Annotated in this window: 40 protein-coding genes and 2 pseudogenes (1 of these 42 running past the window's edge); 27 read left to right on the forward strand and 15 right to left on the reverse strand. The window is 63.3% G+C overall.

Features of this window, described 5'->3' with window-relative positions; all coding sequences use genetic code 11:
• Positions 1 to 130: 130 nt before the first annotated feature.
• From NKJ01_RS16515 to NKJ01_RS16530, 4 genes are all read left to right on the forward strand, one after another.
• Positions 131 to 1,678, forward strand: coding sequence for a sugar ABC transporter ATP-binding protein (locus tag NKJ01_RS16515; RefSeq protein WP_352729430.1), 1,548 nt, complete (start codon positions 131 to 133; stop codon positions 1,676 to 1,678).
• Positions 1,675 to 2,655, forward strand: a complete 981-nt coding sequence (locus tag NKJ01_RS16520) for an ABC transporter permease (protein ID WP_352729432.1) — start codon at positions 1,675 to 1,677, stop codon at positions 2,653 to 2,655. The genes NKJ01_RS16515 and NKJ01_RS16520 overlap by 4 nt, the downstream gene beginning before the upstream one ends.
• Entirely contained in the window at positions 2,652 to 3,638 is a 987-nt protein-coding gene (locus NKJ01_RS16525) for an ABC transporter permease (RefSeq protein WP_352729434.1), read from the forward strand. The genes NKJ01_RS16520 and NKJ01_RS16525 overlap by 4 nt, the downstream gene beginning before the upstream one ends.
• 68 nt (positions 3,639 to 3,706) lie before the next feature.
• On the forward strand, positions 3,707 to 4,216 hold the full coding sequence (locus tag NKJ01_RS16530) for a gluconokinase (protein ID WP_502905885.1): 510 nt from the start codon (positions 3,707 to 3,709) through the stop codon (positions 4,214 to 4,216).
• Positions 4,217 to 4,438: 222 nt separating this feature from the next.
• On the opposite strand, the gene NKJ01_RS16535 is transcribed toward NKJ01_RS16530, so the two are convergent.
• The 9 genes from NKJ01_RS16535 to NKJ01_RS16575 all read right to left on the reverse strand — a co-directional run bounded on the left by NKJ01_RS16535 (position 4,439) and on the right by NKJ01_RS16575 (position 18,458).
• Positions 4,439 to 4,591, reverse strand: a complete 153-nt coding sequence (locus tag NKJ01_RS16535) for a hypothetical protein (RefSeq protein ID WP_352729438.1) — start codon at positions 4,589 to 4,591, stop codon at positions 4,439 to 4,441.
• A 40-nt stretch (positions 4,592 to 4,631) separates the two neighbouring features.
• The gene (locus NKJ01_RS16540; RefSeq protein WP_023756920.1) at positions 4,632 to 5,081 is read right to left on the reverse strand and encodes an RrF2 family transcriptional regulator; all 450 of its coding nucleotides are present in this window, start codon (positions 5,079 to 5,081) and stop codon (positions 4,632 to 4,634) included.
• Between the two features lie 257 nt (positions 5,082 to 5,338).
• Positions 5,339 to 6,325, reverse strand: a complete 987-nt coding sequence (locus NKJ01_RS16545; RefSeq protein ID WP_352729440.1) for a sulfate ABC transporter substrate-binding protein — start codon at positions 6,323 to 6,325, stop codon at positions 5,339 to 5,341.
• A gap of 234 nt (positions 6,326 to 6,559) precedes the next feature.
• Positions 6,560 to 7,600, reverse strand: coding sequence for a sulfate/molybdate ABC transporter ATP-binding protein (locus NKJ01_RS16550; protein WP_352729442.1), 1,041 nt, complete (start codon positions 7,598 to 7,600; stop codon positions 6,560 to 6,562).
• A gap of 13 nt (positions 7,601 to 7,613) precedes the next feature.
• Positions 7,614 to 8,498: a sulfate ABC transporter permease subunit CysW gene (gene cysW, locus NKJ01_RS16555; protein ID WP_352729444.1), complete on the reverse strand. Its 885-nt coding sequence runs from the start codon at positions 8,496 to 8,498 to the stop codon at positions 7,614 to 7,616.
• Positions 8,491 to 9,342 (reverse strand): sulfate ABC transporter permease subunit CysT, encoded by an 852-nt coding sequence (cysT, locus tag NKJ01_RS16560; protein ID WP_352609009.1) that lies wholly within the window; start codon positions 9,340 to 9,342, stop codon positions 8,491 to 8,493. Before cysT ends, cysW begins: the two co-directional genes overlap by 8 nt.
• Positions 9,343 to 9,360: 18 nt before the next feature.
• Positions 9,361 to 10,386, reverse strand: a complete 1,026-nt coding sequence (locus NKJ01_RS16565) for a sulfate ABC transporter substrate-binding protein (protein WP_352729447.1) — start codon at positions 10,384 to 10,386, stop codon at positions 9,361 to 9,363.
• Between the two features lie 335 nt (positions 10,387 to 10,721).
• Positions 10,722 to 12,803 (reverse strand): penicillin-binding protein 1C, encoded by a 2,082-nt coding sequence (pbpC, locus tag NKJ01_RS16570; protein ID WP_352729449.1) that lies wholly within the window; start codon positions 12,801 to 12,803, stop codon positions 10,722 to 10,724.
• A 174-nt stretch (positions 12,804 to 12,977) separates the two neighbouring features.
• Positions 12,978 to 18,458: an alpha-2-macroglobulin family protein gene (locus NKJ01_RS16575; RefSeq protein WP_352729451.1), complete on the reverse strand. Its 5,481-nt coding sequence runs from the start codon at positions 18,456 to 18,458 to the stop codon at positions 12,978 to 12,980.
• Positions 18,459 to 18,731: 273 nt separating this feature from the next.
• On the opposite strand from NKJ01_RS16575, the gene NKJ01_RS16580 reads away from it, so the two are divergent.
• The 6 genes from NKJ01_RS16580 (at position 18,732) to NKJ01_RS16605 (ending at position 33,350) form a co-directional block, all read left to right on the forward strand.
• Entirely contained in the window at positions 18,732 to 20,660 is a 1,929-nt protein-coding gene (locus tag NKJ01_RS16580; protein WP_352729453.1) for an autotransporter assembly complex protein TamA, read from the forward strand.
• A 2-nt stretch (positions 20,661 to 20,662) separates the two neighbouring features.
• A complete protein-coding gene (locus NKJ01_RS16585; protein ID WP_352729455.1) occupies positions 20,663 to 26,716 on the forward strand; it encodes a translocation/assembly module TamB domain-containing protein in 6,054 nt (2,017 codons plus the stop codon).
• Positions 26,717 to 26,982: 266 nt separating this feature from the next.
• Positions 26,983 to 28,635 carry an ABC transporter substrate-binding protein gene (locus NKJ01_RS16590; RefSeq protein WP_023756930.1) on the forward strand — a complete coding sequence of 551 codons (1,653 nt, stop codon included), beginning with the start codon at positions 26,983 to 26,985 and terminating at the stop codon, positions 28,633 to 28,635.
• Positions 28,636 to 28,861: 226 nt separating this feature from the next.
• Positions 28,862 to 29,896 (forward strand): ABC transporter permease, encoded by a 1,035-nt coding sequence (locus tag NKJ01_RS16595; RefSeq protein ID WP_023756931.1) that lies wholly within the window; start codon positions 28,862 to 28,864, stop codon positions 29,894 to 29,896.
• Positions 29,897 to 29,908: 12 nt separating this feature from the next.
• Positions 29,909 to 31,066: an ABC transporter permease gene (locus NKJ01_RS16600; RefSeq protein ID WP_023756932.1), complete on the forward strand. Its 1,158-nt coding sequence runs from the start codon at positions 29,909 to 29,911 to the stop codon at positions 31,064 to 31,066.
• 73 nt (positions 31,067 to 31,139) lie between these two features.
• On the forward strand, positions 31,140 to 33,350 hold the full coding sequence (locus tag NKJ01_RS16605) for a dipeptide ABC transporter ATP-binding protein (protein WP_031259506.1): 2,211 nt from the start codon (positions 31,140 to 31,142) through the stop codon (positions 33,348 to 33,350).
• 35 nt (positions 33,351 to 33,385) lie between these two features.
• Here the strand turns inward: NKJ01_RS16605 and NKJ01_RS16610 are convergent, their stop codons facing one another.
• Positions 33,386 to 33,976, reverse strand: coding sequence for a transglycosylase SLT domain-containing protein (locus NKJ01_RS16610; protein WP_352729458.1), 591 nt, complete (start codon positions 33,974 to 33,976; stop codon positions 33,386 to 33,388).
• A gap of 217 nt (positions 33,977 to 34,193) precedes the next feature.
• Between NKJ01_RS16610 and NKJ01_RS16615 the strand changes: the two genes are divergently transcribed.
• Both NKJ01_RS16615 and NKJ01_RS16620 read left to right on the forward strand, forming a co-directional pair.
• Entirely contained in the window at positions 34,194 to 35,732 is a 1,539-nt protein-coding gene (locus NKJ01_RS16615) for a trimethylamine methyltransferase family protein (RefSeq protein WP_352729460.1), read from the forward strand.
• 241 nt (positions 35,733 to 35,973) lie between these two features.
• On the forward strand, positions 35,974 to 38,400 hold the full coding sequence (locus NKJ01_RS16620) for a GcvT family protein (protein ID WP_352729462.1): 2,427 nt from the start codon (positions 35,974 to 35,976) through the stop codon (positions 38,398 to 38,400).
• A 22-nt stretch (positions 38,401 to 38,422) separates the two neighbouring features.
• Here NKJ01_RS16620 and NKJ01_RS16625 read toward each other — a convergent pair whose 3' ends face one another.
• Entirely contained in the window at positions 38,423 to 38,815 is a 393-nt protein-coding gene (locus NKJ01_RS16625; protein ID WP_352729464.1) for a DoxX family protein, read from the reverse strand.
• A 192-nt stretch (positions 38,816 to 39,007) separates the two neighbouring features.
• Between NKJ01_RS16625 and NKJ01_RS16630 the strand changes: the two genes are divergently transcribed.
• The gene (locus NKJ01_RS16630; protein WP_352729466.1) at positions 39,008 to 39,496 is read left to right on the forward strand and encodes a hypothetical protein; all 489 of its coding nucleotides are present in this window, start codon (positions 39,008 to 39,010) and stop codon (positions 39,494 to 39,496) included.
• 83 nt (positions 39,497 to 39,579) lie between these two features.
• On the opposite strand, the gene NKJ01_RS16635 is transcribed toward NKJ01_RS16630, so the two are convergent.
• Positions 39,580 to 40,353: a VOC family protein gene (locus tag NKJ01_RS16635; RefSeq protein WP_352729468.1), complete on the reverse strand. Its 774-nt coding sequence runs from the start codon at positions 40,351 to 40,353 to the stop codon at positions 39,580 to 39,582.
• Between the two features lie 163 nt (positions 40,354 to 40,516).
• Here NKJ01_RS16635 and NKJ01_RS16640 point away from each other — a divergent pair.
• The 10 genes and pseudogenes from NKJ01_RS16640 (at position 40,517) to otsB (ending at position 51,710) form a co-directional block, all read left to right on the forward strand.
• A pseudogene (locus NKJ01_RS16640) lies at positions 40,517 to 41,259 on the forward strand (gamma-glutamylcyclotransferase).
• A gap of 127 nt (positions 41,260 to 41,386) precedes the next feature.
• Entirely contained in the window at positions 41,387 to 42,751 is a 1,365-nt protein-coding gene (locus tag NKJ01_RS16645; RefSeq protein WP_352729470.1) for an NAD(P)-dependent oxidoreductase, read from the forward strand.
• A 2-nt stretch (positions 42,752 to 42,753) separates the two neighbouring features.
• On the forward strand, positions 42,754 to 44,067 hold the full coding sequence (gene preA, locus NKJ01_RS16650; protein WP_352729472.1) for an NAD-dependent dihydropyrimidine dehydrogenase subunit PreA: 1,314 nt from the start codon (positions 42,754 to 42,756) through the stop codon (positions 44,065 to 44,067).
• Between the two features lie 107 nt (positions 44,068 to 44,174).
• The gene (locus NKJ01_RS16655; RefSeq protein ID WP_352729474.1) at positions 44,175 to 44,693 is read left to right on the forward strand and encodes an RrF2 family transcriptional regulator; all 519 of its coding nucleotides are present in this window, start codon (positions 44,175 to 44,177) and stop codon (positions 44,691 to 44,693) included.
• A 10-nt stretch (positions 44,694 to 44,703) separates the two neighbouring features.
• A complete protein-coding gene (locus tag NKJ01_RS16660; RefSeq protein ID WP_023756941.1) occupies positions 44,704 to 45,162 on the forward strand; it encodes a carboxymuconolactone decarboxylase family protein in 459 nt (152 codons plus the stop codon).
• Between the two features lie 67 nt (positions 45,163 to 45,229).
• A complete protein-coding gene (locus NKJ01_RS16665; RefSeq protein ID WP_352729476.1) occupies positions 45,230 to 45,607 on the forward strand; it encodes a DoxX family protein in 378 nt (125 codons plus the stop codon).
• Between the two features lie 155 nt (positions 45,608 to 45,762).
• Entirely contained in the window at positions 45,763 to 46,824 is a 1,062-nt protein-coding gene (locus tag NKJ01_RS16670; RefSeq protein WP_352729478.1) for a glycosyltransferase family 4 protein, read from the forward strand.
• Between the two features lie 44 nt (positions 46,825 to 46,868).
• Positions 46,869 to 49,031, forward strand: a complete 2,163-nt coding sequence (locus NKJ01_RS16675) for an amylo-alpha-1,6-glucosidase (RefSeq protein ID WP_352729480.1) — start codon at positions 46,869 to 46,871, stop codon at positions 49,029 to 49,031.
• A gap of 142 nt (positions 49,032 to 49,173) precedes the next feature.
• Positions 49,174 to 50,952 carry an alpha,alpha-trehalose-phosphate synthase (UDP-forming) gene (locus tag NKJ01_RS16680; RefSeq protein WP_352729481.1) on the forward strand — a complete coding sequence of 593 codons (1,779 nt, stop codon included), beginning with the start codon at positions 49,174 to 49,176 and terminating at the stop codon, positions 50,950 to 50,952.
• Positions 50,949 to 51,710, forward strand: a complete 762-nt coding sequence (gene otsB / locus NKJ01_RS16685) for a trehalose-phosphatase (RefSeq protein WP_352729483.1) — start codon at positions 50,949 to 50,951, stop codon at positions 51,708 to 51,710. Before NKJ01_RS16680 ends, otsB begins: the two co-directional genes overlap by 4 nt.
• 232 nt (positions 51,711 to 51,942) lie before the next feature.
• On the opposite strand, the gene NKJ01_RS16690 is transcribed toward otsB, so the two are convergent.
• A complete protein-coding gene (locus tag NKJ01_RS16690) occupies positions 51,943 to 52,665 on the reverse strand; it encodes an SDR family oxidoreductase (RefSeq protein WP_352729485.1) in 723 nt (240 codons plus the stop codon).
• A pseudogene (locus NKJ01_RS16695) lies at positions 52,662 to 53,506 on the reverse strand (SDR family NAD(P)-dependent oxidoreductase). Before NKJ01_RS16695 ends, NKJ01_RS16690 begins: the two are co-directional and overlap by 4 nt.
• 103 nt (positions 53,507 to 53,609) lie before the next feature.
• Between NKJ01_RS16695 and NKJ01_RS16700 the strand changes: the two are divergent.
• Positions 53,610 to 54,497, forward strand: coding sequence for a helix-turn-helix transcriptional regulator (locus tag NKJ01_RS16700; protein WP_352729487.1), 888 nt, complete (start codon positions 53,610 to 53,612; stop codon positions 54,495 to 54,497).
• Positions 54,498 to 54,501: 4 nt separating this feature from the next.
• Here the strand turns inward: NKJ01_RS16700 and NKJ01_RS16705 are convergent, their stop codons facing one another.
• Positions 54,502 to 55,137, reverse strand: a complete 636-nt coding sequence (locus NKJ01_RS16705) for a TetR family transcriptional regulator C-terminal domain-containing protein (protein WP_023756950.1) — start codon at positions 55,135 to 55,137, stop codon at positions 54,502 to 54,504.
• Positions 55,138 to 55,363: 226 nt separating this feature from the next.
• Between NKJ01_RS16705 and aptA the strand changes: the two genes are divergently transcribed.
• The 3 genes from aptA to NKJ01_RS16720 form a co-directional block, all read left to right on the forward strand.
• Positions 55,364 to 56,692: an omega-aminotransferase AptA gene (gene aptA / locus NKJ01_RS16710; protein WP_023756951.1), complete on the forward strand. Its 1,329-nt coding sequence runs from the start codon at positions 55,364 to 55,366 to the stop codon at positions 56,690 to 56,692.
• Between the two features lie 139 nt (positions 56,693 to 56,831).
• Positions 56,832 to 57,251, forward strand: coding sequence for an endonuclease domain-containing protein (locus NKJ01_RS16715; RefSeq protein ID WP_352729490.1), 420 nt, complete (start codon positions 56,832 to 56,834; stop codon positions 57,249 to 57,251).
• A 4-nt stretch (positions 57,252 to 57,255) separates the two neighbouring features.
• Positions 57,256 to 57,671, forward strand: the beginning of a protein-coding gene (locus NKJ01_RS16720; RefSeq protein WP_352729492.1) for a Zn-dependent hydrolase. 835 nt of this gene lie beyond the right edge of the window; the window shows 416 of its 1,251 coding nt (coding positions 1-416); it begins with the start codon at positions 57,256 to 57,258; the stop codon falls past the right edge of the window.

The following is a 57,671-nucleotide window of genomic DNA, read 5'->3' on the forward strand; positions in this document are numbered from 1 at the left end:
CAAGCATTTACTCGTCCATGTAAATCTTGGGACACCCAATGTCTAACAAAATGGCTCAACGCCGGGCGCCGTCAAACCCACGGCGCCCGCCACTCGATAGTCTGGTCGTCAAAGTGCCTGGGGAGGGCCGATGGACGGTGCGGTTCCGCTCTTCCGGATGGAAGGAATATCCAAGCGCTATGGTGGCGTGCGGGCGCTGGAAAAGGCCGAACTTTCGGTCACGTCCGGCAGCATCCACGCCATCCTTGGCGAAAACGGCGCCGGCAAATCGACACTGATCAAGGTCATGGCGGGCGTCGTCGCGGCCGATGAAGGCCGAATGACACTGGATGGCCGCGAGGTGACTTTCTCGTCGCCGGCTGCTGCCAACCAGGCTGGCATCGTCTGTATCTTCCAAGAGCTGTCGCTGGTTCCAGAACTCAGCGTCGCCGACAACATCGTCATCTCCGATCCGCCCAAACGCTTCGGCATGATCGACCGCAAGGCGCAGCGCCGCATCGCGGAAGAGGCGCTGGCGCGCGCGGGTGCGGCCGACATTCATCCGTCGGCACTGGTCAAGGACCTGCCCTTGTCGCGGCGGCAGATGGTCGAAATCGCCAAGGCACTCGCCAGAAAGCCGCGCATCCTGATCCTCGACGAGGCGACGTCGGCGCTGACGGCGGCGGACGTCTCGAACATCTTCGCGGTGCTGAAGCGGCTGCGCTCGGAAGGGCTGGCCCTGCTCTACATATCGCATCGCATGAACGAGATCGCCGAATTGGCCGACCAGTGCACGGTGTTCCGCAACGGTCGTAACGTCGCAAGCTATCCGGCAGGTTCGAAAAGCAACAATGAAGTGGTCGAACTGATGATCGGCCGCGAATACAGCCATATCTTTCCGCCGAAGCCTGCCGCCGTGCCTGCGACCGCCGCCCCCAGGTTAGAGGCGCGCAAGCTCTCGTGGACCGACCGGCTGGACAATATTTCATTGACTGTCAAGGCCGGCGAGGTGGTTGGCCTCGGCGGCCTTGACGGCCAGGGCCAGCGCGAATTGCTGCTCGCCTTCTTCGGTGTGCTGCGCGGCCTCAGCGGTCAAATCCTGATCGACGGCAAGCCGGTCACGATCGCCAGCCCCGCGGCTGCGCGCGAGGACGGCATCGGCATGGCGCTCATTCCCGAGGACCGCAAGACCGAAGGCCTGATGCTGCCGATGACCGTGCGCGAGAACCTGTCTTTCGCAGCCCTCGACCGGCTCTCGAAAGCCGGCATCATCGACCGCGCCGCCGAGCAGCGGCTGATCGATGACATGGTCGGCCTTTTGGCGATCAAGACGGCGGGCCTCGACATTCCGGTCGCAGCACTTTCGGGCGGCAACCAACAGAAGGTTGTCATCGCCAAATGGCTGATGCGCCAGCCGCGCATCATCCTACTCAACGATCCGACACGCGGCATCGACGTCGGCACCAAGCAGGAGCTCTACCAACTGATGCGCAAGCTTGCCGATGCGGGTGCGGCGATCCTGTTCTATTCGACCGACTATGACGAGTTGATCGGCTGCTGCGACCGTGTGCTGGTGCTCTATGATGGAGCGGTCAAGCGCGAGCTGGTCGGCGCCGAGATCAGCGAGCGGGCGCTGATATCGAGTGCGCTCAACATCCATGGCGAGGACAGCCCCGTGAGCCTGGGAGCGGACGCATGAAGGATTGGCGCTACTGGCTTGCCGAGCAACGCGGAACGCTGCTGGCATTTGGCATCTTCATCGTCATGTTCGTCATCTACACCTCGAACCATCCGGCCGGTTTCACCGCCAATGTCGTGCAGACGGCGGCGAACAAGGGCGTGCTGCTCGCCTTCGTCGCCATGGCGCAGACGCTGGTGGTGATCACCGCCGGCATCGATCTGTCCATCGGCATGATCTTCCTGCTCACCAATTGCCTGGCGTCCTGGCTGGTGGTGGGCACGCCGATGCAGACGACGCTTGGTGTACTCGCCGTATTGGCGGTAGGTCTGCTGTGCGGGGCGATCAATGGCGCGATCGTCATTTATGGCCGGCTGCAGCCGATCGTCGCCACCATTGCCACAGGGGCCGTCTATTACGGCATCGGCCTGTTGCTGCGGCCATTTCCGGGCGGTTCGGTCAATGAGGATTTGGCCGACGCCCTGACCGGCCGCGTGTTCGGCGTGGTGCCGGCGAGCCTTGTGGTGCTGCTTGCCATCGTGCTGGTGATCTGGGTGCCGTTCAGCCGTTCGGTGCTAGGCCGCGCCGCTTACGCAGCAGGATCGTCGGAGACGGCGGCCTACATGTCCGGCGTGCCGATAAGGCGTGGCAAGTTCGCCGCCTACACGCTGGCCGGGCTGCTGGCGGCGATCGGCGGGCTGTTCCTGACCTTCTTCACCTATACGGGCGAGGCGGCCTATGCCAGCGGCAACGCCTACACGCTGTTTTCGATCGCCGCCGTGGTGCTCGGCGGCGTCTCGCTGTTCGGCGGCAAGGGCAGCGCCATCGGCGCGATCTTCGGCGCGCTGGCCTTCCGCACCATTGGCGACCTTTTGTTCGTCTTCGATTTCGATCCGCTCTGGCAGCCGCTGTTCCAGGGCGTTATCCTGCTGGTCGCCGTCAGCCTCGGCGCCTTCGCTTTGTTTCGGGTCCGCAACCGGCTGGAGTGGTTCCTGTGAGCGAAACGACGCTTGGCGGCATTGCCGGCCGCATGCCCAGATTCATCCGCCGCGCCGATCCGGCGGTGCTGACCGCCTTTGCCTGCATCGTGCTTCTGCTGTTCCTCGGCAGCCTCTATTCCAGAAGCTTCCTGTCGCCTGAATATCTCTTGCAGCAGCTCAAGGTCGCCTCGTTCCTCGGTGTCATCGCCACCGGCATGATGTTGGTCGTCCTGCTCGGCCAGATCGACCTGTCGGTACCCTGGTCCATGGCGGCGGGCGCGATGATGGCCTGCGCGGCGGCCGCCTATGGCCCGGCCGGGGTGGTGCTGGCGATCCCGTTCGGCATTCTCTGCGGTGTGCTGATCGGTATCGTCAACGGCATCGGCGTCGCCTACCTGCGTATCCCGTCGATGATCATCACGCTGGCCACCAACGCCGTCGCGCAAGGGCTGATGGTCGTCTATACCGGCGGCTTCTCGCCACAGGATTCGGCGACGGGCGCAATGCGCTACCTAGCGACCGGCTTCGCCATTCCGGGCGTTCCCAACGCGGTCATCATCTGGGCGCTGATCGGCGCTGCAATGGTGTTCGTGCTGACCCGCACCAGTTTCGGCCGCACCGTCTACGGCATCGGCAACCGCGAGCGCGCCGCCTATCTCTCCGGCATCGACACACGGCGCGTGGTGATGATCGCTTTCGCGGTATCGGGCGGGCTCTCCGCGTTCGGCGGCGTGCTGCTCGCCGGCTATGCCTCCAAGGCGGCGCAGTCGATGGGCGATGCCTATCTGCTGCCATCGATCGCAGCTGTCGTGCTTGGCGGCACCTCGATCCTGGGCGGGCGGGGCTCGTATCTGGGCACCGTCGCAGGTGTCATCCTGATCACCCTGCTGCAATCCATCCTGTCAGTCATGCAGATGCCGGAGGCGGGGCGGCAGATCATCTACGGCGTCGTCATCGTCGCCATGCTGCTGCTCTATGGCCGCGCGCCAGCAAGCCGCTGACAGTGGGTGAAAGGCCAGCACGGGCGCCAATTGGCGCCCCCGGCTCATTGCCCCAAGCCATCGTGGTGATGGGCGTCGCCGGCTGCGGCAAGTCGGCCGTCGGCATTGCACTGGCGGCCGCGCTGGGCGTTGCCTTTATCGAGGGTGACAGGCTGCACCCGCCGGAAAACGTCGCACGCATGGCCAGCGGCGAGCCACTCACTGATCAACTTCGTGAAGGCTGGCTTGACGCGATCGGCGAGCGCATCACTGCGTCGGTGGGGCAGGGCGAAGGAGTGGTTGCCGCCTGCTCGGCGCTGAAGCGCAGCTATCGCGCGCGCTTGAGCGGCTTCTGCCCTGCGATCGTCTTCCTCTATCTGCAGATCGACGCTGCTACGGCCAGGTGGCGTGTCGGCAGCCGCAAGGGCCATTTCATGCCGGCAAGCCTCGTCGACAGCCAGTTCGCTATCCTAGAGCCGCCGACGGCGGATGAGAGGGCCTTGACGCTCGATGCGACCCGCCCGGTCAGCGAACTCGTCAGTGCGACCGTCCACCAGCTACGCTGGTCGACTGCAGCCCGTCCCGCCCCTCCAACCTGATCGTAGGGCTCCGAACTCAGTTTAACAAAAGACCTGACGACAGCCAGTTCGGCGGTGTCGGCAGCTTTTGTGCCGTTCATGATAGGAATTTTTTCTTGATTTGGTGACCTCAGCTATGGTACATATTCGTCCATGGTGCTGATTTGCGCCAGTGACCCGCCGCACAGGCGGGTTTTTCGTTTCCGTCAGCCTACGCGACGGCGAAGGCTCAGAAAGAACCCGTTAATCCGAGTTCGTTGCCCTGAACCGGATCGTAGGCGACCAGCGGCCTGCCACCAGATGCGCGGCGAGTTTGCCCGCATCGGTGCCTTCACCAAGCACAGCGCGGGTGGCGGCGGCGTAAGCAGGGAATTCCTTGCGCATATGGCGCGACAAGCGAACCTCGATACGCGGCGGCAGATTGGCAGTCGGTGGTCTAGATCTGTGACGTCAGTTCGACGGGGAAATCATCATTGTCGGCATCGCGCATGGCGGCGAGGCTGCGATTGTCCAGCACTTCGGCGATCGCCTGCCGCACCTCCAGCATCATCTGCCGGACCTGGCAGGTAGCCTCGTCGCAGTCGTCGCAGCGCTGATACTGCGTGCGGCTGGCACAGGGGATCGGCGCCAGCGGCCCGTCAAGCACGCGCACGACATGGCCGATCTTGATTTCAGAGGCCGGCCTGGCGAGGCGATAGCCGCCTTCCTTGCCCTTGCGGCTCTGGACGAACCCGGCATTGCGCAACTCGCCCAGGATGGCATCGAGGAATTTCTTCGGAATATTGTTGGCCACCGCGATGTCGTTGACGAAGGCCAATTGGCCCAGTGGCAGGCCAGACAGATGCACGAGGGCCTTGAGGCCGTATTTGCCTTTTTTTGTCAGCATGCCCAGATCACCCCATTGAAGCCCCAACCACTCGCATCTGGCGACTGTTTGTGTGCAAATAATGACGTTTTTGCCGTGCGGCGATATTTCGCCAAAACAAGGCGCCGAATGGCATGCTAGGCGCAAACACGTTGATTGTTTGTAACGTTTTGCACGGATGATGCCGATACTTCACTGAAAACCGGGTTGCCGGAGCACAAAACGAAGAATGCCGGCAAGGTGCCGGCTTTCTTCATTTGCTCCGAATGTTTGTGCCGTCAGCGGCTGCCATAGGTCTGGTCGAGCAGGCCGCCGGCGGCGAAATGCTCCTTCTGCACCTTGTCCCAGCCGCCAAAAACGCCTTCCACGGTCAGCAGGCGGACGTCGGGAAACTGGGCTTTGTATTTGGCCTCCACTGCCGCGTCGCGGACCCGGGTGCCGTTCTGGGCGAGAATGTCCTGGCCCTCCGGCGTGTACAGGAAGTCGAGATAAGTCTTTGCCAGATCGCGCGTGCCATGCTCGTCGGCGACCTTGTCGACGATGGCGACCGGGAATTCGGCCAGCAGACTGACCGAGGGCGTGACTTGCTCGAATTTGTCGTCGCCATACTCCTTGCGGATGCCGCGCGTCTCGGACTCGAAGGTGATCAGCACATCGCCGATCTCGCGCTGCACGAAGGTTGTGGTCGCGGCGCGGCCGCCATTGTCGAAGATCGGCACGTTGTTGAACAACTTGGTAATGAACTCCTTCACCTTGGCGTCGTCGCCCTTGAAGGCTTCCTTGGCATAGGCGGTAGCCGCCAGATAGGTGTAGCGCGCATTGCCTGATGTCTTCGGGTTGGGGAAGATCACCTGCACGTCGTCGCGCACGAGATCGTTCCAGTCCTTGATATGTTTGGGGTTGCCGGCGCGCACCAGGAAGGACGGCAGCGAATAGAAAGGCGAGGCGTTGTCGGGGAAATCCTTCTGCCAGTCGGCCGAGACCAGGCCCTTCTTGACGAGGAAGTCGATGTCGGTGACCTGGTTGAAGGTGACGACATCGGCAGCGAGGCCTTCGGCGATGGCACGCGCCTGCGCCGAGGTGCCGGCATGCGACTGGTCGACGGTGACGCCCGGATGGTGCGCGATGAAGGCCTTGTTGATCTGCACGAACAGTTCGCGGCCGACATCATAGGATGCGTTGAGCAATTTGTCGGCCGACCAGGCTTGGGAGGATGCCAGGAGCAGGCCGGCGACGGTGGCGACGCCGAGGAAAAATCGCTTCATGAAAACAAGCTCCGGGTGCAATGGGTTTATGGTCGAACCATAGCTGTGGCGCGCGGTGCGCGACGAGGCACGCGAGACGGCTCTGTGGTTGTGCTGCGAGAAAAGTTATCGCCGAAACAGCCGGATGCCAGGAGTTTCTTCCAAAGAGAGACACCCTTCAGATCTGATCGTGGGCAAGAAGATTGCATCGCGATGCTGGGTCGAGAACTGGCTGGAATAGCGCTCGACCGAGTATCAAGCAGGCGGAAACAGCTTCCAGCGGCCGGGACGGAACGCCACCCGGCTTTTCTGCGCCGCGGGATGATCGACAGGCAGTTCGATTTCGACCCGCTGGCGCTCGCCACCGATCTCGAGTTCGACGCGGCGCGTGCCGGCGACGCGGCGGCTGGCGGCAACCGTGCCGGCGATACAGCCGCTGCAGCCGTCCAGCAATTCGACATGGTGCGGGCGGAAGTAAAGCGTTGCTTCGCCCGAGGGCTCGTTGGGCGCGGCAAGCCCGATCGGACGGTCGGCGAGCCAGATCTCGCCATTCTCAACCTTGACCGGAAGCGAGCTCGATTCACCGATGAAGCCGTAGACGAAGGGCGAGTTGGGCGCGTCGTAGATGTCGTCGGCAGTGCCGACCTGCTCGATGCGGCCCTGGCTCATCACCACGACGCGGTCGGCAAGCTCCAGCGCCTCTTCCTGGTCGTGGGTGACGAAGACGGTGGTGTGGCCGGTGGCGTCGTGGATCTCACGCAGCCAGCGGCGCAATTCCCGGCGCACCTGCGCGTCAAGCGCACCGAATGGCTCGTCGAGCAGCAGCACCTTGGGTTCGATCGCCATGGCGCGCGCCAGTGCCACGCGCTGGCGCTGGCCGCCTGAGAGCTGCGCCGGATAGCGCTTTTCGAGCCCGGAAAGCTGGACGAGGTCGAGCAGCTCTGAGGCGCGGCGGCGGATTTCCTGCGCCGGCGGGCGCGACGACCCGTGCCGGACCTTCAGGCCGAAGCCGATATTGTCAGCCACCGTCATGTGCCGGAACAGCGCATAGTGCTGGAAGACGAAGCCGACATTGCGCTCCTGGATCGACTTGTGCGAGGCGTCCTCGTCGCCGAAGAAGATATTGCCTCGCGTCGGCCGCTCCAGCCCCGCGATCAGCCTGAGCAGCGTCGTCTTGCCGGAACCGGACGGCCCCAGCAACGCGATCAACTCGCCCGACTTGATGTCGAGCGACACGTCATGAAGCGCCGGAAACCGCTCAAACTCCTTGCGTACGTTGGCAACGCGAACTTCCATGCAAATCCCTCTGTCAGTGCCCGCGCGTCGCGGCGATCTCGGCGCCGTAGCGCATCTCGAGAAGTGTTTTCAAGACCAGCGTGACGAGCGCCAGGCCCGCAAGCAATGAAGCGACGGCAAAGGCGCCGACAGCGTTGTACTCGTTATAGAGGATTTCGACATGCAGCGGCATGGTGTTGGTCAGGCCGCGTATGTGGCCCGACACGACCGACACCGCGCCGAACTCGCCCATGGCACGCGCATTGCACAGGAGTACGCCGTAGAGCAGCCCCCATTTGACGTTGGGCAAGGTCACGTACCAGAAGGTCTGCCAGCCATTGGCGCCAAGCGAGAGTGCTGCCTCCTCGTCGCCATTGCCCTGTTCCTGCATTAGCGGGATCAGTTCGCGGGCGACGAAGGGGAAGGTGACGAAGACGGTGGCCAGCACGATCCCGGGCACGGCAAACAGGATGACGATGCCATGTGCTTTCAGCCAGCTGCCGAGCAACCCCTGGGCACCGAACAGAAGCACATAGACGAGCCCCGAAATAACCGGCGAGACCGAGAAGGGCAGGTCGATCAGGGTGGTCAGGAAGGCCTTGCCCTTGAACTCGAACTTGGCGATCGCCCAAGCGGCGGAGATGCCGAAGACGATGTTGAGCGGCACCGAAATCGCCGCCACCAGCAGGGTCAGCCGGATCGCCGAGCGCGTGTCGGGATTGCCAAGCGCTTCGGTGTAGGCATCGATGCCCTTGGCGAAGGCTTCTTTGAAGACGATGATCAGCGGCAAGACCAGGAAAATGCCGAGGAAGGCGAAGGCGACAGCCATCAGCGCTACACGCGCTGGGCGACTTTCCGTGACCGCCGCCGACCGGCTTCCGTGGTGCGGTTCGTAGGAGTTGATCTCGGGATCAGGCATAGCGCTTGCGGCTCCATGTCTGCACGAGATTGACGACCAAAAGCATGACAAACGACAGAGCGAGCATGATCGCCGCGATCGCAGTTGCCGCGGGGTAATTGTATTCCTCGAGGCGGATGACGATCAGAAGCGGCGCGATTTCGGATTTGTAGGGTAAATTGCCGGCGATGAAGATAACCGAGCCATATTCACCGACGCCGCGCGCGAAGGCGAGCGCGAAGCCGGTGACGATGGCCGGCGCCAGGCCTGGGAACAGGACGCGGGTGATGATCTGCAGGCGATTGGCGCCAAGCGTGGCGGCGGCTTCCTCCACCTCCCTGTCGATCTCCTCCATGATCGGCTGCACGGTGCGCACGACGAAGGGCAAGCCGATGAAGACCAGCGCGATGACGATGCCGAGCGGGGTATAGGCGACCTTGATGCCGAGCGGCATCAGCAATTTGCCGATCCAGCCGTTCGGCGCGTAGAGAGTGGTCAGCGCGATGCCGGCCACAGCCGTAGGTAAGGCGAAGGGCAGATCGACCATGGCATCGACGATGCGGCGGCCGGGAAAGCGGTAGCGCACCAGCACCCAGGCGACCAGCGTGCCGAACACGACATTGACGGCTGCCGCGAGGAAGGCGGTGCCGAAGCTGATCCTCAGCGCATTGATGGTGCGGCGATCGGTGGCGATCGCCCAAAATTCAGGCCAGCCAAGCGCGGCCGAGCGCCAGAGCAGCCCGGAAAGCGGGATGAGGATGATGAGGGTGAGGTAGGCAAGCGAGAAGCCGAGCGTTAATCCGAAACCCGGAATGACGCTCGGCTGCTTGAATCGCCACCCCGCCTGCGCGGGTGCTGTGGTCATATCGTCCTGAATATCGACTTACTGAGGCTTGTAGATCTGGTCGAATATACCACCATCGCCGAAATGATAAGGCTGCGCTTTTTTCCAGCCACCGAAAAGCGGGTCGTCGATCGAGATCAGCTTGATCGGAGGCAGCTTGGCGAGATCCTCCGCCGGCACCAGATCGGGCTTGGCCGGGCGATAGTGGTTCTTGGCGATGATCGTCTGTGCTTCCTTGGAATAGAGCCAGCCCAGATAGGCTTCGGCAACCTTGCGCGTGCCTTTGGCGTCGACATCGGCGTCGACCACCGCCACAGGTGGCTCGGCCAGGATCGAGGTCGGCGGGTAGACGATGTCGAAATTGTCGGCGCCGAACTCGTCGAGCGCCAGATAGGCCTCGTTTTCCCAGGCGATCAGCACGTCGCCGAGGCCTTTTTGCGCGAAGGTTACGGTCGAACCGCGCGCGCCGGTGTCGAGCACCGGGGCATTGGCGTAGAGCTTGCCGACGAACTCCTTGGTCTTGGCCTCGTCGCCGCCATCATTGGCGTTGGCGTAGGCCCACGCGGCGAGATAGTTCCAGCGAGCGCCGCCGGAGGTCTTGGGGTTGGGCGTAATCACCTGGATGCCGTCCTTGACGAGGTCGCTCCAATCGTGAATGCCCTTGGGATTGCCCTTGCGCACGAGGAAGATGATGGTCGAGGTGTAAGGCGCTGAATTGTTTTCGAATTTTGTGCGCCAGTCGGGATTGATCTTCTTCGACTTCGAGACGATTGCGTTGATGTCGCCTTCGAGCGCCAGTGTCACCACATCGGCATCGAGTCCGTCGATCACGGCGCGGGCCTGGGCACCGGATCCGCCATGCGACTGCTGGACGGTGACCGTCTCGCCGGTCTCGGCCTTCCAATGCGCGACGAAGGCTTCGTTATAGGCCTTGTAGAGCTCGCGTGTCGGATCATAGGACACGTTGAGAATGGTGGTGTCGGCAAACGCGAAGCCGAGCGTGCCGAACTGGATGGATGTGGCGACCAGTGCGCCGAGCAGTTTCCTGAAATGAGGTCTGGTCATTTCTGCCTCCGTTGAACCCACGGCAAATCTACCGAACTGGTAGAAATTAGATGCATTGAATGTTGCCTTTTTTGCCCCTCTGGAGAAAATATTCGACGATCCCTTGCAGCATGGAGAAATATTTTCCTCCTGCGTCTCCGGGACGAATCCATGCCGCACACCCAGCCTATTTAGAAATGAGCAGCGTCGAGGCAAGGCTGCCGACAAGAAAGGATCGCGCGAGGCACCCCCCTCTGGCCGGCACGCCAGAGGGGGGTGCCTCGGAACAGGCATAGGTGAATGTCCTACTATCTGCCGAGCCCGGAAAGCCAATTGAATGAATCGCTTGGCTCGGTCTATTCGACGAACACCTTGACGCTGGCCGCGCGTCCCGCGGCGTCGATCACGGTCAGCGTCGAATAGCCGGCGCCATCAGGTTGCCAGGTCGCGGTGCGACGACGGTCGATGCCGGCGAGCGGCTTGCCGTTGGCCAGCCAGCGGAATGGCGCGCGGCCGCCTTGCAATTTCAGAACCAGTGGCGAGGCATCGGCCGAGTTGGTGTCGAGATCGATGCGGGCGCCGTCGGGCGGGAAGATGATAGTCGGCGCGGGTTCGGTCACTGTCGCCTGCACCAGGCCGTCCGACCCGGCGCCGAAGCGGGCGAGCGTCACCGGTAGGTCCTCGCGCCTGGGGCTGATCACGCCGGGCGGCCTGCCCGGCAATGGGACGGTGGCCAGGCCCGAGCGGACAAAACCCTCGAAGAGGATGGGAGCGGCCGAGACATAGCCGGACAGGCCCGGCACCGCGCCGGCGTCGGGGCGGCCGACCCAGACACCCAGCACATAGCGGCCGTCGAAGCCGACCGACCACGCGTCGCGATAGCCGTAGGAGGTGCCGGTCTTGTAGGCGATGCCGCGCTGCAAGGCGCCCTCGGGCGGCTTGACGCCCGACAGAATGTCGATGATCTGCCAGTTGGCCTGACCGTCGAGGATGGTAGCGCTGGTGCGCTCGGCATTGGCGGGCTCGGTGCCGTCATGCAGCGTGTGCGTCTTGCCGCCATTGGCGAGCCCTGTGTAGAGCTGGACGAGGTCGCGTAATGTTATCCCGACCCCGCCAAGGCCGATGGCCAGGCCCGGCGCCTCGTTGACCGGCAGCACGGGGCGGACGCCGGCCTGGTGGAAGCGCGCCATCAGACGCGTTGGTCCGACCGCGTCGAGCACGCGGATCGCCGGCACGTTGAGCGACAGTTGCAGCGCCTGGCGGATGCTGACGTCGCCCTGATAGCCCATGTCGAAATTCTTCGGCCGGTAGCCGGAGAAATCGACAGGACTGTCGTCGATCAGCGTTTCCTGCGCCACCAGCCCCTGTTCGAAGGCAAGACCGTAGATGAACGGTTTCAGCGTCGAGCCGGGCGAGCGGACGATCTTGGTCATATCGATCCAGCCGGCGCGGCTGGCGTCGAAGAAGTTGGCCGAGCCGACTTCGCCGAGAATATCAGCGGTGCGGGAGTCGGCCAGCACCATGGCGACCGACAGGCGAGGCCCAAGCTTGGCGGCCGCGTCCCTCGCCACCTGTTCAAGCCCTTCCTGGACGCTCTTGCGGATCGTCAGCTGCAAAGGCTGACCGGGAACCGCCTTGGGCAGCATCGCATAGGCGGCGTGTGCGGCGAGCGCCGGCAGCGTGCGGCGCAGCCCCGCCACATCGTCGAGGGCGGCACGTGCCGCCTCGCGCTCGGCGAGCAAGCCGGAGGAGACCATGCGGGTCAGCACCCGGTCTCGAGCGGCGTGGGCGATTTTCAGGTTGCGGTCGGGCCGCCGCTTTTCCGGCAGCTGCGGCAGGGCAACGAGCAGGGCGGATTCCGACACGGTAAGCCGCTTCGGCTCCTTGCCGAAATAGGCGAGGGACGCGGCACGCACGCCTTCCAGATTGCCGCCATAAGGGGCCAGCGTCAGGTAGCGCTCGAGGATCTCGCGCTTGGACAGTCGCCGCTCGATTTGGATGGCGCGCAGCATCTGCTTGATCTTGGAGCCGAGGCTGCGGCTTTCGCGCGGCTCGATCAGCCGGGCAAGCTGCATCGACAGGGTCGAGCCGCCGGAGACGATGTGGCCGCTGGTGGCGAACTGGCCGGCAGCACGGGCCAGCGCCAGCACGTCGACACCCTCATGATCCCAGAAACGCTTGTCCTCGTAGGTGACCAACATGTCGATGAATTGCTTGTCGACCTGATCGAGCCGGGTTTCGAGCCGCCAGTAGCCGTCCGGAGTGGCGAAGGCGCGCAACAGCTGGCCGTCGCGGTCCTGGACTTCCGTCGAGACCGTGAGTTCGGCAGGCAGCGGTGGCGGGAAGGCGCGGTCGAGTTCCCAGAGGGAGGCGGTGGAGAGCGCCAACAGGCAGGCGCCGCCTGCGGCTCCAATAGCGAGTTTGCGAAGTATCTTCATGGCTGGAAAGATGCCCCCTCATCCGGCCGCTTCGCGGCCACCTTCTCCCCGATGGGGAGAAGAGACTGGCGCCGGCGCTGGTCGTCTCCTCTCCCCTCGGGGAGAGGTCGACCGAGCGAAGCGGAGGGCGGGTGAGGGGGCACTTTGCTTATCGCGTCCATCACCACCAGCGCCTTACGGCGCCTTGATCTCCATCATGCCGGTGGCGGTGCGGGCCGAATACTGCGGCCTGTACATGTCCTCCACCGTTGCCGCCGGGTGCGCATAGGTGCCAGGCGTCACGGCACGTACGACATAGGCGAGGGTCAGATTGTGGTCGTGGTCGCCGTCGGCCGGGTTGAACGCGGCGACGAAACGGTCGTCGCGGAATTCGAGATGGGCCGCATCGGTCTGCGCCAGCCATGAGAAGTTGGTCAACTGGGCGCTGGACACCAGGCCTGGATTGTCGATCTCGAAGCCGGCCGGCAACAGGTCCGTTACCAGCAGGCGCGACGGCCAGCTGTTCTGCTCGTTGACCTTGAGCACGACGACATAGCGTTCGTTCTGGGTCGCCTCGGTGACATTGGCTTCAGTGCCATCGAGCTTGTAGTAGGTGCGATCGATGGTGAAGCCGTCGCCGCTTGCCGGCAAGGGCTGGATCGGCGACGCCACCGTCGTGACGACGGCTTGCAGCGGAGTCTTGCCGGTGTTGGCGATGGTCAGCGGGCTGTCGGCCAGGTCGCTGCCGTCGATCTGGTTGGAATAGCCGCCGGCGTGCGCGGCACCATTGACTGTCAACGTGATTGCATCATTACCTTCCTTCAGCGCGCGAGCCGCCAGCAGCATCCAGGATTCGTCCTGGGTGCTGGTCCAGCGGGCTCCGGCGCGTTCCCTGGTAACCAGCTTGATCAGCTCCGGCACGATCGTCGGCACCGGCTTCGATTCCGCCGCCAGCGCCAGCATCGCCGCACCGTCACGCAGCCGCGAGCCGTAGTCGGAGCGGTAGTAGTCGTAGTCGGTGGTCGACTTGGCGAGCTGCAGGGCGGTCTTGAACGTCGCTTCGGCGCGCGGCGTATCGCCGTAGAGCGCCAGGCTCGCCGCCAGCTGGGCGACGGCCATCGGACTGGAGAAAGCTTCGAGCTGGGTGTCCGCATAGTAGCGCAGATCGCCGATCGAGGCCTTCTTGTTGCGGGCCAGAACGTAGAGGGCGTAGGCGATCTCGCTGCCACGGTCCTGTACGCTCTGGTCGTAGCCGAGCGAGTTCTGCAAATTGCTCAGCGCCTGGTTCATGGCCAGGCTCGGTACGTCGTATTTCTGCTCGCGCGCCCTGGTCAGGAAGTCGGTGACATAGGCATCGAGCCACGGATCGCCGGAGCCCGGACCCCACAGGCCGAAGCTGCCGCCCGAGGCCTGGTAGCTCAGAACCTTGTAGATCGCGTCCTGGATGCGGCCATGGATGTCGGGGTCGCTTGCCATGCCGATGCCGGATGCCAACTCATTGACGTAGAGAAGCGGCATCGCGCGGCTGGTGGTCTGCTCGGCGCAACCATAGGGGTAGCGGTCGAGCGTCATCAACAGCGACGGCACGTCGAAGGCGGAGGCCTGTGAAACGCCGACGCTGACGGAAGCGCCGTCGAGCAGGCTTGCCGCCAGCAGTTCCTTGTCGACCCGCAGCGCGCCGCCATTGCCCTTGAGGTCGACCACCATGCGGGTGGTGACCGGCAATTGCGCCGGACGCACCGGCACGTAGAGCGTCTGCTCGACCTGGGTGCCGTCGGCATGGGCGAGCTTGATGGTCAGCGAGGCATTGCCGGCCGTCTGCGCGATCAGCGGCACGGTCAGCGTCTGCCGCTTGCCCTGGGCGAGCGTCAGCTTCTGGGGCAGGGGCTTGTCGCCCGTCGACAGATCGCCCGTCGTTTCGATCGACAGCGCATAGTCGCCGGCAGGGCCATCGGTGTCGGCGACATCGAGGCGCATGACGGCGGCGTCACCAGGCGCCAGGAAGCGCGGCAGGCCGGCGGTGATCACGACGGGATCGCGCACGATGACGTCGGACTGGGCATGGCCGACTGCGTCCTTGGTCCAAGCGACGGCCATGACGCGCACGGTGCCGTTGAACTGCGGAATGTCGAAGTCGATCCTTGCCTTGCCGTCGGCATCAAGCTCGACGGGGCCGGAGAAGAAGGCGACCAGCTTTTCGGTCGGCGGGCTGCCTTGCGCCTGCATGTTGGCGCCGTCGCCGCCGGTCCTGAGCTTGCCGGTATTGCCCAGCGAACCATCGATCAGGCGACCGTAGATGTCGCGGATTTCCATGCCCAGCATGCGCTGGCCGAAGAACCAGTTCTCCGGATCCGGTGCCTTGTAGTTGGTCAGGTTGAGGATGCCGACATCGACAGCGGCAACCATCACATAGGCATTGGCGCCCGGCTGCACGCCGGCGACCGAAACCGGGATCGACAGCTGCTGGCGCGGCATGGTCTTGTCGGGCGGCGTCAGGGTGATGGCAAGCTTCTTCGAGCCCGGGTCGACCTTCAGCCATTTCACGCCGATGGCGCGCGCCGGCATGCGCGTTTCCTGCGCCTCGCCCGGTCGAAACAGGGTCGCGGTGACATAGGCGCCGGCGCCCCAGTCGTCGCCGACCGGAATATCGACGGTGCTGCCTCCCGCCGGCACTGACGCCGTAACGGTCTTCAACAGCTTGTCGGAACCGATGTTGATGAGAAGTTCCCCGGCAAAATGCGGCGAGACTTTCAGCTTGGCCACTTCTCCCGCGGCATAGCTGTCCTTGTCGAGAGCGATCTCGAGGCCGTCAGGCGTTTCGGTGGTGGTAGATGAGACGTACCAGCCGGCATCGAATTCGTAGCTGGTCGCCGGTCCTTCGGGATCGGCGGTTTCAACCTCGAGCCGGTACTGGCCCCAATCGACCGGCACGGAGACCGTTGCGTCGCCATCGGCACTGAGGTCGACCTGGCCGTTGGCGATCGACTTGGTGAAGGAGACCGGTTCGTAGTTCCAAGAATTGTTGGAGCGGTACCACTGGTAATTGCGTTCGACCTTGACCAGCGTCCATTGCGCGCCTTTCAGCGCCTCGCGCTTGCCGTCGGGATCGACGGCGATCAGGCTGAACTTGGCCGTGCCGCCTTGCGGCACTTCATTGTCGGCGAAGTCCGGGCGGATGCCGATCATATGGCCTTGCGGACGGATGCCGACGTCGAGCGAACGCTCGATGGCACGGCCGCCGGTTTCGCGCATCCTGACCGTCACCTTGGCGTCGACCAGCTTGGTGGTCGAGGGCAGTTGATCGACGGAGACCGGGAAGGTCACCTTGCCGTCATCGCCAACCACCGGCAGATCGGCGAGGGGGGTAACAGTGGGTTCTGCGGACTGCTCGTCTGCGAGGCCGAAGGAAAAGCCCTGGAAGCGGTCCCAATCGCGCGAGGTCGACAGCGTCAGTTCGCCTTCCAGCGCCAGGCCTGCTGCCGGCGCTCCGTAGAGGAAGCGGCCGTCAATATTGATGTTGGCGGTTTCGCCCTGCGCGATCTCCTGCTTGTCGGCCTTCATGTCGAATTCGATGCGATCCGGCACGAAATCGTCGACCAGGAACATCTGGCTGGCCACCGCCGCCTGCTTGGGATCGGTGTAGATCGACACCGACCAAGTGCCGCGCATGGCGTTGGGTTCGAGAGGCAGGTCGACGGCATGGCCGCCGGCCGAGGCGCCGTCGCTGACGATGCGGCGGTCCTCGACGCCGTCGGGGCGCGAGAAGATGAAGGTCAGCGGCAGGTTTTCGACCGCCTTGGCGGCGCCGTCGCGGGCAAGAGCCGCAACATGAACATCCTCGCCGGCGCGGTAGATGCCACGTTCTGTCCAGGCGTAGACGTCGAGCGCGCCGGGCGCCGCGCGCCCCGTGACGCCGCGGTCGGACAGGTCGAAGCCGGCCCGGCCCATGTCGAGAAAGACGAAATCATCATTGCCCTGCTTGGCCATCAGCACGGCCGGAACCATGCCGCCGTCGCCGCGCGTCAATCCGGGATTGAAGACGGCGTGGCCATCGGCATCCGATGTCGCTGTGCCGAGAACCTCGTTGTTCCTGGCAACCAGGGTCAGTTCGGCGCCTGCTATCGGCTTGGCGCTGCCCAGCGAACGGGCAAAGACATTCAGGCCATCCTGGCCGGTATAGGTCGACAAGCCGATGTCGGAGACGACGAACCATTGTGTGGCTATCGAATTGTAGTCGTCGGCGTTGTCGTTGACCGCTTGGGCGGTCAGCACATAGACGCCGGGCTTGCGCTGCGGCAGCGCTTCGTCGACCGGGAAGGAGGTGGTGACCTCCTTGTTGAGATCGTTGGCGATGTCGAGTTGGCCTTGCCAGACCGGCGCGCCCATCTGCTCGGAAATGTTGGAGATGTCGTAGCCGTCAAGCTGGTGCAGGAATTGGTAGCCCGACAGAAGTTGCGCCAGCGAGCGGTCGCCGATGCGGTAGAGCTTCATCTCGGCGGCGTTCATGTTGACGGTGACGACCGGGATGCCGCGGCGCGCGCCGGCCGGCAGCACGAAGCTGTCGCCGGTGAAGCGAGCGGACGGTGCGCGGTCCTGCACATAGATCGACAGCACCACGGGGGCTGCGGTCACTTCGCCCATCGCCGCCGGCAGGCCGGCGCGGAAAGTAACGTCGTAATGCTGGCCGTGCTCCAGCCCTTCGACGCAGATCTGCTTGTCCTTGGCCTCGACCCCCTTGGGCGGCGCATTGTCGACGGTGACGAACTGCGCGTAATCGACGCCGGTCTTGACCAGATCCTCGGAGAATTGCGCGCAAATACGCGGCGCGCTGGTGTCGGCATCGAGGGTATGGTCGATGACGCGGAAACCCTTGCGCGCCTTGAGATCGGCATAGTCGGCCTGGACCGCCGGCGAAGGGTTCAGGGCAAGGCTGGCTTCGTAGGCCTGCAGCGCCGGCCGGTAGAGATCCCGCTTGTCGAGGCCGTTGCCGAGCAGCGCCAGCGCTTCGGCTCGCGTCTTGGTGGTGCGGAGCAGCTTGTAGGCGATGAATGCGGCCGACGTCCCGTCTGCCGGCAAAGTGGAGGCATCGGAAGTGTTGGCGGCGGGTTGCACGGCAAGCGTTTCACGCGCCAGGTTGAGCCAGAGCTGGCCGTCATCGGGCATGACAGACACGGCGCCTTCGTATCTCAGCATGGCGGAGCGGTGGTCGCCGGTAAGCACCGATTGCTCGGCGGCAGTCGTCAGCGCGGTCAGCCCTTCGGTCGGCTTGATGTAGGCCGGACCCAACAACTTGTTGCGGTATTGCTGGGCCTGATCGGCCATCCAGTTGGGGAAGAAGGCGAGTTCAGGCGGCGCGCCGATATCGGGATCGCCATCGATGTTGACGACCTTGCCGGCGACCGCGCCGTTGAACAGTTTCAGCTGGTTGTAGTCGGATTTGAGGAAGCACCATTTGGCTTTATTGTTGTAAGTGAAGGCGCGGCAGGCCGGATCGCCCAGACATGTCGTCTTGCACTGGTCGAGCGTGACGTTCTGGTCGGATCTGAGATCGAAGCCGAAATAGTCGGAATTGTCCGTCGTCGCTATTCGTCGGGATTCAGCCGCTTGCGCGATACCACTCCAGGCAAAAAACAAAAGAATCAGGACCGACAGACCACGAGCCGCTCGCATTGCCATTGCACCCCTCCAGACACAGCTGACGTTCCAGGCATGATCAAGCTTCAGTCAGGCTTGTCAACGCAAGGACGCGGCAGGGTTCCGCCTGCCAACGGTTTCCTTTCCGGCCGATGGCCGGTAGTACCTCCATAGGACAGGGGATCACGCTTTCTTGCGGCAACGCAAAAGGTGTGAATTCCAAGCCCGTCCTATTTCAGACAATTGGATTGTGGCCCCTTTACGAGCGCTTCAGAACTTCATTCCAATTTTAGTTTTATAACCTAGGTTGTCTTAATGCCGGCGCATGAAGAGCAGATGTCAGGAGGTCGCGCGCCAGGGCGTGTGCTTCCGCGCGCCCTGCTTATAGCCGTGATATGCTCGGCGGCGCTGGTTCCCGAATCAAGGCCGGCGGCTGCGTTCGAGCTTTTCGGCATCAAGTTGTGGGGGTCGTCCAGCGACGAGGATGCCGACATCGTCAACCCGCTGCGCTATGCCGTCACAATCAATGCCCCCGACGCCGACAAGGATCTCGTCAAGAAGCTCGAAAACGCCTCGACGCTGAAAAGTGACGAGGAGCGTCCGGTTTCCGGTTCGCTCGGGCTGATGGCCAAGGCGCGCAGCGATCGCGAACAGCTTGTCGCCGCGCTCTATGCCGATGCCCGCTACGAAGGCGTGGTCACCGTTACCATCGACGGCAAGCCGCTCGATGATTTGCCGCCCGACGCCGAGTTCAAGGGGCCGCAGCCGGTCCCGGTGGTCATCGATATCGCCAGCGGGCCGAAATTCACCCTGGGCAATATCCGGCTGCAAGGTGACGCGGCGGGGCTGATGAGCGCCGATTATGGCCTGATATCAGGCGGCGACGCCGGGTCCGGCGCCGTGCTCAAGGCCGAGGCACTGATCGTGCGGACGCTGAAAGAGCAAGGCAGGCCGCTGGCCAAGGTGACGAACCGGCAAATCGTCGCCGACCATGCCACTTCGACGCTGGACGTGACGCTGACGGTCGCTGCCGGGCCGGTCGCCGGCTACGGAGCGACCACGGTGGAAGGCACCGAGAAGGTCGACCGCGACTTCACCGAATACATGACGGGCCTCAAGCGCGGCCGGCAATATTCGCCGCAAGAGATCGACGATGCGCGCGACCGGCTGCTGGCGCTCGAAGTCTTCAACAGCGTGACGTTCAAGGAAGCCGACACGCTCGACGCCGACGGCAACATTCCGATCGGCGTCCAGGTCAGCGAGCGCAAGCCGCGCTATTTCGGCGTCGGCGGCAGCTTCTCCAACACCGAGGGGCTGGGCCTGGAAGGCTATTGGGGCCACCGCAACCTGTTCGGCCGGGCCGAGAAGCTGCGCATCGATGGTAAGATCAGCGGCATCGGCAGCAACGATCTTGGCGAACTCAACTACAATGCCGGTATCATGTTCGAGAAGCCGGGCGTGATCGGGCCGGCATCGAAGTTCATCGCCAGCGTCAAGACCGTGCTCGAACATCCTGATGCCTATGACCATTTCTCGGTCAAGGGCAGCACCGGCCTGTCCTACGAACTGACCAAGAACCAGACGGTTTCAGCTGAGTTGGCGCTCGACTATTCCCGCATCCACGACGCTTTCGGCAAGCACAAATACCTGATCGCCAGCATTCCGTTGCAATATGTCTATGACAACAGGGACAACCGGCTGAACCCGACCAGCGGCTTCCGGGTGCTGGCTTATGCCGAGCCGAGCTACGACATTTTGAGCGGCGCGGCTTTCCTCAAGCTGAAGGGCGAGGGATCGGCCTATCAGTCGCTGGATTCGGCTTCGAAGTTCGTGCTGGCCGAACGTGTCGCCACCGGTTCGATCGTCGGTACCAGCCTAGAACACGTGCCGGCCGACCGGCGCTTCTACTCCGGCGGCGGTGGTTCGGTGCGCGGCTATGCCTATCAGGGCATCGGCCCGAAGGATTTCACCGGCCAGCCGATCGGCGGCCTGTCGTTCTTCGAGACTTCGGTCGAAATGCGCATCGCCATCACCGACACGATCGGCATCGTGCCGTTTGTCGATGCCGGCACCGTGTCGACCAAACCGTTGCCCGATTTCTCCGACGTCAAGGTCGGCGCCGGCGTCGGCTTGCGCTATGTGACGCCGTTCGGGCCGCTGCGCATCGACGCGGCCGTGCCGCTCAACCGCGATCCGAGCGACCCGCATTTCGGCATCTATGCCGGCATCGGACAGGCGTTTTGACGATGAAGACGGTCTGGCGCATCCTCCGCATTGTCCTTTACACGCTGCTGATCGTGGTTGCGGGGGCGATCGGCGCACTGGTCGTGCTGACCGAGACCGAGCGCGGCCGCGACAATCTCGCCGGCATCATCTCGCGCCTGGCTTCGAGCGACGACCGCAAGATCACTGTCAGCGGCATCGACGGCATCTGGTCCGGGGCTCTCAGCGTCGACCATGTGGTGCTGGAGGACCGCGAGGGCGCCTGGCTGGTGGCGCGCAAGGTGGCTGTCGATTGGTCGCCGCTGGCGCTGCTGTCGAAAAATTTCAGCGCCGACCGCATCGCCGCCGAACGCATAGAACTCGCCCGGTTGCCTATGGCCAGCACGCAGCCAGCGCCGAGCGGCGGCACGACGACGCTGCCGGTTTCGCTCGACATCAAGCAGATCGACCTGCCCGAGATCGCGCTCGGCCAGGATCTGGCCGGCAGCGGCATCGCCGAACTCGCCGCCATGGGGATGCTCAAGGCCGACGCCGCGCCGCTGGCGGTCGAGACAACGATCAACGTCGCCCGCCGTGACGGAAAGCAAGGCAATGTCGATGCCAAAATCCACTTTGCGCCGGCAGACAACAGGCTCGACCTCGATCTCAAGGCCTCGGAGCCGGCAGGCGGCATCATCGCCAATCTGCTCAAATTGCCCGACGCGCCGCCGGTTGACATAATCGTCTCCGGCACGGGACCGCTCGCCAACTGGAACGGCATCGGCACGTTCTCAGTCGACGGCAGGATCGTCACTCAGCTGACAGGCCGACACCAGTCGACCGACAAGGGCAGCCATGTCGAAGCCGAGGGCGACGGGGACTTCGCTAGCTTCCTGCCGGAGAATTTGAAGCCGCTGTTTGCCGGCAAGACCAGCTTCGATGTCGCGGGCACCGCCACATCAGCCGGCGGCGTCAGTGTCGACCGTGCCAATATCGACAGCGATGCGGTGCATGGCACCGCCACCGGCATCATCGACCCTGCCGGCGCAAGCGATCTCTCGGTCGAACTCGCCGCCAAGGGCCCGCCGGTCGTCATCAGCGTCGGCAGCAAGGCGCAGCCGATCACGCTGGCGATCAACAACGCCACCGCCCGCGCGTTCGGGGACGGCAAGGCGCCGATCATCGACATCGGCGCCTCCTTCGTTTCTATCATTGCCGGCGGTACGCGACTGGACGATCTGGCGGCGCAGATCCATTCCGACGGTTTCGACATCCAGAACCGCTCCGGCCCGGTCGCCGTCAAGCTGGAGGCAGGTGGTCTCAAAACCGACGTGGCGACGCTGGCGCCCTTGGTCACCGGCAAGGTCGGTGTCGACCTGGCCGGATCGCTCAGCAAGGATGCCATTGCCATCGACCAGGGCACGCTGCGCTCCGACGCGGTCAACGCCTCACTGACAGCCACCGTGGCGCTTGCCGATCTGTCGATGCAGCTCAAGATGAACGCAGATGCGGTGGCGACGGCCTTGCCGCCGCAGATCGCCTCGGTGCTCGGCGCCCGGGTGAAATTCTCGGCCACCGCGACGCGCGATCCGCAGGGGTCCTTCGCTGCCAACTCGATCGAATTCACCTCCGGTACACTCAGCGCCGCCGGTACCGCCAGCATGCAAGGCACCGACATCCGGGCCGACATCAAGGGCAAACTGGGCGACGTTTCCGTGCTGTCGCCAACGGTCGGCGTGCCGGTTGCCGGCGCCGTCGATTTCGCGCTGTCGGCAAGCGGCGCCATGACGGCCCCGGACTTCACGGTCTCCGCCGACAGCGACAGCCTGACGGCCTCGGGCCGCACGGTGAAGAGCATCAAGCTGACGGCGAGCGGCAAGGCCGACATTGAGAACCCTGCCGCCAATGTCTCGCTGACCGGTTCCGTCAACGACCAGCCGCTCGACGTCAAGGCGGCACTGGTGACCAGCGAAGGCAAGCGGTCGATCAATGGCTTCCTGGTCTCGCTTGGTGACAACAAGGTCTCGGGCGACCTCGCGCTGGACGACAAATTCATGCCGCTCGGCACGCTGACGCTCGCGGCACCCGCCATCGACCAACTGGCCGCACTTGCCGGCCAGGCGGTGACGGGCGATATCGATGGCACCATCCGCTTTGCCAAGGAGGGCGACGCGCCTTCCGTCGCAATCGATGCGAAGAGCACGTCAATCGCACGTGGCGAGGTGACGGCCAAGACGATCACCGTCAATGCGCTGATCGCCAATTATCTCAAGGCGCCGGCGATCGCCGGTTCGATCAAGGCCGACAGCGTCACCTCCGGAACCACCGAAATCGGCGGCATCGCCGTCGATCTGAAGCGCGACGGCGACTGGACCAATTTTACCGGCGGCGCCACCATATCGGGCATTCCGGCAACCGCTGCCGGCCGGGTGAAGATCGCCGACGGCACGACAAGCGTCGAGATCGCCTCGGGCGAAGCCACGGTTCGCGGCATCAAGGCGGCAATCTCTCAAGCCTCTACGCTAAGCATTGCAAACGGCACGACCACCATCGAGAAATTGGCGCTCGATGTCGGTGGCGGTTCGGTGACGCTGTCGGGCACCGCCGGCCAGACACTCGACCTCGCGGCGCAATTTTCGGCGCTGCCGGCAGCACTGGCCAATGATTTTTCGCCCGGTCTCGATGCGGCGGGGACGCTCGGCGGCACGGCGCAGGTGAGCGGATCGCCGGCAGCTCCTGACGTCCGTTTCAACGCGCAGCTGGCTGGCGTCGAAACCAGCCAGACTCGCCAGGCCGGGCTCGGGCCGCTCGCTGTCGATGCCGCCGGCAGCTACACGACGGCCGGCGGTGTTTTGCTCCACCATGCGACGCTGACCGGCGACAAGATTTCCGGCCAGGCGACCGGCACCCTCAATCCGAACGGCGCCAGCGATTTTGCTATCGACCTCAATTCGACCAGTCCGAGCCTGCCGCTGACGCTGGGCAGCGCTGAAAGCCCGATCAAGCTCGAGCTGCAGGCGCTTTCGGTGAAGGCAGCGGGGCAGGGCGCGCAGCCCCGGCTCGACATTTCGGCGAGGGTGCCTTCGGTTGCTACGAAGTTGGCGAAGGTAGAAGGCATCGCGGTCGCCCTGCATTCCGATGCCTTTGACTTGAAGACCCGCACAGGGCCGATCTCCGGCACGGTATCGGCGGAAAAGATCGGTCTCGACAATGCGACCATTGCGCCGCTCATCGCCGGCAAGGTCACGGCCAAGGTTGTCGGCAGGCTGGCTGCGGATGCAGTCACCATCGACAGCGGCTCGGTGACGAGCGATGCGCTGAACAGTGGCTTCACCGGTCGGGTATCGCTGGCCGACGGCGCCATCGACCTCAATTTGAAAGCCGATGCCGCCTCGACGGCGCTGCCGGTGGCGGTGCGCGGCATGCTTGCCGAACGCGCTGAACTGAGCGCTGCGCTGAAGCGTGATGCGTCGGGCAATGTCAATGTCGATGGATTGCAACTGGCCTCGGGCGCGCTGACTGCGCAAGGGCATGCCAGCCTTGCCGACAACAAGCTCGCCGCCGACATCAAGGGTGCGCTGAGCGATGTTTCGCTGCTGTCGAAAGACGCCAAGGGCGCCATCGCCTTCGCGTTGAATGCTCAGGGGCCGGCCGCCGCGCCGGATCTGTCGCTGACGGTCGACAGCGACAGGCTGCTGGTGGCGTCGCGCGAGATAACCGGCCTGAAGCTGACCGCCACAGCCAAGGCCGATGCCGCCAACCCGGCGGCGAATGTGCAACTGACCGGCAATGTCGCGGGCCAGGCGCTGCAAGGCAGTGCGGTTCTGGCGACGGCTGACGGCAAGAGCGCAATCAATGGCCTGCTGCTGTCGCTCGGCAAGAACAGGATTTCCGGCGATCTGGCGCTGGATGACAAGTTCGTGCCGGTCGGCACGATTGCGCTCGACCTGCCCGATATCGGCCCGCTGGCGGCACTGGCGCTGGAGAAGGCAGAAGGCGACGTGCGCGGAACGATTGCTTTCTCGAAGAATGGCGGCGCACCGCAGGTCGCGATCAAGGCGGCGACCGCGTCGATCAGGCGGGGCGACCTTCAGGCGAAAGCTGTCTCTATCGATGCGCTGGTCGCCAACTATCTGGCCGTACCCGTGATCTCCGGAAAAATCCGCGCCGACACCGTCACGTCAGGGGGCACCGTGATCAGCGGCATCGATGTCGACTTGAAGCGCGACGGTGACTGGACCGGCTTTTCCGGCGGCGCAACCGCCAAGGGCATTCCGGCGCGGGCCGCTGGCCGCGTGAAAGTGGCCAACGGCACGACGACCATCGAGCTTGCGTCCGGCCAGGCAACTGTCCAAGGCATCAAGACCGCCATCGCCCAGGCCTCGACCGTCAGCATTGCCAATGGCACGACGACGCTGGACCGGCTGGTGCTCAACTTAGGCGGCGGCACCGCGACGGTGACTGGCAAGGTCGGCGCGACGCTCGACATCAATGCGACGCTGGCGCGGGTGCCGATGTCGCTCGCCAACAGTTTCTCGGCCGGTCTCGACGCAGCCGGTTCGATTTCGGGCACGGTCAAGGTGGCGGGTGCTCCGGCGAGCCCCGCCATTGCCTTCAACATCGACGCCGCAGGGGTGCAGACGTCGCAGACCCGCGGCGCTGGCGTTGGTACAGTGAGTGTTTCATCGTCCGGCACATTTGCGGCCAACAAGCTGACCTTCAACGCCAATGTCAGCGATGGCGCCGGCCTTGGCCTCAAGGGCGGCGGCACCGTGACCACGGCCGGCACGCCGGCGCTGGTGCTCGACTTCAATGGGGCCGTGCCGTTCGGCCTGCTCAGCCAGAAGCTCGCCGCGCAAGGCATGTCGCTGTCTGGAACCGCCAATGTGAATTTGCAGGTGCGCGGTGCGGCTTCATCGCCTGTCATCGGCGGTAGCGTCAGCACCTCCGGCGCGCGTCTTGTGGATGCGCGCTCGGGCCTCGCCGTCAACGATCTCGCCGCCGATATCTCGATTGCCGGCGGCATCGCCAGGATCAACCGGCTGACCGGGACGCTGTCGACGCGCGGCAATCTGTCGGCCAGCGGCACGGTCGGCATCAACCCGGCGCAGGGTTTCCCTGCCGACCTGTCGATCAAGCTGGTCGACGGCCGCTATACGGACGGACGGGTCGTGACCGCCAATCTCGGCGGCGACCTGACGATCAAGGGACCGCTGACGTCAGCTCCGGTGATTGCCGGCACCATCAATCTCGCCAAGACGGTGATCACGGTTCCGGACAAATTGCCGGGCTCGCTGGCGGCGCTCGACGTCAAGCACAAAAACGCGCCTGGTGCTGTACGGGCGCAGGACAAGGCGCTGCGGCCGCCGACGACCAGCGGCAAGGGCGGCGGCACTGGCCTCACCCTCGATGTCACGGTCAATGCGCCGAACCAGATCTTCATCCAGGGCAGGGGCGTCGATGCCGAATTCGGCGGCTCGCTCAGGCTGACCGGCCCGGCCTCGTCGCCGCAAGCGATCGGCACCTTCACCTTGCAGCGCGGCCGGCTGTCGATCCTCGGCAAGCGGCTGACCTTCACCGAAGGCACGGTTGGCTTCTCCGGCTCGCTGGTACCCTATCTCAACCTGGCGGCGACAACGACGACGAGCAGCGCCACCGTCACCATTCTGGTGTCGGGCGAGGCGACAAATCCGAAATTCATCTTCTCCTCGGTGCCGGCGCTGCCCGAGGACGAGGTGCTGGCGCAATTGATCTTCGGCCGCTCGATGTCAAACCTGTCGCCGCTGCAGATCGCCCAGCTCGCCGAAGCGGCAGGGCAACTGGCCGGGGTTGGCGGCTCGACGTCGCTGCTGGAAAACCTGCGTAGCGCCATCGGCGTCGACGATCTGGACGTCACGACGGACGAGCAGGGCGGCACGGCGGTTTCGGCCGGCAAATACCTCAACGACCGCACCTATGTGACGATCCAGAAGGGTGACAAGCCAGGCTCGGGCAAGGCGACGGTCGATCTCAATGTCGGGCGCGGGGTCAAGCTGCGCGGCGAGGCCAACGACGCCGGTGAAGCCAAGGGCGGCATCTTTTACGAGAGGGAATACTGATACTTCGTCGGAGCTTTTGGCCTTAGGTCGGTTCAAGGCCGGCGCTGTCCGGGCCCGCGTAAATGTCTCAGTTTAATCGACTATCGAGATTCCAGAGGAATCCGTCACGCAGTAGCAATTTTGCGCCAAGACTGTCGTTATCACGCGAACCGCTTCTTTGCCAAAGTTGCACATTCCCTAACATGTTCCCAATCCATGCCGTCTTTGACATCATGGCCCGGATGCGGAATGTTAAAAGGCGGAAAGCCAACAATGGGAGTTAAGTCATGACGATTTATAAAAGTAATGGCGATCGCGTTCCGGATCACATCCTGGCCATGGCCGAAGACGCCAAGGCAGGCAAGGTGGATCGCCGCGAATTCCTGGCCATGGCCAGCGTCTTCGGTGCGTCGACGGCAATGGCTTACGGCTTGCTCGGCCTCGCCGACCCGACTCCGGCGAAGGCCGAAGAGGTAAAAGGCAAGAAGGGCGGCACGCTCAAGATCGCCCAGTGGATCAAGGATCCCAAGGACCCGCGCAAGGCCGACTGGTCGGAAATCGCCAATGCCGAGCGCCAGGCGCTCGAGCCGCTGGTCAAGTACACATCCGAATACACGTTCCGCCCCTATCTGCTGGAGAGCTGGGACGTCAACGACGACGCCACGCAGTACACGCTGCATGTGCGCAAGGGCGTCACCTGGTCGAATGGCGACCCCTTCACTGCCGCCGACGTCGTCTTCAATCTGAAGCGTTGGGCCGACAAGAAAGCCGAAGGCAATTCGATGCCCGGCCGTCTCGGCTCGCTGGTCAAGGATGACAAGCTCGACGAGAGCGCCGTCACCATGCCTGACGACCACACGGTCGTACTCAAGCTCGGCAAGCCTGACATCGCGCTCATTCCCAACATGTGCGACTATCCCGGCCTGATCGTCCACAAGAGCTTCGACGAGAAGGGCGGCGACTTCAAGGCCTGCCCGATCGGCACCGGTCCGTTCGAACTCGTCTCCTACGATGTCGGCCAGAAAGTGGTCTACAAGCGCCGCACCGACGACAAGTGGTGGGACGGTGAAGTGTTCCTCGATGGCCTGGAATTCATCGACTACGGCACCGATCCGGCCGCCATGGTCAGCGCTTTCGAAGCTGGCGAGGTGCACACCAATTTCGAGACCTCGGCCGACTATGTGTCGATTCTCGACGGCATGGATCTGGTCAAGTCGGAAATCGTTACGGCATCGACCATCGTCTGCCGCTCCAACGTCAACAACAAGCCCTATGGCGAACAGAAGGTGCGCAACGCGCTGCAGCTTGCGGTCGACAACAATGTCGTCCTGCAGCTCGGCTACGGCAATGCCGGCTCGGTGGCCGAAAACCACCATGTGTGCTCAATCCATCCGGAATATTACGAGCTGCCCAAGGTGGCCCGCGATCCGGCCAAGGCAAAGGCGCTGATGGCGGAAGCCGGCCAGGCGGACTTCGAACACGAGCTGATCACCGTCGACGAGGACTGGCACAAGAACACCGGCGATGCGATCGCCGCCCAGTTGCGCGAAGCTGGCATCAAGGTGAAGCGCACCGTTCTGCCGGGCTCGACGTTCTGGAACGACTGGACGAAGTATCCGCTGTCGATGACCAACTGGAACATGCGCCCGCTCGGCGTCCAGGTCCTGGCCATTGCCTATCGCACCGGCGAGGCCTGGAATGAGACGGCGTGGTCGAATCCCGACTGGGATGCCAAGCTCAATGCGGCGCTCGCCGTTGCCGACGCCGCCAAACGCAAGGAAATGATGAAGGATATCGAGCAGATCCTGCAGGATTCAGGCATCATCATCCAGCCGTACTGGCGCAAGCTGTACAGCCACTCGGTCAAGGCGGTGCAGAACTACAAGATGCACCCGACCTTCGAGCGCGACTACGGCAAGGTCTGGCTCGAACAGGCTTGATTGCGCCGACAAGGGGAAGGGGCGTCGCCCCTTTCCCTCGCTCTTTGCATCGTCTGCCCCTGAGGGTGCGCGCTTCTCAAAAAAGTTGCGGGACTCCAGGCCAAGGTCATGCAACAAAAACAAGGTTGATCGCATCCGAAGGCCTGTTTGACAGCCAGCCCCGCCGGTCACGGCAGGGTTGGCTTTCATAGCCGGCTCAAACCCCAACCCATCGGCAGGGGCAGCCATGCTTTCTTTCGTTATCAGGCGTCTTGGCACCATGGCATTGACGATGCTGTGCCTGACCATGGTTGTCTTCTTCCTGATCAACCTCGAACCCAATCTGAAGAAGCTGGCGATCAGCCAGACCGAAATGCATACGTCGGCCGAGCAGCTTGAGAATTGGCTGGTCAATCATGGCTACCGGCAGAACTTCTTCGTCCGTTATGGCCAGTGGCTCGGCGTCGTGCCCAAGCAACCGGTGACCGACCCTGCGACCGGAAAGCCGGCGCAGCGGTTCTCCTTCTGCAACGATCCGGTCGTGCCGACCTTCGCCGGCGTCCTCGAAGGCGATTTCGGCTGCTCGACCAAGTTCAAGGCATCGGTCGCCTCGAAATTGTTTCCGGCGCTCGGCGCCACCGGTATCCTGATGTTCTGGGTGCTGGCGGTGATGGTGCCGATCTCGCTGCTGATCGGCATTCTGGCCGGCATGCGTGAGGGCTCGCGAACCGACCGCGTGCTTTCGGTCGCCTCGATCGCTTCGACGGCGACGCCTGAATATGTATCGGGCGTCATCTTTACCGTCATCTTCGCCTCGTGGCTTGGCTTGCTGAATGGCTCGGCCGCGTCGGCGAGCCAGGGCATCACCTTCTACAATTTCACGTTGCCGGTGATGACGCTGGCGATCTACGGCATCGGCTACATCGCCCGCATGACGCGCGCTTCGATGGTCGAGGTGATGACGCAGCAATATATCCGCACCGCCCGATTGAAGGGTCTCTCCTTCGGCAGCGTGGTGATCAAACACGCGTTGCGCAACGCGCTGATCGCGCCCTTCACAGTCATCATGCTGCAGTTTCCCTGGCTGCTCACAGGCGTCGTCATCGTCGAGGTGATGTTCCGCTACCAGGGCTTCGGCTATACGCTGGTCGAGGCAGCCGGCAACAACGATATCGACCTGTTGCTCGGCTGCTCGCTGGTTTCGGTGTTCATCGTCTTGATCACGCAGCTCATTTCCGATGTCGGCTACGCGTTTCTCAATCCGCGTATCAGAGTTCAGTAGGGAGCGAAGCGGATGCCGGTACAATATATCAGTGGCTTCACCGTCGTTCTCGAAGTGCTGTCGCGCTTCTGGCCGGTCTGGATCGCGCTCGTCATCGTCATGGGCGCGAGCTACGCCTACAAGAAGAAGCTGGCGCTCTACGGCCAGTTGTTCGATAGCGGCGTCGGCGTCGTCGGCGTCGGCATCTGCCTGTTCTGGCTGTTCACGGCGATCTTCGCCGCAACGATCTCACCGTTCGATCCGCTGGCCCAGGTCCCCATCATGAAGGATGTGCTACCGGGCGCCATCGAACCGCAATCGGGACTTTCCTATCTGTTCGGCGGCGACAAGCTGGCGCGCGACGTGTTCTCGCGCATGGTCTTTGGCAGCCAGATCGTGCTGATCATCGCGCCTGCCGCAACCGGCTTCGCGCTGATGGTCGGCATCACGCTCGGCCTCCCGGCCGGCTATTACGGCGGCAAGATCGACACGGTGCTGTCGTTCCTGGCCAATTTGGTGCTCGCCTTCCCGGTCATCCTGCTGTTCTACCTGCTGGTGACGCCGGGCATCATGGATACGCCGATCCCCTATGCGATGGCCGGCGTGTTCTTCCTTTTTCCGATCATCTTCTTCAGCGTGCTGTTCTGGACGCGCTACAAGAACCGGCCCGACCGGCTCTACATCCTGCTCGGCATCACCTTGATCGTCGGCGGCTGGATCTATCTCGGCCTTGTGTTCGACAAGGACCCGCTGCGGATCGTGCACATCGATCCCAACCAGCTCAACATCTTCGTGGCGGTGGTGTTCGCCTCCAGCCCCGGCGTGTTCCGCATCGTGCGCGGCCTGGTGATGGACATCAAGACACGCGACTATGTGGCAGCGGCGCAGACACGCGGTGAGTCGCCCTGGTACATCATGCTTTGGGAGATCCTGCCCAATGCGCGCGGGCCGCTGATCGTTGATGCCTGCCTACGTATCGGCTACACCACCATCCTACTCGGCACGCTCGGCTATTTCGGCCTTGGCCTGGCGCCGGAAAGCCCGGACTGGGGCACCGCGATCAAGGACGCCAGCCGGCTGCTGCGTTCCTTCGTCCACCCGGCGCTGCCGCCGACGATCGCGCTGATGTCGTTCGTGCTGGGCTTGAACCTGCTCGCTGACTCGCTGCGCGAACAATCGATGAAAGACTGATCTGCGGGTCTCGACCCGATGCGCCTGAAAGAACCAAGAACCAGGCCCGAAAGAACCAGGATTGGAGCGACCCATGAATGAGGCAGTTCGAAATCCCGCCAAGCCGGCCAATGGGCCGATCATCGAGATCGAGAACCTGTCGATCTCCTTCTTCACCCGCAAGGGCGAGATACCGGCGGTCATGGATTTTTCCTGCACCGTCATGCCGGGCGAGGCGATGGGCATCGTCGGTGAATCCGGCTGCGGCAAGTCGACCGTGTCGCTCGGCATCATGCGCGACCTCTCCAACATCGGGAAGATCGTCGGCGGCAAGATCAAGTTCCAGGGCAAGGACATGGGCGAGCTGTCCGACGAGGAGCTGCGCACCATCCGCGGCAACAAGATCGCTATGATCTATCAGGAGCCGATGGCGAGCCTCAACCCGGCGATGAAGGTCGGGCAGCAGTTGATGGAAGTGCCGCTGATCCACGACAAGGTGTCGAAGGAAGAGGCGTATAAGCGCGCGCTTGAAATGGTGCGCTCGGTCAAGCTGCCCGATCCCGAGCGCATGATGCGCTCCTATCCGCACCAGCTCTCCGGCGGCCAGCAGCAGCGCATCGTCATTGCCATGGCGCTGCTGTCGAAGCCGGCGCTGCTGTTGCTCGACGAGCCGACGACAGCGCTCGACGTGACTGTGGAAGCGGGCATCGTCGACCTGGTCAAGGGGCTTGGCGAGAAGTTCGGCACGTCGATGATCTTCGTCTCGCACAATCTTGGCCTGATATTGGAAACCTGCGACCGCATCACGGTGATGTATTCGGGCGAAGCGGTTGAGACCGGCAAGATCAAGGACGTGTTCGACCGGATGCGCCATCCCTACACGCAAGGGCTGTTCCGCTCGATTCCGCTGCCCGGCGCCGACAAGAACTCACGGCCGCTGATTTCGATTCCCGGGCAATTGCCGCTGCCGCACGAGCGGCCCAAGGGCTGCAATTTCGGCCCGCGCTGCCACCATTTCGTCGAGGGCGTCTGCAACGCCGCCGAAATCCCGATGATCGAGGTCGCGGGTCACGAAGGCCATTTTTCGCGCTGCGTGCGCTTCAACGAGATCGACTGGGACGCGCTGCCGCCGGGCGCCAAGAAGGTCAAGGAGCGCGTCGTGCCCGGCGCGCCGGTGCTCAAGATCGAGGATCTGAGAAAATACTACAAGGTCGGCGGCAGCGAGGTGTTCGGCTCGAGCGAGGGCCGCGTCGTCAAGGCCAACGAGACGATCTCATTCATGGCGCGCGAATCCGAGACCGTTGCCATCGTCGGCGAATCCGGCTGCGGAAAGTCGACGTTGGCCAAGGTGCTGCTCGGGCTGGAGACGGCAAGTGCCGGTACGGTGACGCTGGGCAACAAGGAAATCCAGTCGACCGGCATCGAGAGCCGTAGCGTCGAGACTGTATCGTCGATCCAGATGGTGTTCCAGAACCCGTTCGACACGCTCAATCCCAGCCATTCTGTTGGCTCGCAGATCATCCGGACCCTGGAGAAGTTCAATGTCGGCAAGACGGTTGCCGACCGGCGCAAGCGCATGCTGGAACTGCTCGACCTAGTGAAGCTGCCGCGGGCCTTCGAGACCCGCAAGCCGCGCCAGCTATCCGGCGGCCAGAAGCAGCGCATCGGCGTGGCGCGGGCCTTTGCCGGCGACGCCAAGGTTGTGGTGGCCGACGAGCCGGTCTCGGCACTGGACGTGTCCGTGCAGGCAGCGGTGACCGAGCTTTTGATGGACATCCAGCGTAAGAACAAGACGACGATGCTGTTCATCAGCCACGATCTGTCCGTCGTTCGCTACATCGCCGACCGCGTCGTCGTGATGTATCTCGGCTATATCGTCGAGCAAGGCACGACCGACCAGATCTTCGCGCCACCCTATCACCCCTATACCGAGGCACTGCTGTCGGCGATCCCGATCGCCGACACCAGTGTGGTCAAGCGCCACATCGTGCTGGAAGGCGATATCCCGTCGGCGATGAACCCGCCGTCGGGCTGTCCGTTCCAGACGCGCTGCGGCTACAAGAAGCTGGTGCCGGATAATCTGTGCGAGACCAAGGTGCCGCCGGTCAAGCATCTCGGCGACGGCCATATGAGCCTGTGCTGGCTCTCCGACGACGTGCTGGCCAAGATGGAGCCGGTGATCAAGTTCGACAAGGAACATGCCGCGCATGAGGGCGTGCCCGAGGACTCGCCGCATGGCGATGGCCCCGGATTTGCCGGCCCGCCGCCGAAGCGTCCGCGCGGCAAGAAGCCGAAGCCGAGCTGATCAAGGCGCTGCCGCTGCTGTCGCGGGCAGCCCTTTTAGCTGCCGCACTGGCTCAGCTGCTGCGCATAATCGCGGGCCATCTTGTCGGTCGCCCGCGCGTAGCCCTGTACGCCGGCATCGCCCCGGTTACCTCGCCCATAGGCGGTCCAGCCGAGATAGTAGGCAAGGTAGAGATTATAGGTGTCGTTGCGGGCGATACCGTAGGTGTCTGCCGTCTTGGAGTGATACCAGCCGACGAAATCGACCGCATCGGCGAACTTCGTGCGCCGCGCCGCCCAGTTGCCGGTCTCGCCCTGATATTGCGACCAGGTGCCGTCCAGCGCCTGTGAGAAGCCGGTGGCCGATGAGACATGCTTCCACGGAATGAAGCCGAGAAGCTTGGTGCGTGGCGGCCGGGCGTTGCTCTTGAAGCCGGATTCCTTGCGCACCGTCGCCATCAGCACGGGAACCGGCACGCCATATTTCTGCTGCGTGCGCTCGGCGGCCGACTGCCAGTTGTCGAACCAGCCGTCATTCTGATCGAAGACGGCGCAGACATTGTTGATATGATTGGGCGCAGTGGCGCAGGCCGAAAGCGCCAGCAGCACGCAAACCGCAGCAATTTTACTAGAACTCGAACTACGCATCGGCAGAGCAATAGGCCGAAATCATAAAGGGAATCTTGCAGCCTTCGTTAATGCTTCGGCGGCGCGGTCCTTAGAGAAAGCATTGTATAGATAAAACGACGCATTTCGTCGTTTTATCTATATTGATATCACAGAAATGCCGCCTTGGCTAAAATCACGCCCGCATACGACGTATTCCTGACAGCCTGCCTGGTTTGCGGGGGCTTTGATGCCAGGCATGAACGAACCAAGACGCAAACGCGGCGCAGAGCGCACCAGCAACAGGGGCCCGTCGGCCATTCCGCAATTGCCGCAGCGGCGTGTGACCAATCCCTATCCGCCAATGGCCATGCTGTCTGCCGACCAGATCGAGCAGATCCACCACGCGTCGATGCACATATTGGAGAATTTCGGCATCGAGGTTATGAGCCCGCGCGCACTTGCGCTTTTCGAGAAGGCCGGCGCCAAGGTCGATCATGCCTCGGCGAATGTCCGCATCGATCGCGGTCTGGTCGCCGAGGCACTGAAAACCACGCAGTCGAGCTATGTGCTGACGCCGCGCAATCCGGCCAATGCCGTTCATCTCGGCGGCAACACCATCAATTTCACCCTCGTTGCCGGACCGCCCAACGTGCACGACATGGAGCGCGGCCGCCGCGCCGGCAATCTCCGCGACTATTCGGACCTGACCCGGCTGGCGCAGCATTTCAACTGCATCCACATGCTCGGCAACCAGGTCTGCGCGCCGGTCGAGCTGCCGGCCAATTCCCGCCATCTCGACACCTATTTCACCAATCTGACGCTGACCGACAAGAGTTTCCATGTCTCGGCGATCGGCCGGGGCAGGGCGCTCGACGGCATCGAGATGATGGCGATCGCCCGAGGCTTGAGCCTCGACCAGTTGCGCGACGACCCCGGCGTCACCACCATCATCTCGGTCAACTCGCCGCGCCGCTTCGATGAGATGATGGCCGAGGGGCTGATGACCATGGCCGAGTTCGGCCAGTCCGTTGCGGTGACGCCATTCACGCTGATGGGAGCGATGAGCCCGGTGACGCTGGCCGGCGCGCTGGCGCAGCAGAATGCGGAGGCGCTGTTCGGCGTCGTGCTGACGCAGTTGGTGCGTCCCGGCGCGCCGGTCATGTATGGCGCCTTCACCTCAAATGTCGACATGAAGTCGGGCGCGCCGGCTTTCGGCACGCCGGAGAACACCAAGGCCAACATCGCGTCGGGGCAACTGGCGCGGCGCTACGGGCTGCCATATCGCACGACGCCGGGTTCGGCCTCCAACGCCGCCGACGCGCAAGGCGCTTATGAGACGCTGATGGCGCTGTGGGGCGCGGTGCTCGGCCACGGCAATCTCGTCTATCATGCCGCAGGCTGGCAGGAGGGCGGGCTGACGGCGTCGTTCGAGAAGCTCATCATCGATGTCGAGATGATCCAGCACATGATGGAATTCCTGCGTCCGATCGAGGTCAACGAGGCCGAGCTTGCCGTCGAGGCGCTGGGCGCGGTGCCGACCGGCGGCCATTTCTTCGGCGAGCCGCATACGCTGGAGCGCTACGCCACTGCCTTCTACCAGCCGATGCTGTCCAACTGGCAGAATTACGAAGCCTGGCAAGAGGCCGGCGGGCTCGACGCCACGGCACGCGCAACGCGGCTGTGGAAGAAGGCGCTGGAAGACTATGTCGAGCCGGTGATGGACGTCGCCGTGCGCGAGGCGCTGGAGGCTTACATGGCCAAGCGTAAGGAAGCGATCGGGCAGGGCGAACCGTGATGGTCACCGGTTTGCGCGCGTGCACCCCCCTCTGTCCTGCCGGACATCTCCCCCTCAAGGGGGGAGATTGGCTTTCATGGTCTCTTTCGCCAATCGTAAACGCTGAAAAGAAGATCGCGGCACCCCCGCTGCTGATCTCCCCCCTTGAGGGGGAGATGGCCGGCAGGCCAGAGGGGGGCGGCCCGGCTCCTTCCGCACCGATTCACCTCACCTATCCAACTTACTGATCAGAGAAAAATCCATGAAATCGCATGCAAAAGTCGTGGTCATTGGCGGTGGTGTCGTCGGGTGCTCCGTGCTGTTCCATCTCGCCCGCCACGGCTGGACCGACGTGGTGCTGCTGGAGCGAGACGAGCTGACGTCCGGCTCGACCTGGCATGCGGCTGGCGGCATGCACACCATCAATGGCGACCCCAATGTCGCCAAGCTGCAGAAATACACCATCAACCTCTACAAGGAGATCGAGGAGCTTTCCGGCCAGGCGACTGGCGTGCATCTGACCGGTGGCGTGCTCCTGGCGGCGACCGAGGCACGCCTCGACTGGCTGCGCGGCGTCGTCGCCAAGGGCCGCTATCTCGGCATCGAGCTTGAGGAAATCTCGCCCAGCGAGGCGGCCGAGCTGATGCCGCTGCTCGATCCCAAGCAGTTCGTCGGCGCTGTCAGGAACAAGGAGGATGGCCATCTCGATCCCTCCGGCGTCACCCATGCCTATGCCAAGGCGGCGCGGAAACTAGGCGCCGAAGTCGAACGCTTCACCAAGGTCGAGGACATCGTGCGTCGTCCGGACGGCCTATGGCGCGTCATCACCAACAAGGGCGAGGTGGTGGCCGAGCACGTCGTCAACGCCGGCGGCCTGTGGGCGCGCGAGGTCGGCCGCATGGTCGGGCTCGAACTGCCGGTGCTGGCGATGGAGCATATGTACCTGATCACCGACGACATGCCGGAGGTCGCCGCCTGGAACGCCAAAACCGGCACCGAAATCATCCATGCAGTCGATTTCGATGGCGAGCTCTACCTGCGCCAGGAGCGTGGCGGCATGCTGATGGGCACCTATGAGAAGGCCAACAAGCCATGGTCCGAGTTCCAGACGCCGTGGAATTTCGGCCATGAATTGCTGGCGCCGGACATCGACCGCATCGCGCCGTCGCTGGAGGTCGGGTTCCGGCATTTCCCGGCGTTCCAGAATACCGGCATCAAGCAGATCATCAACGGCCCCTTCACCTTCGCCCCGGACGGCAACCCGCTGGTCGGGCCGGTGCGCGGACTGCCCGGCTTCTGGGTCGCCTGTGGTGTCATGGCCGGCTTTTCACAGGGCGGCGGCGTCGGGCTGGCACTGTCAAACTGGATGATCGAAGGCGATCCCGGCGCCGACATCTGGGCGATGGATGTCGCGCGCTATGGCGACTGGGCGACGATGGCCTACACCAACGCCAAGGTGCGCGAGAACTATTCCAGGCGGTTCTCGATCCGCTTCCCCAATGAGGAACTGCCCGCGGGGCGGCCACTGAAGACGACGCCGGTCTATGAATTGTTGTCGGCCAAGGGTGCGCAATGGGGCGTTGCCTATGGGCTGGAGGTGCCACTCTGGTACGCGCCGGAGGGCGTCAAGGACGAGTTCTCGTGGCGCCGCTCGAGCGATTTCACGCAGGTGGCCAAGGAGGTCGCGACCGTTCGCGACGGTGTCGGCCTGTCCGAGATTTCGAGCTTTGCCAAATATGAGGTGACGGGCGAGGGCGCGGCCGCCTGGCTCGACCGGATGCTTGCCTGCAAACTGCCGAAGCCCGGTCGCATGACGCTGGCGCCGATGCTGAAACAGGACGGCAGACTGATCGGCGATTTCACGCTGGCCAATCTGGGGGAGGACGGTTGGTTCCTGGCCGGGTCCGGCATCGCCGAGCAATACCATATGCGCTGGTTCGAGAAGCATCTGCCTGACGACGGATCGGTTCGCATCGAGGCGCTGGGGGTGAAACTCACTGGCCTTTCGATCGCCGGGCCGAGGGCGCGGCATGTGCTGGCAAAAGCCACACGCTCCGATGTGTCCAATGCGGCGTTTCCGTTCATGGCCATCGGCAGGATGGACATCGGCATGGCGCCGTGTCTGGTCGGCCGCGTCAGCTACACTGGCGATCTCGGCTACGAGATCTGGGTGGCGCCAGAGTATCAGCGGACCGCCTATCAGACCTTGATGGCGGCCGGCGAGGAATTCGGCATTGGCTTGTTCGGCTCGCGCGCGCTAAACGCGCTGCGGCTGGAGAAGAATTACGGCTCATGGGGACGCGAGTACCGGCCGATCTACGGGCCGCTTGAGGCCGGGCTCGACCGTTTCGTCGCCTATGGCAAGGAGGCCGACTTCATCGGCAAAGCCGCGGCACTTGCCGAGCGCAAGCAGGGCGGCAAATTGCGCCTGCGCGCCTTCATCGTCGACGCCGACGACGCCGATGTCATCGGCGACGAGCCAATCTGGTTCGGCGGCGCCGTGCGAGGCTGGGTCACGTCGGGGGGCTACGCGCATCACTCGAGAAAATCCGTCGCCGTCGGCTATGTGCCAAAAGAGATCGCCGATGAGAGCGACGGGTTCGAGATCGAGTTGTTGGGCAAGCGACATGCGGCGCGCATGCAGCCGGCTCCGCTGTTCGACGCCAATTTCGAGCGGATGCGCGCCTGAAGCCAGGCGGCGTCGCAAGGCGTCAGGCGTTGCGGCGGTTGTCCAGCGCGAAGGCGCCGGCGCCGGCAAACACCAGATAAAGGAAAATGAAGCAGAACGAGATCGCCGAATCGCCGCCGTTGTTGACGGGGAAGAAGTCGCGCGGCATGTGCGCCATGAAATAGGCGATCGCCATTTCGCCAGCCAGAAGGAATGCGACCGGGCGGGTGAGCAGCCCCAGCGCCAGCAGGATACCGCCGGCGAATTCGAGGATGCCGGCTGTGAGTGTCAGTCCGGTCAGAGCTTCGGCATGCTCGCCGGCCGGGAAATTGAACAGTTTCTGCGAGCCATGCTCGATGAACTGCAGGGCCGTGACGATGCGCAATACGCCGAGTGCCTGCGGCTGATATCTGGCAAGGCCATCGAAAAGCTTCATCTTAAACTCCCTTTACCTCCCGGGCCGGGCATAAATTATCGCCCGGCAATGGACCATTCACATCCCATGGCGTGCCATCAACAGTCGGTGATCGGAAATGTTCCGCAGCCACTTTATATTATTCACGCTAGGGTTGCATTATTTCCGTTATGGTTGTATTGGTGTGGAACTCCAACCCGTGGGTCCCTTGCCATGAAAAAAGTCGTCATCAGCCTATTCGCATTCCTTGCAGGCACCAGCTTCGCCTTGGCCGAGGAGGCAGGCTGCGAGGCCTTCAGATGGCCGGTGACGCGGGAACAGGTCCTGTTTGCCGCAGCGCCTGCAACTCCGTCTGGAACGACGTTGGCGGTTGGTGCGGCCGCGGACCTGGCACTGGTGCCGGTCGAGAAAGCCGGCTTCGCGCTACCGCCCGAACGGGCTCCGGTGGCAGGCACGTTCGGCGCTGTTACCAGCGTGGAGGTGCCACCCGAGGGAGCTATACAGATAAGTCTCTCGGGTGAGGCCTGGATCGATGTCATTCAGGATGGCCACGCCATCAAGTCGGCGGGCTATAGCGGCGTGAAAACCTGCCCCGGCATCCGCAAGAGCGTACGCTTCAAGCTTGCGTCCGGCCCGGCCACCGTCCAGTTCAGCGGCGCGAAAGAGGCTGAGTTGAAGGTCGCGGTGCTGGCGCCGGAATAGGTTGGCGCCAGGCTAGGGGATACTGCCCTTCATCGGTGATGAGGTGACGGGCCGACGCTTTGTTCCCACGCTGTTTATCGCCGTCAGCGTACCGGCGCCATCAATGCGAAATGCGCGCCTTGCGGGTCCTGGCACTGGACGACCCAGCTGCCGCCGGGGACCTCCATCGGCCCCATCAGGATCTTGCCGCCATTGTCGGTCACGCGTTTGGCGGCCGCATCGATGGCCGGAACGTTGAAATAGAATTGCCAGACCGGGACCGGAATCTGCTCCGGCTTGTTCATGATGCCACCGGATTCGGGGCCGGCGGTGAAGGTTTGGTAGGTGCCCATCGGGCCCATATCGAAATCGCCGGCATCGACCCAGCCGAACTGGTCGGAATAGAAATCGAACGCGGCCTTCCAGTCGCTCGTGTAAAGCTCGTGCCAGCCGATATGGCCTGGCGTGCTGGCCGGCACGACAGGCTGGTCGGGGCCGTTCGGCTGCAGGAACATGAATGTCGCGCCTTGAGGATCGGCGACGACGGCAAATCGTCCGACGCCCGGAATGTCTTCGGGCTGGCGATGAACGGTGCCGCCGGCTTTTTTCAGCGATGCCGTCGAGGCATCGACATCTTTTGTATGGATGTAGCCCAGCCAGGCGGGCGGCATGCCCATCTTGGCGGCATCCTGGGGCATGGTCATCAGGCCGGCGACGCCACGCTCGCCGACATTCATGACGATGTAGCGTGGCATGCCGGGCGCCTTGTCGAAAGGCTGTGCCGTCCAGCCGACCACTTTGGGGTAGAACGCCTCGGCGGCGTCGAGATCTGATGTCATCAATTCGTACCAGAAGAAGGGCATCGGGGCTTTTGGCATTTTTCGGTCTCCTCACCTTTCATGCATCGATCGTCGTCCGATCCATCCTAGGACGATCTTCACGACGGAAATCCGACAGCCCCCGAACAACAATGTCTCTGCATGCCAAGCGTTCCCCGATTGCGCGCGCGGCGGTTTTCGATTTCATGAGGGGTTATCGTTCATGCGCTTGATGTCGCTCACATCCGAGCTTGTCGCACTGTGCCATCGGGAAGAGCCCGATCCCGGTCCGGACCCGAGCTGGACGGAGTTGAACGACGAGGATTTCCGGGCAATTGCCTTGCGGCTGTCCGATGAAGCCGACAGGGGGCCGCTATGGGTGTTCGCCTACGGGTCGCTGATCTGGAAGCCGGAATTCGAGTCGATCGAGCAACAGCTCGCCACGGCCTTTGGCTGGCACCGCTCCTTCTGCCTCGACATGGTGCGCTGGCGCGGCAGCGCCGAGCAGCCGGGTTTGATGATGGCGCTCGAACGGGGCGGCCGATGCAATGGGGTGATCTATCGCTTGCCGGACGGCGAAAGCCGGTCCAGATCGAACGGCTGCTGCGGCGCGAGATCAGCGACCACGAAAGTGTCGGCACGGTCAGGTGGTTGCCGGTGCATACGGCGCAAGGTGCGCTGCGCGCGCTTGGCTTCTGGGTCGGTGTTAAGGGCAGGGGAACGTCCCTGAACCAGCCACTGGACAAGGTTGCGAGCGTGCTGGCCAGAGCCTGCGGGCATATCGGGTCCGGCGCCGAATATCTCTACCACACGGTCAGCCATCTCGAGGCGTTCGGCATCCATGATCGCAATCTTTGGCGGTTGCAGGAACTGGTCGCGAACGAGGTCAGGGTTATTCATGGCCGCAGACTTGATCCGCGCCATTCGCTGCGCTCCGCAGAGGCAACCGCAATCGCCTTAACATGAGTAAAAAATTCATATTATTGCGAGGCTTTTCAACGTCTTGCGCGGTCTTGCGCGAAAAATTGACCAATTGATAAAAAAACAAAATGTGCTAGCCTTCCCCAAAACGAAAAACCATGGGGAACTGAGAATGCCAGAAGGCCAGTTCAAAGAAGGCATTGCAGGCGGCAGGCTCTCGGCCGACCAGTACGCGGACAATTTTTCCGACCTGCACCCGCCGCTCGATCACCATGAGGCGCTGGTCGAATCCGACCGTTGCTATTTCTGCTATGACGCGCCGTGCATGAATGCATGCCCGACCTCGATCGACATTCCGCTGTTCATCCGCCAGATATCGACCGGCAATCCGATCGGTTCGGCCAAGACGATCTTCGATCAGAACATTCTGGGCGGCATGTGCGCCCGCGTCTGTCCGACCGAGACGCTGTGCGAAGAAGTTTGCGTACGCGAAGTGGCGGAAGGCAAGCCGGTGCAGATCGGCCGCCTGCAGCGCTACGCCACCGATGTCGCCATGAGCGAGAACAAGCAGTTTTATCCTCGCGCCGAGCCGACCGGCAAGTCGGTCGCCGTGGTCGGCGCCGGGCCGGCCGGCCTTGCCGCCGCGCACCGGCTTGCCCGCCATGGCCATGACGTGACCATACTGGAGGCGCGTCCGAAGGCCGGCGGCCTCAACGAATACGGCATCGCCGCCTACAAGAGCGTCGACGATTTCGCCCAGGCCGAAGTCGACTACGTGACCGCGATCGGCGGCATCGATATCCAGAACGGCAAGGCGCTTGGCCGCGACTATCAACTGTCGGACCTGATCCGCAATTACGATGCGGTGTTTCTCGGCATGGGGCTTGGCGGCGTCAATGCGTTGCGCGCCGATGGCGAGGACGCCGACGGCGTCATCAATGCGGTCGAATTCATTGCCGAGCTGCGCCAAGCGAGTGACCTTTCCGGCCTGCCGGTTGGCCGGCGCGTCGTGGTCATTGGCGGCGGCATGACGGCGATCGACGCCGCCGTGCAGTCGAAGCTGCTCGGCGCCGAGGAGGTGACTATCTGCTACCGGCGCGGCCAGGAGCACATGAACGCGTCCGAGTTCGAACAGGATCTTGCCGCCGCCAATGGCGTCACCATTCGCCATTGGCTGCAGCCGAAGCGGGTCATAGCGGAGGGCGGCAAGGTCAGCGCCATCGAACTCGAATACACGGCGTTGAACGGCGACACTCTTGCCGGCACAGGCGAGACGCTGACGCTCATTGCGGACCAGGTGTTCAAGGCCATCGGCCAAAGCTTTGTGCCGGCAGCACTCAACGGCAGCGGCGTGTCTATCGAGCTCGAAGCAGGGCGCATCAAGGTCGATGCGGAGGGGCGCACTTCACTCGCCAGGGTCTGGGCCGGCGGCGACTGCATCTTCGGCGGCGACGACCTCACCGTCTCGGCGGTCGCGCAGGGCCGCGACGCGGCGGAGAGTATCAATCGAGCACTGACCTCGAACGGGAGGGCATGAGCATGGCAGATATCAGAAACAATTTCGTCGGCATCAAATCGCCCAATCCGTTCTGGCTCGCTTCGGCGCCGCCGACCGACAAGGCCTACAACGTCATCCGCGCCTTCAAGGCCGGGTGGGGCGGCGTGGTGTGGAAGACGCTGGGCGAGGAAGGCCCGCCGGTGGTCAACGTCAACGGCCCGCGCTATGGCGCGATCTGGGGCGCCGACCGCCGACTGCTTGGCCTCAACAATATCGAGCTGATCACCGATCGCGACCTGCAGGTCAACCTGCGCGAGATCAAGCAGGTCAAGAAGGACTGGCCCGATCGCGCCATCGTCGTCTCGCTGATGGTGCCTTGCGTCGAGGAGGCCTGGAAGGCGATCCTGCCGGTGGTCGAAGAGACCGAAGCCGACGGCATCGAGCTCAATTTCGGCTGCCCGCACGGCATGTCGGAGCGCGGCATGGGTGCCGCCGTCGGCCAGGTGCCGGAATATATCGAAATGGTGGTGCGCTGGTGCAAGCAGAACACCCGCATGCCCGTCATCACTAAGCTGACCCCCAACATCACCGATGTGCGCAAGCCAGCGCGCGCGGCACACGCGGGCGGCACCGACGCAGTGTCGCTGATCAACACCATCAACTCGATCACCGGCGTCGATCTCGACAGGTTTGCGCCGCAGCCGACCATCGACGGCAAGGGCTCGCATGGCGGCTATTGCGGCCCGGCGGTGAAGCCGATCGCCATGAACATGGTGGCCGAGATCGCGCGCGATCCCGAAACCCACGGCCTGCCGATCTCCGGCATCGGCGGCATCACCACCTGGCGCGACGCGGCCGAATTCATGGCTCTCGGGGCCGGCAATGTGCAGGTGTGCACGGCGGCGATGACCTACGGCTTCAAGATCGTGCAGGAGATGATCGCCGGCCTGGAAAACTGGATGGACGAGAAGGGCCATGCCTCGCTCGACGACATCGTCGGCCGCGCCACGCCCAATGTCACCGACTGGCAGTATCTCAACCTCAACTACGTCGCCAAGGCGCGTATCGACCAGGACGCCTGCATCAAATGCGGCCGCTGCCACATCGCCTGCGAGGACACCTCGCATCAGGCGATCACCAGCATGGTCGACGGCGTCAGGCACTTCGAGGTGATTGAGGCCGAATGCGTCGGCTGCAACCTCTGCGTCAATGTCTGCCCGGTCGAGAACTGCATCACCATGGAGCCATTGGCCGTCGGCGTGATGGACCAGCGCACCGGCAAGCCGGTGTCGCCGATTTACGCCAACTGGACGACGCACCCCAACAACCCGATGGCCAAGGTGGCGGCGGAGTAGCGAGCCGTTCGACAAAAACGGCGCCTTCGGACGCCGTTTTTTCATTTCCCTATTGCAGATAAAAAGTATCCATGATAAAAACTATCCATGATTAGGAGATCCATCTGATGAAGTTGGGCGAGGGCGTTGAGGCAGCCATCCACTGCGCCGCCATGCTGGCCGGTGTCGAAGGCAACAGCACCATGGCGGCCTCCGCTATGGCGGAGGCTTTCGGCCTGTCGCCGAGCTATCTCCTGAAACATCTCAACATGCTTACCGTCGCGCGCATCCTGGAATCGGTCTCGGGACCGGCCGGCGGCTATCGGCTGGCGCGGTCGGCCGAGCGGATTTCGCTGCTCGATATCGTGCTGGCCGTCGAAGGGCGTGAGCCGGCCTTTCGCTGCGGCGAGATCCGCCGCAACGGTCCGGTCAGGCTCGACGCGTCTGCCTATGTCAAACCCTGCGGCATCAACGCCGCGATGCTGAAGGCCGAGACGGCCTATCGCGCCGCACTCGCCAAAGCAAAGCTGTCCGACATCGTTTCGGAATACGTGACCGATGCCGATCCGCGTTCGGTCGCCGCCGGCTGCGCCTTTGTCGCGCGCCATCAGCGGCCGCAGAAATCCAGTTCAACCAAGCAAGCGTAAAGGACATCAGATGAAACAGAGGCTGCAATTTTTCGCCAAGGCGCCGGAGATCATGAAGGCGGTGTCGGCGCTCAACAAGGCGGTGGACGAATGCGGGATCGAGGAAAGCCTGCTGCACCTGATCAAATTGCGGGCGTCGCAGATCAATGGCTGCTCGTTCTGCGTCGAGATGCACAGCCGCGAGGCGAGGCGCGACGGCGAGACCGAGCAGCGGCTCTACCTGGTGTCGGCGTGGAAGGAATCGCCTCTGTTTTCAGAGCGTGAACGCGCCGCCTTAGCCTGGACCGAGGCGGTGACCCTGATCGCCAACAACGGCGTGCCGGACGAACTCTATGCAAGGACACTTGAGCATTTCTCGGAAGAAGAATTGGTCAAGCTGTCCGTCGCGCTCGGCATGATCAACACCTGGAACCGGCTCTGCGTCCCGTTTCAGGCACTTCATCCGATGCCGGCGGCCAAGGCCGCCTGATCGTCCGGTCAGTTTTGGAGCGCCGTCGAGAGGCGGCGCTCCAATCGTTTTTCAAAGGGAGAGTTCGATGCCTGCCGATTTGCCTTCGGGCTTGTTGTTTCTTGGCCGCCTGCTGCTCGGCGGCGCCTTCGTTTTCGCCGGCCTGCGCAACATTCAGAACGCGGCTTTCCTGACCCAGCTGATGGCCGCGCGCGGCGTGCCGCAAGCGCGGTTGGCGCTGTGGCTTGGCATCGTGCTTCAGCTCGCCGCCGGCGTGCTGGTGATCGCCGGCCTGTGGACGGCCATCGCTGCGGCGGTACTGCTGCTATTCCTCATCGTCGCCACGCCGATGTTCCACAATTTCTGGGACCATCAGGGCCCGGATCGGGCTTCGCGCATCAATGGCTTCGTCGGCAATGTCGCATTAGTCGGCGGTTTCCTGACGCTGATCGCGCAGTCTGTTTGACAGTCCGGCCGCGGCCCTAAGCCCTTTTCGTTCCCTCGATGCGCGTTTTCAGGACAAGGGCGGACGCATGGCGCAGACGGCATCGATCATTAAATCGGAACCAATCGAGCCGTTGACGCATTTGGCACCTATATGCCGAGCATCCAGGACACAATATGAAAATTGCCCATGTCGCGCCGCTTTATGAGTCGGTGCCGCCAAGGCTCTATGGTGGCACCGAACGCATCGTGTCGTATCTCACCGAAGCGCTTGTCGAGTTGGGGCATGAGGTGACGCTGTTTGCCAGTGGCGACAGCCGGACTTCCGCAAAGCTGGTGGCCGCCCGGGAATGCGCGCTTCGCCTCGATCCGCGTCCCTTCAAATCCGAGATCGCGGCGCATCTTTCGATGCTTGCCGAGGTGCGGAAACGGGCGCGGGAGTTCGACGTCATCCACTTCCATCTCAGCCACTTCCTGCACTTTTCCTTCTTCGAGGACATGGCGGAGCGGACGGTGACGACGCCGCATGGCAGGTTGGATTATGTCGACCTGGCGCCGGCCTATGCGCATTTTCCGCGCTTTCCGATGATTTCGATTTCGCGCAGCCAGCAGGCGGGCCTCGCCAAGGCCAACTGGTTGGCGACGATTCACCACGGACTGCCGACCGACATCTACGAGCCGAGTTTCGAGACGACGGCGGAGGAACCCTATCTTTGCTTCCTCGGCCGGTTTTCCCGCGACAAGCGCCCGGACCGCGCCATCGAGATCGCCTTGCGCTCGGGATTGAAACTGAAGCTTGCGGCAAAGATCGGCGACGACGATCGTTCCTATTTCTACGAGATGGTCGAGCCTTTGATCGACGGCGACCGTGTCGTCTATGTCGGCGAGATCGAAGAGGACCAGAAAGTGGAATTTCTCGGCAAGGCGGCTGGCCTGCTGTTTCCGATCGACTGGCCGGAGCCGTTCGGTCTTGCCGCCATCGAGGCCATGGCCTGTGGCACGCCGGTGATCGGCTGGAATTGTGGTGCACTGCCAGAGATCATCGATCAGGGCGTAACCGGTTTTATTGCCGGGTCGATGGACGACGCCGTCGCCGCGGTGCCGGAGCTGCTGCGACTCGACAGGCGAAAGGTGAGGGCTGTTTTCGAAAAGCGGTTTTCCGCCAGAAGAATGGCTGGGGACTACCTCGCCGCCTATGCGCGCCTGATCGGCGTCCCGGTTGAGGCGAAGGCATCGTGAGCAACGTTCGAGCGATGGCAACGAAACAATAGGATTTGTGACGAATGGCCCAACTCGATGAGCGCCAGCTCGATCCCGCCGTAGCGCTTGCGTCGCTCGACGCGACCGCTCCTCGTGAGCCGCACCGGCTGTTTGCGCTCAAGCAGGCCGACTGCTTTGCGGTTGCCGATGCCTATGGCGACATACGCGGCGCCGGCGACGGTTTCTTCCGCGACGATACACGGGTGCTCTCCGAATTCCGGCTGACCATCGGCGGCAGGCAGACGTCGCTGCTTGGCGCCTCCCTCAGCCAGGACAATGTGCTGTTCACCGCCAACCTGACCAATCTGCCGATCCAGAGCGTCAGCGGCCGCGACATCCCGCAGGGCGCGATTCATATCGAACGCGTCAGGCTGCTATGGCAGGACAGGCTGTTCGAGCGCATCACCCTTTCCAACTACAGCCGGGAGACCTCGACAATCGGCGTTTCCCTGCACTTTGCCGCCGATTTCCGTGACATGTTCGAAGTGCGCGGCTCGACACGGCCGAGGCGCGGAATGGCCCATGTGGCCGAGATGAATGCGACATCCGTCCTGCTGCGCTACGAGGGGTTGGATGAACTGGTGCGCGTATCGACGATATCGTTCTCGCAGGCGCCGGACAAATTGACCTCCGAACGCGCCGATTTCCTGGTTGCCGTCACCAAGCGCAGCAGCAAGGTGTTCTATGTCGAGGTCGGTCCCGAGATGGCGGATGCGCCCGACCGCGACCGTTTCCGGGCGGCCGCCGCCCGGGCCCGCTTTGGCATGCGGGCCAAGCGCCGCCACGGCGCGACGGTGCACAGTTCGGGCCGCGTCTTCAACGACTGGGTGGAGCGCGCCCGCGCCGATGTCGCGCTGCTCACCACCGAACTGGCGACGGGACCCTATCCCTATGCCGGCATCCCCTGGTTCTCGACGGCGTTCGGCCGTGACGGCGTCATCTCGGCGCTGCAGATGCTGTGGCTCAATCCAGGCCTGGCGCGGGGGGTGCTGGCCTTCCTTGCCCAGCACCAGGCGACGGAGACGTTGCCATTCAGCGATTCGCAGCCCGGCAAGATCATGCACGAGACGCGCAAGGGCGAGATGGCGGCGCTGCGGGAGCTTCCGTTCGGCCGCTACTATGGCGGCGTCGATACGACGCCGCTCTACATCCATCTCGCCTGTGCCTATGCCGATCGTACCGGCGACATGGCGTTCATCGACATCCTGTGGCCGTCGCTGTGCGCCGCGGCCGAATGGACGGAGGAGGCGGGCCGCGAGACCGGATTCGTCACCTACCAGCGGGCCGCCGAGTCCGGCCTCGCCAACCAGGGATGGAAGGACAGCTTCGATTCCATCTTTCACGCCGATGGCCGCATCCCCAAGGGTCCGATCGCGCTGGTCGAGGTTCAAGGCTATGTCTTTGCCGCCTTCCGGGGGCTGGCCGCACTTGCCCGTCGCCGCGGCGAGGACGAGAGGGCCGATCACTGGGATGACCGCGCGGAGGCCATGCGGGCAGCAGTGGAACGCGATTTCTGGGTCGACGATCTGGGCTTTTATGCGTTGGCGATCGATGGAGCAGGGGAGCCCTGCAAGGTACGGACCTCGAATGCGGGCCACCTACTCTTTGTCGGACTGCCTGAGCCGGAGCGGGCGCGGATGGTCGCCGATCAGCTTCTTTCCGCCTCCTTCCATTCGGGCTGGGGCCTGAGGACGCTTGCCGACGATGCGGTGTTCTTCAACCCGATGTCGTATCACAATGGCTCGATCTGGCCGCATGACACCGCTATGTGCGGTACCGGCCTGGCGCGCTACGGCGAGCGTGAAAGCGTGGTTCGCCTGTTGAGCGGCACGTTCGAATCCGCGGTCCATTTCAACATGCGGTTGCCGGAACTGTTCTGCGGTTTTACCCGAGCGCCGGGCGAAGCACCGATCGCCTATCCCGTAGCCTGCCTGCCGCAAGCGTGGTCGGCGGGTTCCGCCTTCATGCTGATGCAGGCCTGCCTTGGCCTGGAAATCGACGGCTGGGATGGTGAAATCCGCGTTACCCGTCCCAGGCTGCCGATAGGCATAGACACGCTGACGCTTCGCCACCTGGGCGTCGGCGAAAGGGTGGTCGATCTTACCTTCCAACGCGTCGGCGATCGGGTAGTCGCGTTCCTCGCGGACCGCCATGAAGGGCTGGTGCCGCTCGTCGTCAGAACATGAACCAAATTGGGCGGAACCGATCCCGGCTTTCTGCGTTGCAAAAAACACAGGCCCGAACGGCGGCCCTATCCCCGCGGGTAGTCTTAAATCGGGAACACGAACAAAACGGCGGCCGAACGGCCGGAGGTGAGTTGATATTCCAATGACAAATTACGGTGCGGACCTGCTCTGGGTTCTGATCTTCGCGAGCCTCGGTTTTTCCGCTTTCGCCGTGTTCGTCTCCATATCGCGTCAGCGCCGCAGTCGCCCTCCGACGGTTGCACATATCGCCGGCGAAGACGTAGCCGCGGAAGCGGCGCGCAAGGTGATACGCGAGTTCGAAAAGAATGGCCAATCGGCCGATGCGGCGCTGGTGACATGGTCGCCTGAAACATTGCGCAAGATTCTGGCCGACGACCTGCCGGGGGCGCAGGTTATCGTGGTGTCCAACCGCGAACCCTATATCCACAACAGCAAGAATGATGACGTCGAATTGCTGGTGCCGGCCAGCGGACTGGTGTCTGCGCTCGAGCCGATTACCCGCGCCTGTGGCGGCACCTGGATCGCCTATGGCGGCGGAACGGCGGACCGTCTCATGGTCGACGACAACGACCGCGTGCAGGTGCCGCCCGGCAATCCGTCCTACACGCTGCGCCGGGTCTGGCTGACGGAGGAAGAATATCAGAGCTACTATCTCGGCTTCGCCAATGAGGGCCTCTGGCCGCTTTGCCACATCGCCTTCACCCGGCCGATCTTTCGCGCCTCGGATTGGGAAGCCTATCAAGCCGTCAACCGGAAGTTCGCCGACACGGTGGTGGCCGAGGCGCGTAACGAGCGGCCGATCGTGCTGGTCCAGGACTACCATTTCGCGCTGCTGCCGCGCATGATCCGAGAGCGCCTGCCCGAGGCGATCGTCATCACCTTCTGGCACATCCCATGGCCGAATTCGGAGGTTTACAGCATTTGCCCATGGCGCGAACGCATCCTCGAAGGGCTGCTCGGAAGTTCGATCATCGGCTTCCATACCCAGTTCCATGCCAACAATTTCACCGAGAGCGTCGATCGCTTCCTGGAAAGCCGTATCGAGCGGGCGGATGCGGCCATCTCCTATGGTGGGCAGACGACGCTGGTGCACGCCTATCCGATCTCGATAGAATGGCCGGCGGACCTGCTGGCAAAACTGCCTGATGCCGATGACTGCCGCGCCCGCCTGCGGAATAGGTTCGGACTGAAAGCGGATGTGAAGCTGGCCGTCGGGGTCGAACGTCTCGACTACACCAAGGGCATTCTGGACCGGTTTCATGCGCTGGACGAATTGTTCAAGAGATACCCTGAGTGGATCGGAAAACTGGTCTTCCTGCAGATCGCGGCCCCCAGCCGTGGCACACTCCCGGCCTACAAGCTGCTCCACGACGAATGCCATCGCTATGCAGAAGAGCTCAACCAGCGCTACGGCAGCGAGGGCTACAAGCCGGTGATCATGGTGGCTGAACATCATTCGCAGGAACAGGTCTATGAGATCTATCGGGCCGCTGACATATGCATGGTCACCAGCCTGCATGACGGCATGAACCTGGTCGCAAAGGAATTCGTCACGGCGCGCGACGACGAACAGGGCGTCTTGATGCTCAGCACATTCGCCGGTGCTTCGCGCGAATTGCTGGAGGCGCTGATCGTCAACCCCTACGACGCGGCCATGATGAGCGAAGCGCTGCTGCAGGCGCTGAACATGACGCCAGACGAACAGCGCGAGCGCATGCGGCCCATGCGGCAGATGGTCCGCGACAACAATGTCTATCGCTGGGCCGGCAGCATGCTCCTGGACGCGGCACGCTTGCGCAAGCGCGGTGACCTCGATCGCGTAACCGGTGCTGGCGACCGGCCGCCGAGCATCGACAATGTCGTGTCCATGTTCGAGCGGAAACGGGTGGCGCTGTCATGAGTGAAATCCTGCAGAAGGTTGCGAGCAAAACCCTGCAAAAGCCGCAGGCCTTGCTGACCGGCGATTGGGCGTTGTTCCTCGACATCGACGGCACCCTGCTGGAGCATGCGGAACATCCGGACGCGGTCTCGGTCAGCGCCGAGCTTCGCGCTTTGCTGCAAGACCTGGATCACAAGTTGAACGGCGCATTGGCCTTCATCACAGGCCGCTCCGTTGCGGCCGTCGACCAGTTGTTCCAGCCTTTGAAGCTGCGCGCAGCCGGTCTTTATGGCCTGGAACACAGGCTCCTGCCGGGCGACGATGTCGAAATCGCGGATGAGCCGGCGGATATTGCGGCCCTTGCCGACGAGATCGAGGCCGAGCTCGGTCGTGGCGCCTATATCGAGCGCAAAGGCCGGGTGCTGGCCATCCACACGCGCGCCGCCCCGCACCTGCTCCCTCGCGCGACGCAGCTTGTCGAGCAAGCGCTGGCAGTGCTGCCCAAGGGCTACCGGGTGGTTGCCGGCAATGCCGGTGTCGAGTTGCTGCCGCTCGAGGCGGCCAAGGGCGCCGCGATCCGGCGTTTCATGGATATCGCGCCATTCACCGGCCGGCGCCCGGTCTTCCTCGGCGACGACACGTCGGACGAAAACGGCTTCGAAACCGTCAACGATGCCGGCGGCATATCGATACGGGTCAAACCACCAGAATATACCACCGCGCAGTACGGCCTTGCCGGCGTTGCCGAGACGCTCGCCTGGCTGAGAGGTCAACTTTAGGTCTGGCGGCGCAACCGCGATCGCGCGTGCGGGAAAGGAAGGAAAGGAACGGTTTCGATGGGACGCCTTGCACAATTGATTCGAGAGATCACGCCGAATTGGCTTCATTCCCGCTCCCATGGGACCGCCGGCGTCTCACCGTCCGATGCCGACTCCAGATGGGAAGAAGCGATCGACAACAAGATGTATGGGGCCGACACGCCTGATTATTCCCACCTTCCGGAGCACCCCGTTAAGCCGCATACCGCAGGCCGCCATCGCACGTCAGCACCTGGCCGGTCATGAAGCCGTTGGATACGAGAAAGGCTATTGCCTCCGCGACGTCCTCGGCGCGGCCAACGCGGCCGACTGGGGTCTTGCCGGCATAATCGGCAAAGAGCGCCTGCCTCTGCTCCTCGGGCAGAAAATTCCACCACGGCGTGTCGATGACGCCGGGCGCAACGACATTGACGCGCAAGGGCTTGAGCTCTACCGCCAGGATCGGCACCACGGTCAACAGCATGCCGTTGATGGCGGCGATGCCGGCGACGCCCGGCATGGCGAGTTGAGCCGAGACGGCCGAGATGAAGGTGACCGATCCGCTCTTGCTGAGTGTCGGCAAGGCCGCCTGCAGGCAGGACAGTTGCGGGCGAACTTTCTCGTCGACGCCGCTGCCGATGTCGGTCAGGTCGAGCGTCGGGAAGGGGCCAAGGCCCTTGCCGCCGCTCGCCGCCAACACGAGATGATCGAACGGGCCGAGGCGTTCGAAGAAGCCGCTGACCTCGGCCCGGTTCGCGGCATCGAAAACCGCCTTGTCGGCAGCGCCGCCAAGGCTTTTCCATGCGCTCTTCAGCTTCTCCTCGTTGCGCCCGGTGATGGTCACCTTCATGCCCGGGCCGAGCAGTTTTCGCGCCGTCGCCAGGCCGATGCCGGACGAGCCGCCGATGATGACGGCATGTTGGGTTGCCTTGGTCATGAATGCTGTTCCTTCGATGTGGGGGAGGCGGGGCCGACAAGATCGAGGCTCAAACTGCGCAATTGTTGCCTTGCCCTGGCGTCGTAAGCTTGGGATCGGCGCGGGATTCGCGAAGGCCGTCGAAATAAAGGCCGCTTTTTCCGTCGAGCGCTGGCGACGTGGCGAGATTGAGGATAGCGTCAGCCCCGGTCTCAACCGAGTTCCAAGGCGTGACACCCGCCTGCCGAACCATGGTGGTGTTCATGTAACTCGCCGGATGCAGCGCATTGACGATGACGCCGGTACCCTTCAGCTGATCCGCAAGATCGATGGTGAACAGGATCTGCGCCAGCTTGCTCTGGCAATAGGCGCGCACGCCGTCGTAGCTGCGGGTCAGCATGACATCGCCGAAGTCGATCGCCTGCTGCCCCGCCGAGGCGACATTGACGATGCGCGCCGGAGCACTGGCCTTCAGCAACGGCAGAAGCTCCGACGTCAGCAGAAAACCAGCGAGATAATTGACGGCGAAGCGCAGTTCGTAGCCATCGGCGCTGACCTGGCGCTTGGCGCCTTGCCCCGCGGTGCCGACACCGGCATTGTTGATGAGGATGTCGAGCCGGTCCGTTCCGGCGCGCACGGCCTCAGCGAGACGGCGGACCTCGGCCAATGACGACAGGTCGGCGACCAGAAGCTCGGCCTTGCCGCCGGTGGCTTCAATTTCAGTGATAACAGCCTTGCCGCGCGTTGCATCGCGGCCATGTACCAGCACGCGGGCGCCCGCGGCGCCGAGCCGTTGCGCGACGACGCGGCCGACGCCGTCGGTTGAGCCGGTGATGAGGATTGTCTTGTCTTTCAGGTCCATGTTCAGAGCCTCCGTTCTGTTGCTCTGAGTGGAAGATGGGGCAGTTGGCGCGAGCCAAACAGTTCAAACTTTATCCTGGTATCAATACTGCTATACTACGCGCATGGAATCCCAACCCCGCCCGACCCCTACTCACTCGGCTGAAGACAGCCGCCGGCGCGAGCTTGGCGCCTTCCTGCGCTCGCGCCGCGAAAGGCTGACGCCGTCAGCCGCAGGCATCGCCACGGGTCTCAGGCGGCGCACGCCGGGCTTGCGCCGAGAGGAGGTGGCGATGATCGCCGGCGTCGGCACGACCTGGTACACATGGCTGGAGCAAGGGCGTGAGGTCAGGCCGTCGGTCGAGGTGCTGACCGCGCTCGCCGAAGCGTTGCGCCTCGACGCCGCCGAAAAACAGCATTTGTTCATCCTTGCCGACCGCCAGCAGCCGGAGCGCCGTGCCGTAGCGCCGGAAAAGGTCGACGGTCCGTTGCTGCATATGCTGCAGAGCTTGGTGCTGCAGCCGGCCTATGTTGTCGGGCGGCGCTGGGACGTGCTGGCCTGGAACCCGGCGGCGGTCGCGGTGTTCGGCGATTATGGCCTGCTGGAAGGTGACGCCCGCAACATCGTCCACATGGTGTTCACCAACCCGCACCACCGGCGCCTGCTGGTTGACTGGGAGCAATTGGCGCGCACCGTGCTTGCCTCGTTTCGGGCCGCAAGCGCCAGATATGTCGGCGACCCGGATTTCGAGCGGCTGATTGAGTTGATGACACGCTCTAGCCCCGAGTTTCGCAGTTGGTGGCCGCAGCGCGACGTCGCGCACCGACTGTCGGGAGTGAAGCACGTCCGGCACCCGAGCGCGGGCGCCATGACCTTCGAGCATATGAGCTTGTCGATCGGCGACGGCTCCGACATGAAGCTGATCGTCTACACGCCGCTTGCCGAGCAAAACTCCGTCGCCAAGCTGCAGACATTACTGGACGCGCTGCCAGCCGAACGTCGCAGCGCCTGAGGTGTCAGCCCTTTGGCTTGAGCCCGTCGAGGAACAGCTGCTCCAAGAACCTCGCCGCGTCCTCGAAGCGGCCGTCGCCGCCGCGGTTCGGCCCGAGCACGGCGCGGACCTGGACGTCGAAGTCAGCATAGTGCTGCGTCGTTGCCCAGATCGAAAAGATCAGGTGCCAGGGGTCGGTGCGGGCGATCTTGCCGGCGCGCATCCAGCCCTTGATGACGACGGCCTTCTCGTCGACCAGCGTTTTCAACTCGCCGGCCAGCAGCGGCATGATGCGCGGCGCGCCTTGCAGGATCTCGTTGGCGAACAGCCGGCTCTCGCGCGGGAAATCGCGCGCCATCTCCAGCTTGCGCCTGATATAGCTGCGCAATTCGGTCAGCGGATCGCCAATGTCGTCCAACTCGCGCAGCGGCGCCAGCCAGGTGTCGAGAAGGCGCTGCATCAGCGTCTCGTGGATGTCTTCCTTGCGGCGAAAATAGTAGAGCAGGTTCGGCTTCGACATGCCGGCGGCTTCGGCGATCTGGTCGATGGTCGAACCACGGAAACCGTTGGTGGAGAACACCTCGAGCGCCGCCTCCAGGATGAGTTCCCGCTTTTCCTGCTGGATGCGGGTCCGGCGAGGGGCGTCCGTCCCGGTGGTCACCCTTGCAAGCCCTCGTGTTGAGCGTCATCTGGACCAATTCTCTGGACCAGTTTTTCCCTAGCCTGTGGAACGCACTTCAGGTGCTGCATTTCCGCTAGTAATCCCTTGACCGCCGGCAGGGCGGTGCTAACGTTTGTCCAATCGGTCAAAATTTGCGTAGCATGAAAACGCGGCAAAGACCAAGCGTTGGGCGCACCGAAACAGGTTACAAGGGGAAGTCTTGGTCATGTCCAACCGGCTGAAAGTCACGCCGAACGATCTCAGCGCATTTTGGATGCCGTTCACGGCAAACCGGCAGTTCAAGCAGGCGCCGCGCATGATGGTGTCCGCCAAGGACATGCATTACACGACCAGCGACGGCCGCAAGGTGCTCGACGGCACCGCCGGCCTGTGGTGCGTCAACGCCGGCCACTGCCGGCCGAAGATCACCGAGGCGATCCAGCATCAGGCCGCCGAACTCGACTATGCGCCCGCCTTCCAGATGGGCCACCCGATCGTCTTCGAACTGGCCAACCGCTTGGTCGACCTCGCGCCCAAGGGCATGGATCATGTCTTCTTCACCAATTCCGGTTCGGAATCGGTCGAAACCGCGCTCAAGATGGCGATCGCCTATCACCGCGCCAGGGGCGAGGGCTCGCGCACGCGCCTGATCGGCCGCGAGCGCGGCTATCACGGCGTCAATTTCGGCGGCATCTCGGTCGGCGGCATCGTCACCAACCGCAAGATGTTCGGCACGCTGCTCGGCGGCGTCGACCATATGCCGCACACGCATCTGCCGGAAAAGAACGCCTTCACCAAGGGCGTGCCGGAACATGGCGCGGAACTCGCCAACGAACTGGAGCGCATTGTCGCCCTGCATGACGCCTCGACCATCGCCGCCGTCATCGTGGAGCCGGTCGCCGGTTCCACCGGCGTCATCCTGCCGCCGAAGGGCTATCTGCAGAAGCTGCGCGAGATCTGCACCAAGCACGGCATCCTGTTGATCTTCGATGAGGTCATCACCGGTTTCGGCCGTCTCGGCACGCCGTTCGCCGCCGATTACTTCGGCGTCACGCCCGACATCATGACCACCGCCAAGGGCGTCTCCAACGGCGTCATCCCGATGGGAGCGGTGTTCGTGAAGAAGGAAATCCACGACGCCTTCATGACCGGCCCCGAGCACATGATCGAGTTCTTCCACGGCTACACTTATTCGGGCAATCCGATCGCCTGCGCAGCCGCTCTGGGCACGCTCGACACCTACAAGGAAGAGGGCCTGCTCACCCGCGGCGAGGAGTTGGCGCCGTACTGGGAAGACGCACTGCATTCGCTGAAGGGCGAGCCGAACGTCATCGACATCAGGAACATCGGCCTGATCGGAGCGATCGAGCTGGCGCCGATCGCCGGCCAGCCGACCAAACGGGCCTTCTCCGCCTTCGTCAAGGCGTTCGAGCGCGGCGCGCTGATCCGCACCACCGGCGACATCATCGCGCTGTCGCCGCCGCTGATCATCACCAAGGGCCAGATCAACGAGTTGATCGACCATGTCCGGGAAGTGCTGAGGGCGATCGATTGAAGAACTGGACGCGGATATCCCTCCCCCTCGAGGGGAGGGTGGCCGCGAAGCGGTCGGGTGGGGTCGGTGCGGCAGTGCGCCGACCTGATCTTTTGCTGCGAGGTCGCTCCTGATGCCCCGTACCCGCGTGAGTTTCGAAATGCGCCAGAAGGCGCGCGCGCTTCGAGTTCACGCGACCAAGGGCGAATCCCTGCTGTGGTATGAACTGCGGGAGCTGAAGTCGGTGGGCATCAAGTTCCGCCGCCAGTGCCCGATCGGGCCTTATATCGTCGACTTCGCGTGCTTCGCCGTAAAGCTGGTCGCAGAGGTCGATGGTGATCTGCACGAACACGAGAGGGGTAAACGGCACGATGCCGTCCGCGATGCCTATCTCCGCTCGCTCGGGTTCGACGTCTTTCGCGTTGACGAGCCCGATGTCATAAATAGCGCTTGGCATGTCGCACAGGTGGTCAAGGGGAAGGTTGAGCATATGTCAGCCGACCCCACCCGACCGCTTCGCGGCCACCCTCCCCTCGAGGGGGAGGGGGACGCTGGCGAACCGCAATCGATAAGGTTTTAGAAAAATGGCCGCACCCGGCGAGAATCTGCGAATCAATTCAGATCGTTTGTGGGATTCCATCATGGAGATGGCGAAGATCGGCCCCGGCATTGCCGGCGGCAACAATCGCCAGACCGTGACCGACGAGGACGGCGAGGGCCGGCATCTGTTCAAGCGCTGGTGCGATGCGGCCGGGCTCGAAATGGGCGTCGACGAGATGGGCACGATGTTTGCCCGCCGAGAAGGCACCGATCCCAGCCTGCCGCCAGTCTATGTCGGCAGCCATCTCGATACACAGCCGACCGGCGGCAAATATGACGGCGTGCTCGGCGTGCTGGGCGGACTTGAAGTGGTGCGCTCGCTCAATGATCTCGGCATCAAGACCAAACATCCGATCGTCGTCACCAACTGGACGAACGAGGAGGGCGCGCGCTTCGCGCC

This window comes from Mesorhizobium sp. M0276, from assembly GCF_040321755.1.
Lineage (GTDB): Bacteria > Pseudomonadota > Alphaproteobacteria > Rhizobiales > Rhizobiaceae > Mesorhizobium.

What these genes read in the sequence shown, in the direction of transcription:
- cysW (WP_352729444.1), bottom strand. Translation starts at nt 8,498, where the DNA reads ATGCCTGATCCCGAGATCAACTCCTACGAACCGCACCACGGAAGCCGG.
- NKJ01_RS16620 (WP_352729462.1), top strand. Translation starts at nt 35,974, where the DNA reads ATGAAATCGCATGCAAAAGTCGTGGTCATTGGCGGTGGTGTCGTCGGG.
- NKJ01_RS16550 (WP_352729442.1), bottom strand. Translation starts at nt 7,600, where the DNA reads ATGGAAGTTCGCGTTGCCAACGTACGCAAGGAGTTTGAGCGGTTTCCG.
- NKJ01_RS16645 (WP_352729470.1), top strand. Translation starts at nt 41,387, where the DNA reads ATGCCAGAAGGCCAGTTCAAAGAAGGCATTGCAGGCGGCAGGCTCTCG.
- NKJ01_RS16605 (WP_031259506.1), top strand. Translation starts at nt 31,140, where the DNA reads ATGAATGAGGCAGTTCGAAATCCCGCCAAGCCGGCCAATGGGCCGATC.
- NKJ01_RS16565 (WP_352729447.1), bottom strand. Translation starts at nt 10,386, where the DNA reads ATGACCAGACCTCATTTCAGGAAACTGCTCGGCGCACTGGTCGCCACA.
- otsB (WP_352729483.1), top strand. Translation starts at nt 50,949, where the DNA reads ATGAGTGAAATCCTGCAGAAGGTTGCGAGCAAAACCCTGCAAAAGCCG.
- NKJ01_RS16540 (WP_023756920.1), bottom strand. Translation starts at nt 5,081, where the DNA reads ATGCTGACAAAAAAAGGCAAATACGGCCTCAAGGCCCTCGTGCATCTG.
- NKJ01_RS16520 (WP_352729432.1), top strand. Translation starts at nt 1,675, where the DNA reads ATGAAGGATTGGCGCTACTGGCTTGCCGAGCAACGCGGAACGCTGCTG.
- NKJ01_RS16515 (WP_352729430.1), top strand. Translation starts at nt 131, where the DNA reads ATGGACGGTGCGGTTCCGCTCTTCCGGATGGAAGGAATATCCAAGCGC.
- NKJ01_RS16615 (WP_352729460.1), top strand. Translation starts at nt 34,194, where the DNA reads ATGAACGAACCAAGACGCAAACGCGGCGCAGAGCGCACCAGCAACAGG.
- NKJ01_RS16530 (WP_502905885.1), top strand. Translation starts at nt 3,707, where the DNA reads ATGGGCGTCGCCGGCTGCGGCAAGTCGGCCGTCGGCATTGCACTGGCG.
- NKJ01_RS16600 (WP_023756932.1), top strand. Translation starts at nt 29,909, where the DNA reads ATGCCGGTACAATATATCAGTGGCTTCACCGTCGTTCTCGAAGTGCTG.
- NKJ01_RS16630 (WP_352729466.1), top strand. Translation starts at nt 39,008, where the DNA reads ATGAAAAAAGTCGTCATCAGCCTATTCGCATTCCTTGCAGGCACCAGC.
- NKJ01_RS16655 (WP_352729474.1), top strand. Translation starts at nt 44,175, where the DNA reads ATGAAGTTGGGCGAGGGCGTTGAGGCAGCCATCCACTGCGCCGCCATG.
- pbpC (WP_352729449.1), bottom strand. Translation starts at nt 12,803, where the DNA reads ATGAAGATACTTCGCAAACTCGCTATTGGAGCCGCAGGCGGCGCCTGC.
- NKJ01_RS16715 (WP_352729490.1), top strand. Translation starts at nt 56,832, where the DNA reads ATGCGCCAGAAGGCGCGCGCGCTTCGAGTTCACGCGACCAAGGGCGAA.
- NKJ01_RS16580 (WP_352729453.1), top strand. Translation starts at nt 18,732, where the DNA reads ATGCCGGCGCATGAAGAGCAGATGTCAGGAGGTCGCGCGCCAGGGCGT.
- NKJ01_RS16595 (WP_023756931.1), top strand. Translation starts at nt 28,862, where the DNA reads ATGCTTTCTTTCGTTATCAGGCGTCTTGGCACCATGGCATTGACGATG.
- NKJ01_RS16575 (WP_352729451.1), bottom strand. Translation starts at nt 18,458, where the DNA reads ATGGCAATGCGAGCGGCTCGTGGTCTGTCGGTCCTGATTCTTTTGTTT.
- aptA (WP_023756951.1), top strand. Translation starts at nt 55,364, where the DNA reads ATGTCCAACCGGCTGAAAGTCACGCCGAACGATCTCAGCGCATTTTGG.
- NKJ01_RS16610 (WP_352729458.1), bottom strand. Translation starts at nt 33,976, where the DNA reads ATGCGTAGTTCGAGTTCTAGTAAAATTGCTGCGGTTTGCGTGCTGCTG.
- preA (WP_352729472.1), top strand. Translation starts at nt 42,754, where the DNA reads ATGGCAGATATCAGAAACAATTTCGTCGGCATCAAATCGCCCAATCCG.
- NKJ01_RS16625 (WP_352729464.1), bottom strand. Translation starts at nt 38,815, where the DNA reads ATGAAGCTTTTCGATGGCCTTGCCAGATATCAGCCGCAGGCACTCGGC.
- NKJ01_RS16675 (WP_352729480.1), top strand. Translation starts at nt 46,869, where the DNA reads ATGGCCCAACTCGATGAGCGCCAGCTCGATCCCGCCGTAGCGCTTGCG.
- NKJ01_RS16665 (WP_352729476.1), top strand. Translation starts at nt 45,230, where the DNA reads ATGCCTGCCGATTTGCCTTCGGGCTTGTTGTTTCTTGGCCGCCTGCTG.
- NKJ01_RS16660 (WP_023756941.1), top strand. Translation starts at nt 44,704, where the DNA reads ATGAAACAGAGGCTGCAATTTTTCGCCAAGGCGCCGGAGATCATGAAG.
- NKJ01_RS16680 (WP_352729481.1), top strand. Translation starts at nt 49,174, where the DNA reads ATGACAAATTACGGTGCGGACCTGCTCTGGGTTCTGATCTTCGCGAGC.
- NKJ01_RS16635 (WP_352729468.1), bottom strand. Translation starts at nt 40,353, where the DNA reads ATGCCAAAAGCCCCGATGCCCTTCTTCTGGTACGAATTGATGACATCA.
- NKJ01_RS16545 (WP_352729440.1), bottom strand. Translation starts at nt 6,325, where the DNA reads ATGAAGCGATTTTTCCTCGGCGTCGCCACCGTCGCCGGCCTGCTCCTG.
- NKJ01_RS16690 (WP_352729485.1), bottom strand. Translation starts at nt 52,665, where the DNA reads ATGACCAAGGCAACCCAACATGCCGTCATCATCGGCGGCTCGTCCGGC.
- NKJ01_RS16590 (WP_023756930.1), top strand. Translation starts at nt 26,983, where the DNA reads ATGACGATTTATAAAAGTAATGGCGATCGCGTTCCGGATCACATCCTG.
- cysT (WP_352609009.1), bottom strand. Translation starts at nt 9,342, where the DNA reads ATGACCACAGCACCCGCGCAGGCGGGGTGGCGATTCAAGCAGCCGAGC.
- NKJ01_RS16670 (WP_352729478.1), top strand. Translation starts at nt 45,763, where the DNA reads ATGAAAATTGCCCATGTCGCGCCGCTTTATGAGTCGGTGCCGCCAAGG.
- NKJ01_RS16585 (WP_352729455.1), top strand. Translation starts at nt 20,663, where the DNA reads ATGAAGACGGTCTGGCGCATCCTCCGCATTGTCCTTTACACGCTGCTG.
- NKJ01_RS16700 (WP_352729487.1), top strand. Translation starts at nt 53,610, where the DNA reads ATGGAATCCCAACCCCGCCCGACCCCTACTCACTCGGCTGAAGACAGC.